Source organism: Bacillus sp. SN1 (assembly GCF_002796895.1).
GTDB lineage: Bacteria > Bacillota > Bacilli > Bacillales > Bacillaceae > Bacillus > Bacillus inaquosorum.
Genome location: NZ_PHIE01000003.1, coordinates 459287 through 504424 on the forward strand (window position 1 = coordinate 459287; position 45138 = coordinate 504424).

Genomic DNA, 45138 nt, shown 5'->3' on the forward strand with positions numbered 1-45138 from the left:
TGAGGGTTTCTGCTGAATCTGTTCAATAAAACACTTTTCTTCAAGTTGCTGCAGATTGTAATAAAATGAACCTTTCGTGAAGTTAACAATGTATTTGTAATGACGTTTTTCCATTAAGGCCAGAAGTTCATAGCCGTGCGCTCCGGGGTTTTGGATTAGCAAGCCAAGGATAAGTAAGGGAATTATGGTTTCATCACCTTCGCCATCCGCGCCTCAAATTCCGCGTACGTGATTTTACCCGAAGCCAAATCCATACTATGAAGGTAAATCTGTTCTGTTTTAGAATAGTCACCATTCACTTTCAGTGATTGCTCCTCTCCCGAAAGGGGTTTCAGGATATGGTGCTTTTTCGAAAAAGCCTCGAAATAGCGGTAACCGAATTTGCGTTGTGAAGCTGCGTCTAAATGAATGCCATCAGGATTCGCAGTCAAACCTGCTGCAGTAACAAAATAACAATTCTGTTGTTCATTAGCAAAACGCAGCAATTGTTCATTAACCTGTCGAAATTCAGTCGCGTGCTGTCCAAAACCGGTCTTCCCAAGAAAGTCACCAAGCCCTCCAATAATCAACGGTACCTCATCAAGTTTCAACTCGTTTCTTAGCGTCTCGATGATAAGAGTTAATTTCTCGTAATAAGTTTCATGTAGCGAATGATAACTGTCACTCTCACCCTGGTGCCAAAGGATTCCACAAATTTGACTGGACCGGAGGGCGAAGCGGGCTTCGGACAAAGCATGCTGAAAAAGGATGCCTTCCGGATGCCAGTCATTCAATGAACTGCCACCTTCCGCACAAGGGATCAAGCCAATTTCTTCATCGGGATGAGCTTTCGACCATGCATCTGCAAAAGATGCCGCCAGGCCAACGCCGGAAACCGGACGGTCGTAATTAATCGGCTCTGTCATCATCTGCCACTGTCCATTGCGCAGCATTTTTATTTTTTCATTATAGATAGGGTCTACTTCATTCAAAAATCCACGGCCCGCCATATTCGACTGCCCCAACATTAAAAAAGACTTTATCATCTAATTTTTCACTTCTTTACATCAATATTTTAGTCTAATTAGACTATAGTCAATTCAGTTTGTCCTGTAAAGCTTTAACAAGGTTTTATTTTTTTTATTAGTATGTATGAAAAACAAACTAACATTGAAAATTTGGTGGATGTATTTGAGAAATAGCAAGTTCTTTTGCTTTTTCTTATCCAACTATCGGGGGCTTTAGTTCAATAACGATCTTCCACAATCGGGCGCGATTATTGAACAAAAACTAAAGGAGTGATACATATTAGTCATGTATAATATGTATCACTCCTTATTTTTTATGGCTTTTTTTGATTTAGGTCTTGATAAACAATGAAAAAACAACAAAAACCCTGTCATGTAAGGCCTCCTATGAGGTTCAAAATCATTTTTCATAGGAAATACGTTCAATGATGGGGGTGTATTCCAAATGAAATGGATTGTTAAAAAGGGAGGGCTATGTTGAAGGGGTTAAATATCAATAAAAAATTATTAAAAAGGTTAACGATTGTACCAATTCTATTCATTTGTTATGTTTTATTTTTAAATCCTGAAGTTATACTTGAAGAGCAATGTCCTAATAAGCCTTATAGTTTAACAATCGTAAAGCACGGGACAGGTATATTTGATAAGAAAATTGTTCTAATATATTACAAGATCAACGGAAAAACAGTAGCTGTTGGGGATTTGGTGTTTTTTGAGAATTTTGACAGAGATATCGATGTTACTTGGGATACCAATACTGATGATGGAACTTGGTGGATAGATAAAAGCGCACATTTAACCATGACCTATGCTAAAAATTTTAAGGGGGATTTAGACAAGAAAGATATTGATTTTGATTATGGTACTGTCCAATAATAATGAAGCAGTTTATTTAATATAGGAATATACACTAAAAGAACCGCCAGTCGCGGTTCTTTTATGTTCAGGTTCAAACTGATTTAGGAGCGATTTTTTCTTTCCTTACAAATATCATGATTCCAGGGATGGTCATAAGTATAGCCGGTATTAAGTAGAACCAGTCAGTGTATATAAGTCCTCCAATCCCTGAAATAAAAAGTAAAACACTGCTCAACTTTGGTTTGAATAAGACAACAATTGAAGCGGTAAAACCAACGCAATCTCTTCATTGGTTGTTAAAGCAAATACTCTTGGCGAGACTGCATGGATTCATTTAACTAAACGCTATTTCCGTTTCAGATATGTAAATGGTAACCTACAGCAATCAGAATTCTTACTTTACCAGTCACTGGGCGCAGGTGAAGAGGATATAAACATAAACCAAGCTGTTCCTATTACAGCAGTTGCTCCGTTCTCTGTTCAGCTAGAAAAAGCAGCTTAACTGATGATGGTCGTTTAAAAGTTCAGACTGAAGGCCTGAACCTTAGCCCATTGGACACTCAATCAAAAACGACGGATATTGTCTTTCACGATAAAACAGAAACCATAGGTGAGGGTAACCCATTCACCGTTGGATCATTTAAAACGTTGCTCATTGAGGTTTATGGGACGGCTGAGACAAGTGAATTGAAGTTCTGGGGTAAATCTTTATCGGGAACAAAAAGAGCCCTTAGAGGGCAGAAAGTGGATGACGGAACATTTGCCACTAGCACAAAAGGGAAATCAGAAGCTTGGTCTTTTAACATTACTGGTTTTAAAGAAATTGTTATGGAGCTTACATCTTTAACAAATGGAAACTTTTCAGTTAGAGGGACGGCCGTCTCATAAGATCCGGCTGTCCTTTTTTATTTACCTCAGAGGAGGTGATTAGAAATGGAGGAGACAAGTTTGTTTATCAATTTTGAAACATTAGATTTAGCAAGAGTATATTTATTTGGAGGGGTGAAGTACCTTGATTTACTTCTAGTTCTAGCATAATTGACGTATTAACAGGAGTAATTAAGGCATGGAAATTCAAAAAACTGCGAAGCCGGAGCGCATGGTTTGGCTATGTCCGTAAGCTACTCAATTTCTTTGCAGTCATTTTAGCAAACGTGATTGATACAGTACTCAATTTGAACGGTGTCCTAACCTTTGGTACCGTTCTTTTTTATATCTAATGAAGGCTTGTCAATAACTGAAAACTTAGCACAGATCGGTGTTAAAATCCCTTCAACAATAACAGATCGATTACAAACAATTGAGAACGAAAAAGAACAGAGTAAGAATAACGCAGACAAAGCTGCTGGCTAAGCCAGTGGCTTTTTTTATTACACAAACAGAAGGAGAGAGGATATATGGCCATTAAAGTTGTAAAGAATCTAGTCTCTAAATCAAAGTATGGATTGAAATGTCCTAACCCAATGAAAGCTGAATAGATCACTATTCACAACACTGCGAATGATGCTTCAGCAGCCAATGAAATCTCTTACATGAAGAATAACTCTAGCTCAACGAGTTTTCACTTTGCAGTAGACGATAAACAAGTCATTCAAGGAATTCCAACAAATCGTAACTCTTGGCACACAGGAGATGGAACAAACGGTACAGGGAATCGTAAGTCGATTGGTGTCGAAATTTGTTATAGCAAGTCAGGAGGGGCACGATATAAGGCAGCGGAAAAGCTTGCTATTAAGTTTGTGGCGCAGCTACTTAAAGAACACGGATGGGGTGTTGATCGAGTCCGCAAACACCAAGACTGGAACGGGAAATACTGTCCTCACCGGATTTTGTCAGAGGGAAGATGGAATCAAGTTAAGGCCGCAATTGAAGCAGAATTGAAAAAGTTGGGCGGGAAAACAAGCTCAAGCAAGACAAGCACAGCCAAAAAGAAACAACAAGCTCAAGGAGCAAGAAAACGTCATATACGCTGCCTTCTGGCATCTATAAAGTGACAAGCCCGATGCGAAAAGGAGACGACGTAAGGCAGATTCAAAAAGCACTTGCGGCTCTTTATTTCTACCCGGATAAAGGAGCGAAGAATAACGGTATAGACGGTATTTATGGACCAAAAATGGCGAACGCGGTCAAACGCTTCCAGTCGATGTACGGTCTTACTCAGGACGGTATCTATGGACCGAAAACGAAAGAGAGACTAGAAGCCTTACTAAAATAAAGGGCCCCCTTTTTATTAGGGGGCTTTAATCACTCATGTTTTTTATCGGGGTCATTAAATGCACAAAATTTAGTTGGATGTCCTTGTTTGTTTGTACACCATGATTGAGATAAGAAAGCTAAGAATATAGCTACCCAAGATTTATCAAATTGGATCAATATACCGCCGTCATGGTAAATTCCATTGTCTTTTTTCCATCTCCCACTGTTCCCTTGGTTCATGTGGATATTATGCATTCCATTAGTTGGTTTGAAACTAAATATCTTATCTTTTTTATCTTCAGGTCCGAATTTTGAGCCGTAAATATATACAGTTGCATTTTCCTTAATAGCCTTGTTCATATATTTTTCAATAAAATCATTCAAATCATTATCTTTTCCGGTAACTTCATGGGGTAAAGGTATCATCTTGGTAGGATCAAAAAGTTTACCACGTACATAATCAAGTGCGATTAAATGATTTGATTCATTTTCATTAATCGGGGTATAACCTTTTTCGAGTTTTTGTAAATGGGTTATTTCGCTGGCATCAAATTTTTCATCGGCATAATATAACACTTCTGATTGTGCTGAACTTGACATTACATTAATTGCACATCTGTAATGCTTGTCATCTTCTCCAATAACATCTAATTGATAATGTGGAGTATCAAAATCAACCTCCTTTTTCGTATCAATTACTATCCCTTTTAAAATTCCATAATTCTCAACAGACATTTCTAGACCTCCTTAACAATATGTTTCTTACTATCCCTGATTTATAAATGAATATACTGCAAAAAAATTTCTATAAGTGAGTTTCTCTTACGTGTATACAATGAGTATAGTTTGTGATAAGAATGCATAAATTCGTTGGAATTTGGACAGTAATTAAAAAAGATTTGTCTAAAGGGTTTAATAATATTAAGAAAGAGGGTTAGTTATGGCGGATTTTTCTGGCAGGAATATAGACAAAAATCAATTGTTGGAAACATTAAAAAAAGGTGGATATGTTCTTTATTTTCGTCATGCGGATCCCGCTGAAACAACAGGTGATCCGGGACTTAGTAATGAAGGTATAAAAAAATCTGAATTACTAAAATCGTTGTTCGTAAGAGAAAAAATAAATGTTTTATCTCCTGTTTGGGTAAGCCCTGCTAAACGTACAAAACAAACTGCTGAAGTTATTTTTGGTACAGAAAAAATCCAAATAGATACAGCGTTGTATAATATGGATGTCATTTTAAAAGATAATCCTGTTGGAGACGAAAAAGATACAAAAGTTCGCTTAATAAAAATGTTAGAAACCATACCTAATAGTGAAATGAATACTGTTATTATAGGACATCATTTTACTTTTGGTATCGAAAATATTAGGATTCCATATCTAGGGGTGGTAGTAATACGACCTATGGGAATAGGCGAGGGATATGAAGTTATTGCAAACTTAGAACTTTAAATGTTTTTCAATGGATACAGATGTTTGGAAGGTTTTTTTGTATCCTCAAGTTAAACCTTCATCATTTTACCTTGGACTATTATAATTTGTGGAAATTAAGTGAAAAGGCCTTCTAACTAAGAAGGCCCTAAGGGTACTACTTAAGATTAATTCATCATCTGTTTCCGAAAATCTCTTCTACCCATTCAGGGTGATCAATAAATGGGTTTCGATTATGTTGGAATTCGCTATAAATAATGTTGTTTCTTCTTCTTCAAAAGAGTCAACGGGATCTTCATTATGCCATTTAATTAATGTACTTAATTTTCCTTGATGAGGTGATTGGGTTTTAATCGCGTCTACTAATTTTAAATCAATTGATTTATCGTAGCGTACGTCCATATAGAATAACATACGCGCTACATCCCCTTTAATTTCATCTCGTGGTTCCCACCAGCCTAAAGTTTTATAACAAGTATCGGGTGCTTCATTGTGTTTGATTCCGTTACAAGTACCATCATTTTCACTCCCTATATCAAAGTCGAGAGCACTTCTATCCCTATTGATTGAAACATCTTCAGGTTTTAGGTTGTGTAAATCTGTTTTAATTTGTTTATCATGATTAAAATGGGATTGTGCCCAAACATGCTCACGATTCCAATAGTCATTACAAGTACCATTTGAATTTTTAGACTGAGAGCGTCCAGCATAAAAAAGTAAGACATTATTTTTGCTTTTTGGATCTTCATCAGTTTTTTTAAGAGCATCCCATACTTCATCATAAGTAATCGTTTTTTGATTACTTATGATCATGTTCAATATATTTTTTAAGTCTTCAGCAGTTTTCCCCTTAACATCTTTATAGTAGTTCTCCAGAATGCTACTGTCTTCATCTTTATTTTCATTTCTGTACGCGATATTTTTATTATTATGAAGTGCATGGCTATTTAGGTCTTCTTGAGATTGATTTCTTTCAGTATTTCTGTCCATATTACAAGCAGATAAAAAGTGATTATTGTAAATAGTATTAGGGTATTTTTCATTTTAAAATTCATTTCCTGCCTCCTTTTTTAAAGTCTTTGTATTTTAGTTATTCATTCTATCTAAAAAAACAAAATAATAAGAAATCAATTAATTAAGTATAGGTTAAATTGAAAGGGGCATACATAGTTTGAAAACAATTTAAGGAGTGAGTTTTTTTGGCAGATTTTCGTCTTATTCCATATACTGTTGAATCAGTTATTGAAGATGTGAAAGAAATTCCAGCAGGTGTTAAAATGATTAAAGCTCCAGAGATTTGGGACGTAAGTGATAAGGGATCAGGAGTGGTTGTAGCAATTTTAGATACTGGTTGTGACCCCACCCATACTGATTTAAAGGAAAGGATTATAGATGGTAAAAACTTTACTGATCAAGGTGATCCTGATGATTTTTCTGATATTGATCAGCACGGAACTCATGTTGCGGGAACGGTAGGAGCCACAATTAATGAAAAGGGCGTAGTAGGGGTAGCGCCAGAGGTAAGTCTTTTTATTGGAAGAGTTTTTACAAAAGATAGTAATGGGGATGTTGGAGCTTTTAATAAAGATGTCATAAAAGCAATTAAACACTGTATTAAATGGAGAGGGCCAAATCAAGAAAGAATTCGAGTTATTAACATGTCATTAGGAGGTCCTCAAGACGATCCGCAATTGCACAAGGTTATTAAAGAGGCAGTGAATGAAGATATTCTTATTGTGTGTGCTGCTGGTAACGAAGGAGATATCCATAGCGGAGGAGATTGCTCTCCTATAAAAGATGAACTTGGCTATCCAGGTGCATATCCAGAGGTTGTTGAAGTAGGTGCCGTAGATTTGAAAGGTAAGTGGCCTTGTTTTACAAACACAAATCTCGAGATTGATCTAGTTGCACCAGGTGTTAAAATTATGTCTACAATTCCTGGTGGAAGTCATGCAGAGTTCTCAGGCACTTCAATGGCTGCACCTCATGTTGCTGGTGGTGCAGCACTTATAATCAATCAATGTGAAAAAGAATTCGGACGGAAATTTACAGAACCAGAAGTTTATGCACAACTTATAAAGCGAACCAAACCTCTTGGACATGACAAGAAGATTGAGGGGAATGGTCTACTTGAGTTGGATAAACAGTAATTACTGATTTTATAATGTAAACTAAGAGTAAACGTCTTAGTATGGATATGAAGAATAATTAATAAGAAATATCCCTTTTCGCAATGAGAGGGGATATTTTTTGGGTATTATTTTATCTGGTTTTCAGCAGTCTATCATCATATAGCTCCGTTAATATAGCCATTTATTGATTAAATAAACCCGTAATCTGCTTTAATTTTTGCTCTAATTTCTCCTGTCACATTAATGTCTAATAAGCCTTTTTCATTTTTATTTATGTCAATGTTTCCTCTGTATGTGTCTGATACAGTATTTATTCTAAAGAATAAATTTTGAAAAAGTCCAATTGAAGGGCTATTGAGTTGTACCCTGAATCAGCCCACTTCTTCGGAATGTTTTCAGAATAAATTGCATATCAAAATGTTACTTTTCGGCCTTCCTCTTTTTATGTAGATCCCTTCGATGCGTATATTTTCTAAGTTCGGTATCTGGTTATATAAACTATTCAAGAAATGGCTTTGATCTATCATCTTGTACCACATAATAAACACTCCCAAAATAAGCCCTCCTCAATCAGAAGAGGAAGTTTAGTTCAACCTTGGCTTAAATTCATTGATGTAATGAAATGTTGAGTTATTCTGGTAATAAAGTCATCCTCAAAATTTTGCTGATTTATAAAGAGCCGATCTTATTTTATAAAAGCTTATATTTTTAGTAAATTAAGGTTTTTTTAAGGTTTTAATACCTGTATTTATGTTATAACTATTAAGTACTTTATGGGGATTTAGATATATAAAGGTTATGGAGGGTAGTTGTGGAAATTTAATCTCACATTAAGTTAGTTTTGTATGAATTTGGAGGATCTATTATGAAAAAGTTTTTAAGCGCTATACTAATTATTTTTGTTTTTTCAATGATTAATTTACCGAACTATGTTAAGCCGGAGAAAGCCTACGCTGTATCAAACGAAATTACAAAAAAAGATTTTGCTGATTTAGATACAGCTTTAAATACTCTTACGAAGCTTCAGCAAGAGTATAATAAATTAGATAAGTCTAAAAAAACAATATGGGTAGAGGCCAAGAAAAAAGCAGTAAAGAAGCTAATAGACAATGAAATTATTAAGATCGAAAAATTAATAAAAACTAAGGTTATACCTGCTGTACAGAAAACAGTTAATGATATCAAAACTTTTATAGACCTTTTGAAAGGCATCCATGAAGATATTAAAGGTATGATTGAAGCTATAGACCAGTGTAATAAAGCAATGGATGAAATAAATAAAACTCTAAATGAACAAGTTAAAACGGTTGATGAAATAAATGACATCATGGTTGATATGAATAAAACATATGATAAGATGAATAAAGAAGTAGACAAAATGAATAAAGATGTATTAGAAATGCAAAGAGGCATTGATGAGGCAAATCGTGGTTTTAACCAAATGAATGGTGCACTTACTGGTTTAAATAAAGCAATGGATAAAACCAATTCTAATCTTAAAGCTGCCAATTCTAATATGAAGCAGATGACTAAATCTGTTGATAAGATTAATTCTGGAGTTACACATGTATCCATAAGTATGAACAATGTAAATAATTCACTTGATAAGCTGAATAAAAACTTGGATACTGTTAATAAAACTAAAATAAATTATAATTATCATTATTACTCATCAGATGGATCAACAACAAAGAAGTTAAACACACTTAATCAAAAGAGAAAGAAAGTAGAGGATTCTCAAAAAAATATTAAGAAAATAGATGTTGAGATTAATAATGTTTCTCATTACGATACAGATAGCTTGAGAAAAACACAACGCTTTTTGTCATTTACTGCTGATCTAATTCCTATTTTATCGAATTTGAAAAGTGGAAGCGAAGCTATAACAGGTAAAGATTTAATATCTCAAAAAGAACTTTCTTCATTTGACAGGACCGTAGCTGTTTTAAGTGTGGTTGGCGGCGACGCTACAAAGGTTACAGGAAAATTAGCAGGAACTGTATCAAAAACTAACAAAAGCGCAAAATATGTAGAGAGTAGCGTTAAGGCAAAGAAAGTTCTTAATAGCTTTACTGAAGTTTCCGATTTTGTGGCGAAAAATGGCCGGTTGCCGGTTAATTACATAACTAAAGGAGAAGCAAGAAAATTAGGATGGGATAGCAAAAAAGGTAATTTATCAAAAGTAGCACCGGGGAAAAGTATCGGGGGAGATATATACAAAAACAGAGAAAAACTTCTTCCTGAAGCTAAAAATAGAGTGTGGCGTGAAGCTGATATAAACTATACCACAGGTTACAGAGGGAATGACAGATTACTCTATTCGAATGATGGATTAATATATAAAACAACAGATCATTATAAAACGTTTGTTAAGTTAAAATAATGGAGGACATAATTTTTAATGAAAAAAATAGTTGTAGATGGAAAAGACTTTGAAAATAAAGAAGGGTTACATAATGCACTAAAAGATAAATTAGATTTCCCAGACTACTATGGGAAAAATTTAGACGCTTTATGGGATTGCCTTACAGGGTGGATAGAGTTGCCGTTAACTTTAGTCTGGAGAAATTTTGAGTTTAGTAAAAAGTTTTTAGGTTCATACGCTGATGATGTACTAGGAGTTTTACAAGAGGCTCAAGAGGAATTAGAAGATGAGTTTAAAATAATAGTAGAGTAGACTTTCTTTTTTGGTTTTGTGAATTTGAAAAGAGTACCTTAGCGGCCATAGGGGTTCAAGAATGCTGCTGAGGTATTTTATTTTTATTAATAATGTTTATTCAGACTTTAAGAGTCAAAAACTAAAGCGAAACTTGAAGAGTTCTTGAAATAAAAAAGGCCCTCTTGAAAGGGGACTGACCCCATAAGATGAGACAAATAAAAACACCTTCAAGTTTGAATACGGATGATTGTTATCCGAAATTAGACTTGGAGGTGTTTTTTCTATGGGGACAAGAGTGAGTTATCCGGTTGAAGTGAAACAGCAGGCTGTAGAAATGAGATTGGCAGGCGTGCCTATGAAAGAGATCATGCAGAAATTGAATATTAAGAATAAGACACAGGTTCAGACATAGGTTAGATGGCATAAGGCTGGGGATATACATCGATTCGAACAGCCTGTTGGAAAGCAATACACTTACGGAAAAGGTCCAGAGTATTCTTCCGAATTAGAGAAACTGCAGGCAGAGAACCGTTATCTGAGACAACAGAATGAAGTTTTAAAAAAGTACAACGAATTGGAAAGGAAGTTGATAGCGAAACGTCAGTCGAACTTGTAGAAGTATTGCACAGCACAATGACCGTGCAGGATATCTGTATTCATTTAGGTATCTCTCGAGCGTCCTATTATCGTTGGAAGAAGAATCTGACGAAAGATTATCCCAAGCGCCATTTGGAAAAACAAATCGGCACGTTGTGCCGAGAGCACAGGTATCGATATGGATATCGAAAAATCACAGCCATACTAAAAAAGAGAATGCGTATTAACCATAAAACGGTTCAACGTATTATGCAGAAAAATCAATGGCAGTGCCAGGTTAAGATGAAAAAGCGCAAGAAGAATGGGCAGCCATATGCCGTAGTCGATAATATATTGGATCGGAACTTAAATCTGATCGCCCTCTTGAAAAACTAGTAACGGACATCACATATTTGCCTTATGGACAGAAACAATTGTACCTTTCCAGTATATTAGATTTATACAATGGAGAAGTGATTGCTTTTACGATTGGTGATGAGCAGGACACAGACTTTGTCTTAGACACACTTGATCAGCTGCCAACACTGCCTGAGAACTGCGTGTTACATAGTGACCAAGGTTCTGTGTATACATCTTACGAGTATCAAAAAGCTGTTAACACAAAAGGCATTACCATGAGCATGTCCCGCAAAGGGACGCCCGCTGATAATGCCTCCATCGAATCGTTTCATTCCTCACTAAAGTCTGAAACGTTCTATCTTAACAGCATTGATCGAACTACGACCGCCATCGTAGAACGCACTGTCATAGAATACATTCATTATTATAACAATATTCGTATTCAAACGAAACTAAACAACCAATCACCGATAAACTATCGGCAATTGGCTGTTTAAAAGGTGTTTTGATCCCTGTCTCAAAAACGGGGGTCAGTCCCGAAAAGAGGGCCTTTTTTATAATATTAATCCTCAATATTTTCTATTACCTGTCTAACCATCTCATGTATTTGGTCAAATTGCCATTCTATATCACCTATTACTAAATGTAACTGTAGTAATTCAGAAGTTAGTTTTTCTTTATCTTCAATTTGACTTAAGTTAGCTAAAACTATATTCATTCTTTCATGTATTTGCGGAAGTTCTTTAATATTTTCCTCTTCTTCTAGAAGTTCTTCTGTTGAAATTAACGTACTATTATATTTTTTATTTAATTCTTTTAAAGCACTAAAGATTTTATCAATATTTGTCATCTATCATAACCACCTATTTTAATTTTCTTCCAATGGCATTCTTAGTCTTAACTTCGTTTAATGTTCCATCAAAATTCAACACTGCTCTTAAATTTCCTCTTTTATCGAATACTTCTAAATGATCCTTGTGTAAATTATCTAAATAAAATCTATCTCCTTTTTTCAGATACGGATTATCCAATTTTTTATTAACTTCATAGATTGATTGGCCTTGGAATTGATTTTTTGTTTTTGTAACATTATTTTTTATGCTTTTTCCAAACCCATCATTAAAAAATTCTTTCATATTCGATACTGATTTAGCTTCACTGGTTACCTTACTACTATTAGTATTCCCCTTAGAACCATGGTCAAGATCAAAAGACTTTTTAATTTGTTGAATTGTATCTTGTCCAGATTTTTGTAAGTTTAGCACATTTATAGGAACATCACTAGCTAACAGAAGTTTTTTAGCAAAAGGATTTGGTATTGACTCTAAACCTTTTTTTAAAAGTTCTCCAAAATCTTTGGTGTCTTTTATTACTTTTTTTGATGCAGACTTACCAACATTTCCGGCGCTGTTTACCCCTTTTTTACCCGACTTGCTGATTCCCTTCTCTGCGACTCTCCCGACCTTTGAAACGACGGATCCACTCTTTGTAACAGCACCACCGCCGCCTGATATGAATAAGCTGGCTACATTTAAAGTGAAATATGTGGTGTAGTGCGATTGTGAATACATATCTCCGTGTACAAAGTTTTTGTCCCAGCTTTCTTTTACCTCATCCCAAGTAGAATCCCAGGCTTTTTTATAGTCGAATTCAAAAACGGACTTTATCGTTCCTTTTGGATCTAAACCGAGATCGATCCCGAATTTTGCAATTCCTAAAAGTCCTTCACCAGTTTCCTTCGAAAAATCATAATATGCCATTTGTTTGCCTTTATAGTATTCATATACTGGACCTAGATATTTTTTACCCGCCGCATCTATAGGGGCTAAATATTCTTTAACTGTCTTCTCTGTATCATCTATACCGGCTAATAAACCTTCATATACACCGTCAATCTGTTCTTTCAAAATATCCTTGGTCGCTCGAAGAGGATTATCCCAAAACTCGAGGGATTTAACATACTCCTGTTGTTCAGTTGTGAGGTTGTCGTATCCAATCTCTTTAGCAACTTTTAGATACTCGTCAGGATCATCAACCAACGTATTGAGCTTTTTCTGTAATTCTTTGATTTCTCGCTCTTTAGCTTCTTCTTTCTTGATCTTCAAATAAGCTTCCGTTCGCTTCTCAATATCGCCTTTTTTCTTATGTATATCACTCTCACGGTACGCCTTGGCGTTGTAGTGGATTGGCGTAGCGTTTTTGCCTTTGCCTGTTGCTTCTTGGAGCTTTTGGAAATCTGACTTGATGAATTGTTCATTTGGTTCTGACATAGCATATTCTGTCAGTAAATCTTCGTCAAGATCACCTAGTTTTTCAATTGTTTTTTTGCGTTTGTCATTGGCATCCGTAAGCTCATCCTTGAAAGTTTCTGTTGAAAACAGGTCGAGCGGGAGGATGTCGTCAATGTCGTTTAGGATATCTTTCATGGCTTTTTTCTGCTCAGACATGATGGAATTTGATTTTTTATGGGCGTTAGCCAGTTCATGTTCTAGAAAAGATTCTTCAATATAAGCATCAGAGAGGCCTTTGTCCTCGACAGCTCCGGCAATGCTGTTAAAAAATGCGATCTTCATGTCAATGTAGTCGATCCATTGATCAGTGACACCAACATGATCGTGATAGAATGCTTTAATGTTGTTAGCGCCTTTACCTGAGAACTCGCTGTCGTCCAGTTCAGCGACGCTTTGTAAAGCTTTTCGCAAGTTGACCATTTGCGTCCTTAGCTCTTTATATTCCTTGGCCCGATCTGTAGCTTCAGACATAAGTGTTTTAGCTTCAAAGACTTTCATAATCATATCCTCTCATTTAATTGTATAACAAAATATTACCATGGAAGAAAGAAGAAACGAACTTAAAATTAACTTGATTGATCATATCAAAGATACCGAAGAAAAGTTTGCGGTTTTTTTGCGGTTCAAACACTTTTTAGAAATGTTAGAATATTACATAAAAAGACATAAAAGGAGGGATCCTGTGAATCCGGTTTTAAGTTCGTCAGAAGTTGGCGTAAAGATCAATGAATGGTATAAAATGATACGTCAATTTAGTGTCCCGGATGCAGAGATTTTAAAGGCAGAGGTGGAGCAAGAAATCCAACGGATGGAGGAAGATGAGTATTTACTCATTTACTTCTCCCTAATGAAATTCCGTCATCAGCTCATGTTAGATTATTTAGAACCCGTAACAACACGTATAAGACCAACTATTGAGGAACTTCTTGAAAAAATTGAGACTTCAAATAAAGGCATATCTGGCCTGTTGTCGTATTATTCTCTGTTTTTCAGAGGGATGTACGAGTTTGATAAGAAGCAATACATGAAAGCTATCTACTATTATAGAGAAGCCGAAAAGCAGCTTATACATGTCCCTGATGAGATCGAAAGGGCAGAGTTTCATTTTAAGTTAGCTGAAGCATATTATGGTATGAAGCAAAGTCATGTGTCTATGCATCACGTTAAACAAGCATTGGATATTTATAATCAATATGAACTTTATAAGGTGCGAAAAGTTCAATGTATGTTTGTTATCTCAGGGAATTATACGGATTTTAAACATTACGAAAAAAGTCAGCCGCATCTTGAAAAGGCATTAGAGTTATCTAGGGAATTGAATAACAAAAGGTTGATTAGTTCTGCACTATATAATTTAGGCACTAATTTTGCTGACAGTGGTGATTACGAGCAGGCGGAAGTATACATAAAGCAAGCAGTGGAGATTACAGAAAAAGAAAAGCTCACAAACTTGCCACATTCTTTATTTTCTTATGCAAAAATCCTTTTTAAACAAGGAAAAATGAATGAGGCTATCCAAGTAAGTAAGAAAGGTTTGTCAGCAGCTCTTTATCAAGGTGATGAGCTTTTCGCAAAATTACAGGGATATTTAAAAGCTCTTTATGTCGATGCAGTGGACCAACAAGGTGTTAATAAAACAATAGAATACTTAGAAAAAAATAAGAACTATTCATATATTGAAGACATTGCCTGTGAGACCGCAGCTGCTTACGCAAACTCAAAAGAATTTGAAACATCCTATGTATATCATCAGAAAATGCTTGAGACTCAAACACAAATTCAAAGGGGAGAATGCCTGTATGACTTTTAAAAAGAAGGTATGCCTAATCCTGGGTTTGTCACTTGTTTTAGTGTGTGGTTTCGGATCCAACTTAACAGAAAATCAAACTCAAAACACATTTCATATTGCCTCTGATCGTTTTCAAACTTGATAATATTACATTAAACCTCCTTCAGAAATGGAGGTTTTTTTATTTGATACCAACAAAAACAATGGAATCAAATGCGATATAATTAGTATCCCCCCTTTAAATCCTTGAGGCATAACCTTACTTTTGGGGAGAGAAAAGGCAATAGGGCACAGCAATTTAAATTTCGGTGAGACCGCAATAACTTTTTGGCTTTGTATTAAGGAACTTGATTATATGCTAGGTAACGGTGAAAGTGACAGACAGGTTGGGCTGTCAAAGAAAACACCAGAATATGCAGAAGCAAAAGGTAAAGAAACTAAGTTAGAGGAGTAAACATGTGTTTGCTCCTCTTTTTTCTGTTTATCAAATAGTCGTTGTGATGTTGTTATCAAGTTGCAAAAGTACTTTTAAGAATAGCATCAATTGATTTTATTTGAATACAAAAGAGCCTGTATTAGAAATTTTCAAAAAGATATTTTGACATTTCAGTAAAGAACATATATATTCATATATGAGCATGTGTTCATATATGATATTCCTTGTGTAAGGTTAGAATGCTCAATAAAAGATAAAAATAATAAACGCTTATTAATCAAGAAACTTTAATTAAGGAGGAGATCTTTATGAGTCACAATCATACTGGAGGATCCAATAAAAAAGTTTTATTGATCTCTTTTATCATGATTACAGGTTATATGATTATTGAAGCTATAGGTGGATTTTTAACAAATAGTCTGGCGCTTTTATCAGATGCTGGCCATATGCTAAGTGATTCAATCTCATTAATGGTTGCCCTGATTGCTTTTAAATTGGCTGAAAAAAAGGCAAGTCACAATAAGACATTTGGCTATAAACGATTTGAGATTCTTGCCGCTGTGATAAACGGTGTTGCATTAATTCTTATTTCTCTTTATATCATTTATGAAGCGATCGAACGTTTCTCTAATCCACCAGAAGTATCAACAACTGGCATGCTTACGATTAGTATTATCGGGTTAGTTGTGAATATATTAGTCGCATGGATTATGATGAGTGGCGGAGATACAAAGAATAATCTGAACATAAGAGGAGCTTATTTGCATGTAATAAGCGATATGCTTGGCTCTATAGGTGCCATTCTAGCTGCCATACTTATCATCTTCTTTGGATGGGGCTGGGCAGATCCATTGGCTAGTGTGATTGTGGCTCTTCTTGTTCTAAGAAGCGGGTACAATCTGACTAAAGATTCCATTCACGTATTAATGGAAGGAACACCAGAAAATATCGATGTCACTGACATCATTCATACAATTGAAGAGACAGAGGGAATTCAAAACATTCATGATTTACACATATGGTCTATCACAAGTGGATTAAATGCTCTTTCTTGCCACGCTGTTGTTGACGATCAACTGACCATTTCAGAAAGTGAAAGTATTTTACGCAAAATTGAACATGATCTTGAGCATAAAGGCATTACGCATGTAACTATTCAAATGGAAACAGCAGAGCATAATCACGGCAATACGATCCTTTGTCAGGCGAAAATTGAGAAGCAGCATGATCACCATCATCATTAAACTTATTTATCTAATTTTATAATGAGGAGATTAAACAAGACAGATTTATGTCTACTATTAGCTAGTGTTAGTCTATCTCTCGTAATAAATATAATTGGTGAGGTGATTCATATGTACGACACAATAGTAATCGGAGCTGGTCAAGCAGGAATTTCAATAGGATATTATCTTAAGCAGTCCGAACAAAAGTTTATCATTTTAGATAAAAGTCATGAGGTGGGGGAAAGCTGGAAAGATCGGTATGATTCATTAGTTTTATTTACTTCTCGAATGTATAGCTCTTTGCCTGGAATGCATCTTGAAGGAGAAAAGCATGGCTTTCCTTCAAAAAATGAAATTGTTGCTTATCTAAAGAAATATGTTGAAAGATTTGATATTCCAATCAAATTACAGACAGATGTAATAAGTGTCCTAAAATCAAAGAATCATTTCTTAATACAAACAAATCAGGGAGAATATCAAACAAAGAATCTTGTTATTGCTTCAGGTCCTTTTCATACCCCTAATATTCCATCAATATCGAAGGATTTAGCCAATAATATTAATCAATTACACTCATCACAATATAAAAATTCAAAACAATTGGCATCTGGAAACGTACTGGTAGTTGGCGGCGGGAATAGTGGAGCTCAGATAGCTGTTGAATTATCCAAAGAAAGAGTTACATATTTAGCTTGTAGTAATAAACTAGTTTATTTCCCTTTATTGATTGGAAAAAGAAGCATCTTTTGGTGGTTTGATAAATTAGGGGTTTTAAATGCAAGCCATACATCAATATTAGGAAAATTCATTCAAAAGAAAGGTGATCCAATATTTGGATATTGTTTAAAACATGCAATAAAATGGAAGGAGATCATCTTAAAAAAAAGAGTCATAGCTGGAAAGCAAAACGAAATCATTTTTAAAGATTCATCTACATTAGAAGTAAACAATATTATTTGGGCTACTGGTTTTAGGAATCCCCTTTGTTGGTTAAAAATAAAAGGTGTTTTGGATAAAGAAGACCGAATCATACATCATAGAGGTGTTTCACCTGTAGAGGGATTGTACTTTATTGGTTTGCCTTGGCAGCATAGGCGAGGTTCAGCGTTGCTTCAAGGTGTAGGAAAAGATGCTGAATACATTGTAAAACAAATTAAGGGGGAATAAACTATGTAGAGCAGTAACTAACATGTTAACTGCTCTATTTTTTGTGTGAATAAGTTTAGGAAGCAGAGCGCTTATCAAACTCGGTGTGGCTCCCATGTTTTTGGAGGCTACGTTTTTTGTTGAGGTGACTGATATAAACGATGGATTCAAATGATCAATTATCTTCGTTCTCTTACTACGAAGAGCAATGTGATGAAAACGATAGTTTTTGCCTATCATTTCTATACAAATAATTGGATTGTATTATCAGTTAAGCTGGCCTTACTTATATTGACTATAATTAATTTATGTAATGAACATCTACTACTGTCCTTATGGAATCAACTGTCCAAAAAAAGAGGAAATTAAAGTGAAAATAAACCCCTTCTGTAACAGAAGGGGAGGGATAAAGATTTCTCATTTTAGGTCCTTTTTTACTGTCTTTTTATGATGGTTCCAGCTGATGAAACAAAATAAAGCACTACTGATTTAAGGATCATATATCGAAACGCTAGTGTATTATATTTCGAGATGTTTAATTAATTTAGCTGGATTGCCCCCAACTACAACATTATCTGGCACATTTTTAGTAACAACAGAACCAGCGGCAATAACAACATTGTTACCTATCGTAACTCCTGGATTAATTACTGAGCTTCCTCCAATCCATACATTATTTCCAAAAGTAATGGTTTTTCCATATTCTAACCCTGAATTGCGTTCTGTTGGATGAAGTGGGTGTGTAGCCGTATAGATTTGTACACTAGGTCCAAGCATACAATTATCACCAAATCGGACTTCACATACATCTAAAATTGTACAATCAAAATTTGCGAAAAAGTTATCACCTACATAAGTGTTGTATCCATAATCAAACCTAATATTGGGTTGCATATATACGTTTTCTCCTGAAGAACCAAGTAACTCTTTCAATAAATTACCCCGTTTAACTACTTCGGTTTCTGTAGTTTGATTGTAAATTCTAACAAGTTGACTTGCTTTTTGTCTGTCTTTTGTTAACTCGGAGTCCGACGGATCATATAAATCCCCGGTTAACATTTTCTCTTTTTCTTTTATCATTATAATGTCCCCCTCGTTATGTATTAATAATGTACGATTGTAAGAGTTGGTACGGTGCAAGAGAAATAATCCACTCTTCTTTAGTAATATGAGTGGATTATTTCTAAATTTTTATTTTTCTTGGATTTCCGTCCTAGCCGAAATAAAGTTCAGTACATGCTGTCGGCCCGGTGCAGCGTGAATTGCTCCTTTTACAGACGCAGTGAGAGCTCCGCTTGCATTTGCAAACGTCAGCAAGCGTCGGTGATGTTTACCTATTTGTTCGCATAGTGTCTCCTTTGATATGCCGATTGACATCAATTCCGATAAAAAACCGCCGATAAAGGCATCGCCTGCACCAGTTGTATCTGAAACAGCGACTTTAAACCCTTTATGTTCGTACGACTCGCCATTTTTTAAATAAATCGCTGCACCGCCGCTTCCTTTTGTCAGAACAACGACATTAACAAGTCCGGTGAAAAGCGATGTGGCTGCTTTTTGTTCGTCATCAATGTTTGAGATAAACTTCAGCTCCTCATCGGACACTTTTACGATATCCGCAAGAGGCAAAAACCTCTGAATCGTTTCACGGCAGCTTGCCTCATCAGGCCATAAAGGAAGCCTGATATTGGGGTCAAAGCTTATGATTCCACCATTTTTTTGAAAGTCCTCAATAACTTTGATATGGGCTTGTTTCATTGGGCTGTCAACTAAATCGATTGAACAAAAGTGAAGCATATCTCCTTGGTTAAACCTTTCTGACATCAACTCATCCGGTGAAAGCAGCAAATCGGCGGCATTTTTTCGATAAAAATGGAAACTCCTTTCCCCAGACTTGTCAACGGATACAAATGCCAATCCGGTTTCACCTTCATTGCTTTGAATAATATAAGAAGTATCTACGCCATTTTCTTCAAGTACGCCAACTATATAATCCCCGAAATGATCATTGGCAATTTTCGTCAGCATGACGGCATGCGCGCCGTATTTTGCAACTGCGATTGCCGCATTCATTGGCGCACCGCCGGCAACGCGCTCAAAGGAAGTGACATCTTGTAAAGCCTTTTCTTTTTGGACTGGAATGAAATCAATCAGTGTTTCACCGATACAAAATATTTTTTTCAAGCGATTCATCTTCCTTCCAGATGTCTTTTAAAGTCCAATAAGTGAATTCCTCAACCCTTACAGCGCCTTTCTCAGAAAAAAGCTCAATTCCCAATCGGCCTTCTTTCGGATAAATGCGGCTTGTCATCGTTGTTTCCCCATGGTTGGCGAATACTTCAATCGATGATCTGTCAATAAATATACGCAGTGTCAGCTTTCCATTTGCTTCTAGCGGCGCATTTCTCACACTGTCTCGCGATTTCCCCATCTTAGAGCAATCGAGTGAGAGCTTTTGATCAGTTATGCTGTATTTGATAGCTGTTTCTTCTTCTTCAAGGCCTCGAATCTTCAAACCTACTGTTTCCGCACTGCAATCTGTTAAATCATACACGACTTGAATTTCAAGAAGCTCTTCGGCTGTTTCTGCCAAGAAATTCCCTGAAATCAATTGTTTAGCACAATCCATATGTTTTGATTTTCGCAACAACTTAGTTTCTTCCACAGGATTCATCAAAATTTTATGATCATCCCACAATGTTAATTCTCTCGGCAATGTCAAAGCGCCGCACCATCCATCTGCTTTTGTCGGCATCTCAGATTCCCACATATCCATCCAGCCTATGGCAATTCTGCGTCCTTTATCATCTAATAACGTTTGTACAGCATAAAAGTCATGGCCGTGATCCAGCTCTGTAAAAGCGCCATACACAAATTCGTTTGTTTCATCATTATATTCTCCAATTAAATAGCCGGTTTGATGCAAATTCTTATATAAATCACCGTCTGCCTCAATGCCCTGCGGAGATATCAGCAAGACATGTTTGCCGCCCAATTCGAAGAAGTCAGGACATTCCCACATATAGCCGAGATCTCCATCACTTTGAGCAAGAACACCTTTGTATTCCCAATCTCGCAAATTGGGCGAGCGGTATAAAATAACTCGTCCGACGTTTTCTTTCGTTGAATTTCCGACTACCATATACCAGCTGTTACGATGCTTCCATACTTTCGGATCGCGGAAATGGCGGGAGCTGTCTTCCGGCGGTTTCGCGATGACAGGGTTTTCCTGAAGCTTTTCAAACACGATCCCATCTTGACTGACAGCGATATTTTGATTTTGATAGAAAATGTCTTTCTCTTGATCTATCACATTATGCCCTGTATAAATTAAAGCAAGTTTTCCGTTAAAATCTACTGCGCTTCCTGAGAAACAGCCGCTTTTATCAAAAGAGTCACCGGGAGCTAAAGCGACCGGAAGATGTTCCCAATGAATGAGATCTTTACTTTTTACATGGCCCCAATGCATTTGTGCCCAATTTTCATCATACGGATGATGCTGATAAAAGACATGGTATTCTCCTTTATAGTGAATAAGCCCGTTCGGGTCATTTATCCAGTTTGCCCGGGGCATAATATGGTACCCTAATCGATAACGACTGTTCAACTTTTCCTCTGCTTTTTTCAATGCTTCCTCTGCCTGTTTGATTCTATCCATTTGTGACATCCTCTCTATATCTGTTTTTTTGAAAAGGTTGAGTATACGCAACGCCTTTCTTTGAATCTAATAAAGTAAAAATTGAAATGATTGTGAAACATAAAGCCAAGGTTCCCATGAATAGATATGTTTGACGGAAACCTATACTATCGTATAAACCACCTGCAATCGGGGAGAAAATCGATGTACCTACTTGAGATGCAAATTGAAAGCCGACAAGGTAAAGAACTGATGAAAGACGTGTATCAAAATTCGCGGCTAAATACTTAAAAATCGCAATCAGCATGATTGGCAATTCTAAAGCATGAATAAGTTTCATTGATGAAATTCCGAACGGTCCGATGACAATTCCAGACCCAATAATTCGGAAAGACATCAAAAGCCCCGCGAGAATCAAGCTTTTTTTAGGTCCGAGTCTATTAACAATAAAGGGGGCTAAAAACAACATGCCCGCTTCAATAAATACTTGAAATGAGTTTAAATATCCAAATATTTGATTTCCCATAGCTGAAGTGGGGAATAAAGAAGCGTAGTAAATCGGGAATTGCTGATCATAGACGCCGTACACGCATGTCACTCCGATTACGTACAACATTAAAAACCAAAAGTCTTTTAATAGAAAAAGTCCTCCTACGTCTTTTAACCGGATCGAATCCGCTCTTTCCTTATCATAATCCGTCATCTCAATTTTTATGGACATAATAATGGCCACCAATATGACTGCTGAAAGGGACGCAATCCAGAAATTGATATTCGGATTGATGTTGAACAGCTGCCCTGCAAAAAAAGTTGCTACCGCCCAGCCGAGTGAACCCCACATCCTTGTCTTGCCGTATTCGAACTGATATTTTCGGCTGACCTTTTCAATATAGGTTTCAATAGCGCCGACTCCAGCAAGAAAAGCAGTTCCTAGATAAATACCACCGACAATGGCGCCAAGGAAGATATCATATTGTAAAAGCGGTCCGTAGATAAAGATATAAAACGGTCCGGTAAAAACGATAAGTACACTAATCATAAATAATATGTTTTTCTTCAGGCCGAGTTTATCAGAGATAAAGCCATATAAAGGCTGCATGCACAAAGTAAAGATAGCGTTTACAGAAAAGATAATCCCAGTCGCCGATCCATTCAATTTGACTTCCTGTCCCAACCAAATCGCAAACAAAGAGTAGCTGGAAGACCATGTAAAAAAGAAAAAGAAAAGATAAGCGCTCAGTTTCCAATACAGACTTTTTGAGCCTTTCATTTCTACAGCTCCTTTAACCCAACATTGATATCTATTTAATACCTGTTCCTGAACCGCTAAGACCTTCCAAAATGTAGCGCTGAGCCACAATATAAATCAAGATCAATGGGATGGTGGAAATCGTCAATACAGCCATAACTTGATTTGTATAGACAGGCTCTGTACTGTTGATAGCTGTAATCGCAACTTGAATCGGAAATTTCGACTTATCCGTCAAAACCATTAGCGGCCAAATATAATCATTCCAGCTGCCGATAAAGGCTAAGGTTCCGACAGTGGCGACAGCTGGTTTAGACATCGGTATCATAATCCGCCAGAAGATTTGCCATGTATTTGCCCCGTCAAGCTTGGCCGATTCAATCATTTCCTCCGGAATTGCCATGAAAAAGTTTCGGAACAAATAAATATTGAATGCCCCCGCTAATGCCGGCAAAATAACGGCAAGCCGTGTATCGACCAGACCAATTTTATGAATAATTGTAAACTGTGAGATTAAAATCGTTTCAAACGGCACAATTAAAAGCGCCAACAAAATGCCAAAGAGCATCTTTTTCCCTGTAAAATGCAGTTTAGCGAATGCAAACCCTGCCATTCCGTTAATCACAACAGATCCGGCTGCTACGCACAAACCATAAAAAAGACTGTTACCAATATACATAAGCAAATCAAACCGAGTCAGCACTTCCCTATAGGATGAAAACCATTCTGCCAGATGAAGAGAGGGCAGAAACGCTTTAAAGCTGTTCATATTGTTGTAAATTTCCGCTTCCGGTTTCATTGAGGATGCGATCATCCAAATTAGCGGAAAAATAAATAGAACGGCTAGCAAAACAAGACACGTATACTCCAGAATTGTCAAAGGCCCGAACTTACGTCTCAATGGTCTTCACCCTCCTTAACCAGCTTGCGTTGTGCGAGTGTCACCAATCCAATAATCGTTCCAAACAAGAGCGCGATCGAGCTTGCATATCCGACCATCCGATCGGTAAATCCAGTTTGATATATATAATAGACAACTGTCATCGTTGAATTGACTGGTCCGCCCTGGGTCATAACCATGGGCTGAACAAGGAGTTTAAACGCGCTGATCAGCGTTGTGATAAAGATAAAAACAGATGTCGGTTTTAACAAAGGTAATGTAATGTAAATAAAACGCTGCCATTTATTCATACCATCTAATTGTGCCGCCTCGTAGACATCCTCGGGAATGTTTTGCAAACCAGCTAAAAAAATGAGCATCTGAAAACCTGCTCCCTGCCAAGCGGAAACGACAACGATCGTAAAGATTGCTTGCTTAGGGCTCGTCAAGAAAGGCTGTGGTGATAGACCGAAGTGCGCCAATATATTATTTATCATACCTTCATTCGGATTCAGCAAGTACATCCACAAAACGGAGATGACAACCAGTGACATGACGACAGGACTAAAGTATGCGACTTTGAAAAATGCGTTGGCTTTGCGTTTTTTATTCAATAGGAGGGCAAGCCCAAGTGCTGCCCCGATCTGTAACGGTATCAATAAGACAACAAATTTTATGGTGTTGCCCAAACTTTTTAAGAATATTGGGTCCTGAAAAAGTTTGATGAAATTATCAAAGCCAATAAACTTACGCAAATCAGGCGTCAACAAATAGTAATCTGTAAATGCGTAGTACACAGCCATGATAGAAGGAATCACAAGAAACATTAATAAAATAAGCAACGCCGGTCCTAAGAACATATATGCGACTGCGTTTTCCCGCCAGCGTATTCTATTCAGTGTCTTTCTTTCTATTGGAAAGGCCGGCCTAGTCTCTTTCAATATTGTTTTATTCATGGCGTCCACCTGCTAGTTTGCCTTATCGATGGCAGATTGCATTTCTTTTACACGTGTATCCAGCACTTTTTGAATATCCTGATTTTGATCATAAAAGCTAATATCATCGATTGTTTGTTGAAATGCTCGTGTTACCTGCGGATATGCCGGTGTCACCGGACGTGCATGGCCTGTTTCTTTCAACTGCTGCATAAAGACATTCATCTCATCAGAAAATTCTTTTGTCAGCACTTTCTCTGATGAATAACGTACAGGCAGGGCGGCGATTGATCGGCTCAATTCGATATTGGATTCCTTATTAGTCATCCAATCTACTAATTTTGCTGCCCATTCTTTATTTTCAGACGCTTGTGTCATTGCGAACTGCCAGCTTCCCGAAGGAGAGACGAGCTTTTTGGTTTTTGGCGATACAGGATACGGCATCACTCCATAATCGACGTTGGAAAAGTTTGTTTTCAGATCGGTTATTGTCCACACGCCGCTCATCTTCATCGGGTATTTCTCCGTTTCAAACGCTTGTTTGACAGGGGTACGTGTTGTATAGCCCTCTTTAAGCATCGTTTGTATAAACGTCATCGCTTCAACGGTTGGTTTTTTGTTAAAGACGCCATCCGCTTTCTTCCCGTTTTCTGATAGAATATCCCCGCCAGCTGACCAAACAAATGGCAAGAGCGCATAAGTTAATATTTCGTCTTTTGACTGTAATTGCATATCGATGGCTGGTTTATCGTATTTATTTTTCAGCTTTTTGCAAAGCGCAAGAAATTCTTTCCATGTCCAAGGATCTTTTACTGTTGGCAGCGTTTTCAAATCAACCCCGGCATCCTTAAGCATTTTTTTGTTATAGTAGATGCCGACCGACGATTCACTGACGCCGATGGCATACAGTTTATCTTGATAGGTATAGGTGCCTTGCTGCTTAATACTTGGCAATAAATCATCCTGGTCTTTAACATACTCATCCAAAGGTGCGATAACGCCGGATTTCGCATAAGCCGCAGTATTTGGTCCGTCCAAAGTGATGACATCAGGCAGGGTGTTCGTTGTTAGTGCCGCATTCACTTTGTCTTCATAACCTCCACCGTTTCCGCTACGGGGAATGAATTCAATTTTTGCCTCGACATTTTCTGAAGCGTACTTTTTATTAAAAGCATCCACCCGCTTTTGATAAACCTTTCCTTCTTCATTATCATCCGATACGTGCACCCACATTGTAATCGTTTTCTTTCCGCTGCTATTTGTACTTTCGCTTTTGTTACAACCCCAGACTGCAAACATGAGCAACAATGACAAACTTCCTAACATCAATCTTTTCATATTCGTTACTTTCCCTCCTTTTGCACAAAAATGTAAAAGCGCTTTCAAAAAGAATTGTATGTCAACCGGTTTCACATGTCAACCGGTTGACATAAATTTGTGTATAATTCAAATTTAAAGAACAAACCTATGCATAGCGAGATGATCTATGGAAAATCCTTGCACATGTCAGTCTGATTCTCTAAAATAAGTGCGTGACGAGAATTGTAAGCCATTTCAGTAAAGCAGGGGGAAAGGGAATGAAGCCTAGCATTCATGATGTTGCAAAAATAGCGGGAGTTTCATCTACAACTGTTTCGAGGGTATTAAATAATCGCGGTTATATTAGCGAAAAAACGAAAGATAAAGTTTACAAGGCGATGGAAGAAATCAATTACTTTCCAAATGATTTGGCCCGTTCTTTATTTCGAAAACGTACCAATTTAATGGGGCTTATCATTCCAAACTCCAGCAATCCGTTTTTCGGTGAACTCGCCTTTTATATTGAAAGCATCTGCACGTCTAGGGGCTATAAACTGCTGCTTTGCAACAGTTTAAATCGAATAGATAAAGAAGAAAAATATCTCGAAATGCTGATAAGAAATCAAGTGGATGGTGTCATCGCCGTCACTTACAACCGAGGAATACTCAATTATCACCAGCAAAATCTTCCGATTGTCGCGATTGACCATTACTTATCGGAAACAGTTCCTGTCGTAGGCTCAGATAACTTTGATGGAGGCAAAAAGGCAGCAGAATTACTAATAAAAAAGGACTGTCAGCACATCGTTCACATCAATGGGCCGATTGAACTTGAAACGCCTGCAAATCTCAGGAGAAAAGCATATGAAGATGTTATGCGTGAACACGGAAGACAGCCTATTACATATGAAGTGTCATTTCATGAAAACTACAGGAACATTATTTCAAAACTATTTGATGAACAGCCTGCAGTTGACGGGATTTTTGCCAGTGATGATATCATAGCTGCAGGAGTCATTACGGAAGCTAAAAAACGTGGAAAAGACATTCCAGGTCAATTAAAAGTGATCGGTTATGACGGTACAGAAACCATTCAGGCTATTCTGCCAGAATTGACTACTATTCAACAGCCGATTGAATTAATTTCCAAAACGGCCATTGAGATTTTAGAAAAACAAATTGAAGGCGAATTTGATGATTTACCACTTGAAACGTATTTGCCCATACAGCTTTCCGAAGGTGGGACAACTTAATGAACATATTAGAATAGTTCTATGGAGTTAGATGGTCTGTTTTTATAGATGACCTTTTAACGTTTGCTTGTTCTATATTTGATACGCATAAAATTAGAAGCAAGAGTTGATTTTGAATGTTGAACCAAAATTATTCACTGGTTAAGAAATTGTTTTTGAGAAAGATTATTTGCAAAGGATCTATATCAAGAAAACATACCAAATTATATTGGTATGTTTTCTTGATATGCTGATTCTCTTAAAGGTATCCATACATGCCACCAATGACATGTGTGTAGCTACCCGAGCAGCTATACCTAATAGATTTGAGAACACATTTGTTTTTGCGATTCACTTTTTTTATACTTCTTTCCCTCAAGGGGACCAAATTCACAAGGTATATGCATGTGAAATAACACAGGACTTCTTTGTGAATAATCTATTGGGTTTACAGAAAGCTCCTTCTTTACATGCTAATCTTCAAATTTTAATAATAATTGATGAATTATATTAGAGATACAAGCAGGTGTTTTTATCATTCCATTGTTAATCCATTCCTCTATAATTCCTACTACACCTGAAACGATAAATGTTGTTTCAAATTTCTCAGTTTCCGTAATTGTTTCTGCTGATTGTCGTATCATGCTCAATTCCTCAATCATTTTCGTTTTAAAAAATTCTTTCAGTTTGTTGATTGAAAGAACATTCATTTTTGGTTTTGTTAACAATGTAAAAATTTCGACGTTTTGGTATATGTATTCTGTAGTTTTTTCTATAAAGGTCAGCATGTTCAGTGGATCATCACTTGGAAAAGATGCATCATAAATGCTTCCTAGCTGTTGAAATATTTCGTCTTCGATCTGCTCATACAAGTCATAAACATCTTTATAGTGAAGATAAAAGGTGCCTCGGCCTATATCGGCTTCTTTAGATAAATCGGAAACAGTTATTTTGTTGATTTCTTTTTCCTGAAGCAACTCTAAAAAGGCATGTTTTATAGCACTTTTTGTCTTGATTGATCGTCTGTCCCCCATAGCGTCCTCCGTTAATATACAATTTATCATGTATTGTTCATTTATGAACATGTACAGCTAAATTGCAGATTGATACTCAAATTTTCTTACCATTATAATGAACATGTGTTCATGAGTCAAAATATGTTTATTGGATAAGGAGGTGTATCAATGTTTCATTATCGACAAGCAAGAGCTGATGAATTAAACAAAGTGGCAAAGCTATTCCATGAATCTTTCAATCAATATCCTTTTATGGATTTACTCGTAAAACGCGAAAAAAAAGATCGTTCATTTATTTTTGAAATGCATAAAGTACTAACAAAAGCATATTTTAAAAAGCATTTCTGTTTTGTTGGTATTCAGAATGGTGAAATCGTTGTTGCTGCTCTATTAAAACATCGTGATAAACCTGACATTAGCTTGATCGATTATATAGCAGCAGGGGGAATAAAATTAATCAAAATAGCGGGATTTTCAGTATTGAACATGTTGACGGTGGCTAATGAGGCTAAAACATCTTACAAATCCTTAAAAGAGCCGGCATGGTATTTAGAAGTATTAGGAGTTTCGCCATCTTATCAGGGAAAGAGTTTGGGCAGCCAAATGATCAATGACTGTCTAATACCTTTTATTTCAAAAAACGGGGGCGGCGTCTTGGCCCTTATCACCAATACTGATCTCAACAGATCATTTTACAAAAAGAACGGCTTTGAAGAATTTAGTGAATCCCGTATCAGGCGATTTGATCATGAAATTTCCAATTGGGGTTTTAAAAGAAAAGTCCTTCAAACATATAATTAGAATTCTTTTTGGAATAGATAATGGATCAAAAATTTATATTTTTCAATTTTGGATGAGATTAATCGAAGCCTTTATGAATGAAGGCATTCAGATCATTAGAAATCGTTTTACAAATCGTTCAGATTTTATATTTAAAGATCATCATAACCCTTATGAAGATGGAGGTTCAATGCATGTCTTCAAAACAAAAAAAGAGTTTAACCATTTTGACGGAAAGTCAATTATCTTCCAGAGCATTTAAAGATGAAGCGTATGATTTTTATAAAGAATTGCGAAAATCAAACCCTCTCTACCCATTATCTTTAGGAACTCTGGGGGAAGGCTGGCTCATATCGAGATATGATGATGCAATACATTTATTAAAGAATGAAAAATTAAAGAAAAACTATGAAAATGTATTTACTGCAAAAGAAGAAAAACGCCCTGTTCTATTGAAGAATGAAGAGTCTTTAACAAAACATATGCTTAATTCAGATCCCCCTGACCACAATCGTTTGCGAACTCTTGTTCAGAAAGCATTTACTCATCGGATGATTTTGCAATTGGAAGACAAAATTCAACATATAGCAGATTCTTTATTGGATAAAGTACAGCCGGACAAATTCATGAACCTAGTAGACGATTATGCGTTTCCTTTGCCGATTATCGTGATAAGTGAAATGCTTGGCGTTCCCCTAGAAGATCGTCAAAAATTCAGAGTTTGGTCGCAAGCAATTATTGATTTTTCAGATGCCCCTGAAAGACTTCAGGAGAATGACCATTTGTTAGGGGAATTTGTTGAATATCTGGAATACTTAGTTCGTAAAAAAAGGAGCGAGCCTGCAGGAGATTTAATCAGTGCATTAATTCAAGCGGAGAGTGAAGGCACACAATTAAGTACAGAAGAATTGTACTCGATGATTATGCTGCTTATCGTTGCAGGTCATGAAACAACTGTAAACTTAATCACAAATATGACATATGCTCTGATGTGTCACCATGATCAACTAGAAAAGCTCCGCCAGCAGCCGGACTTGATGAACTCAGCCATAGAAGAAGCATTGCGGTTTCACAGCCCTGTTGAGTTAACGACTATTCGCTGGACGGCTGAACCATTTATACTGCATGGGCAGGAGATTAAACGGAAAGATGTGATCATCATTTCCTTAGCATCAGCAAACCGTGACGAAAAGATATTTCCAAATGCCAACATATTTGATATTGAAAGAAAGAACAACCGCCATATTGCTTTTGGCCATGGCAGCCATTTTTGCCTTGGTGCACAACTAGCCCGCTTAGAAGCAAAGATTGCTATTTCCACCTTATTACGCCGCTGTCCAAATATACAGATAAAAGGCGAAAAAGAACAAATGAAATGGAAAGGGAATTTTCTGATGAGAGCGCTTGAAGAACTGCCGCTCAGTTTTTAATTTTTTGGGAGATGTGTGGTTTTCAAACATCTCCCATTTTTACTCCTCAATAAGATTAAACCATTATAAACCTAATAATATAGCTTTTCAAAAAAACACCAATAGTTTCATCCTATCGGTGTTTTTTTGATTTCATCTTTTAAAATCTCCTCATTAGGACAAACAGTTATTACATAGCATTACCCAAGGGTTGATGCACCTTATGAAGGTAATAATCATGGAGGGACTGCAAGCTGACAAATGCATTAACGATTATTTATTAAAACTTTATAGGAAGGAGATCCAGGGTGATAGCAATATAGGTATCGACCGAGGAACAAGCGATCAAGGGATCGAGCATCGACAGCCAGATCGAGGCCTGTATAAAGAAAGCAGGGACTAAGGATGTGCTGAAGTATGCCGATGAAGGATTTTCTGGAGAACTTTTGGAACGTCCGGCTTTGAATCGCTTAAGGAAGGATTCAAAATTGCCGCAGATCGAGTTGGTGCATAAAGAGGAAGAGTGTCAAACCTCTTCCTCGATTAATCTATTGGGTTTACTTTTATTTGGCATGGGATCTCCTTCTTTCTTTAAAGAATATCCTTAGATTACTACAGTAATCATATACAAATTCAATAAAAAAGAAACTTTGGAAGGGGGTTGTACATTTAAACAAATACTGACTAGAGAAAATTTAACTGCTAACCAATTTGCTACTACTTATTAATAACAATAGACAATTTATAATTTACATGCTTGTTTAAGTCCATCAGAAATTGGTCTAACAATTCATTGGATGGAAATTTACATTCCAGTAGATAACAGCCATCTCCACTTATTTTATAGTTATTGATAACAAATTTCTCTTGTTCTTTTATAAATAAAAGATAAGGCTGATGATAAGTACTTTTTGTGTAGATGTTAATTAAGGCGTGAACAGAACACCCTAATTTAGCTTGATTCACTTTTATTGTATAACCTTCAATTACTCCGGTATCTTCTAATTTAGCAACTCTCGACGCAGATGCTTGTCCTGTTAAATGAACTTTCTCTCCTAAGTCTTTCATTGTTATGCGACTATTTATGGACAATTCTTCTAATATTTTTATATCAGTGTGATCCAACATAAAATCAAATCCTTTCCTAAGTATACTATACCAATCACTTTTAAATGCGGTAAGAATTCACTAGGTATTTTGAAATTACATAATACTCCCATTCGAATGGATATAATACACCTGTTAAACATATAAGATACACACTTTCAAAAATCAAGTCAAACTGCAACAAGACTGGATTTCTTCCATATGCGTATCTAAATGTTTTTATTCAAAGATACAACGTGGTAAAATACACATAATAGCTCATGATAGGGTAGAACTGAATTGAGGAATTCATTTCCTAAAGCTTAAAGGTATTCATGTGAAATGTTATGAGTTGGTAACATTTAAATGTAGAAATAAATTAAAGAAAGGATTTCATCCATATGGAGTATGATCAAAAGATTAAAAATCGTTTACGACGGATAGAAGGACAAATTAAAGGTGTATTGACTATGATGGAGCAAGGAAAAGACTGTAGAGAAGTTGTGACTCAATTGGCAGCATCACGCAATGCTATCGACCGAGCATTAGGTGTTATAGTTAGTACAAATCTTGAACATTGTGTTCGTGAAAGCATAGAACAGGGAGAAGACACAGCAAACTTAGTAAAAGAGGCAGTAGACTTATTAGTAAAGAGTCGATAAAAAATTCATCAACCTATAATCTTTAAGGTTGACGAATTTTTATTTGTGTAATAGTATACCCCTATGGGTATATAGTTTTAACGGATTGCGTAATTGTATATCTTTCATTCAAAAATTTTTAGAATTTTAAATACCCATGGGGGTAATTTAGTTTAGGAGGAGAAACATGACAGAACAAACAAAACGTACAACAATTGTCTTATTTAGTGGGGATTACGATAAAGCAATGGCAGCTTATATTATTGCGAATGGTGCAGCTGCCTACGATCATGAAGTTACTATATTTCACACTTTCTGGGGATTAAATGCTTTGCGTAAAGAAGAGCTGGTTCCAGTAAAAAAAGGGTTTCTTGAAAAAATGTTTGGAAAGATGATGCCTCGTGGTGCTGATAAGATGGGCTTATCTAAAATGAACTTTGCAGGTATGGGCCCTAAAATGATTAAAAATGTTATTAAAAAGCATAATGCATTAACATTGCCTCAGTTAATTGAGATGGCTCAAGAACAGGGTGTAAATCTCGTAGCTTGTACGATGACAATGGATCTTCTTGGTTTACAGGAAAAAGAATTATTAAATGATATCAACTATGCTGGTGTAGCCGCTTATTTAGCAGATGCTGAAGAAGGCAACGTCAACTTATTTATTTAATATATCCATTACAAGTTAAATAAATGAAGGAGGTGAAACACAATGGATAGTGGGATAATCATCAATACCTTACTCATTTTATTTTTACTTTGGATTGTATTTCGACGATTTTTACCAGTGCAAGGTGTTAAACAGATAACAACTACTGATTTAAAGTCAGAGCTGAAAAATAAAGGAAAACAGTTTATCGATGTACGAACACCTCATGAATTTCGTACAAGGCATATTAAAGGGTTCAAAAATATTCCCTTGTCAAAATTGGCTCATCAAACAAGTCAACTTTCGAAAGACCAAGAAGTTTTTGTTATTTGTCAAAGTGGAATGAGAAGTCTAAAGGCGAGCAAGGTATTGAAAAAACAAGGATTTAAAAATATCACAAATATTAAAGGTGGTATGAATACATGGTCATAAAACCTTAGATAGTATTTTTTTTGTATATTTATATACCCCCACCCCTATTTAAAAAGGAGGAAAAAAATGGTGAAGGCAAATATTGTGTTAGACGCTAAAGGTTTGACGTGTCCAATGCCCATTGTAAAAACGAAGAAGAAAATTAAGGATTTAAAAGCTGGTGAGATACTAGAAATTGAAGCAACAGATAAAGGCTCTACGGCAGATTTGCAAGCATGGGCAAATAGCACAGGTCATGAATATCTAGGTACTGAAACAGAGGGAGAAATACTTCATCATTTTCTTCGTAAAGGAGGAGAACATTCATCAGAAAGCACACCTTCTATTCCTGAGGTTTCACTAGAAGCTTTCAAACAGAAAGTTGAAAGTGAGGAGTCTCTTAACATTTTAGATGTCCGGGAGTTAGATGAGTATGAAGAAGCTCATATCCCGGGAGTTGTGCATATCCCTCTTGGGGAAGTGGAAAAGCGCTCTAACGAGTTAAACAAAGATGATGAAATTTATATCATTTGCCATTCTGGAAGAAGAAGTGAAATGGCAGCCCAAACGATGAAAAAACAAGGTTTTAAAAAGGTTATTAATGTTGTCCCTGGTATGCGTGATTGGACAGGTAAAACAGAATAAATAAGAAAAGGGTGATAACAAATGAGTACAAGAGTAGCAATTATTGCGGCAAATGGTGGTCTATTTGATGCCTATAAAGTTTTTAATATTGCGACTGCCGCAGCAGCAAGTGATCAAGAAGTATCTATCTTCTTTACATTCGAGGGATTAAATCTGATTCATAAGCAAGCACATCAAGAATTAGAAATGCCGAAAGGAAAAGAACACTTGGCGGAAGGATTTAAGAAAGCAAGCGTGCCGTCTATTCCTGAACTGATTGAAATGGCACAAGAAATGGGAGTTACATTTATTGGTTGTCAAATGACGATGGACGTTATGGGTTTAACAAAAGATGATTTTGTAGAAGGAATTGAAGTAGGCGGGGCTGTTACCTTTTTAGATTTTGCTAAAGATGCTGATGTATCCTTAACATTTTAGTCCCGTTAAAAATAGATTCGATATAGGAGGTATTTAAACATGACCGTAAAGGCACTGACCCCAAAAGAAGTGACAAAAAAAATCTTTAACAAAGAACCTTTATTTATTTTGGATGTGCGTAATGAAAATGATTTTAGTGATTGGAAGATTGAAGGGCATGACTTTGACCATTTGAATGTTCCTTATTTCGATCTTTTAGATGGAGTAGAAGATATATTGGAGAAAATTCCTTCTGATAAAGAAGTGCTAGTCGTTTGCGCAAAAGAAGGTTCATCCGTAATGGTATCCGAGATGCTTTCAGAAGCAGGTCTTTCTGTATCCTATCTTAAAGGCGGAATGAAAGCATGGAGTGAACATTTAGAGCCGGTAAAAGTCGGAGATTTAAAAGATGGTGGTGAAATTTATCAGTTTGTTCGAATTGGGAAAGGTTGCCTATCATACATGATATTCTCCAATGGAGAAGCAGCCATAGTAGACGCTACGCGTATGGCAGAAGTGTTTATAGATTTTGCAAAGGAGAAAGGTGTAACGATTACTCACGTATTTGATACACATCTTCACGCAGACCATATTTCAGGTGGGAGAGTAATTGCCGAAAAAACAAAAGCAACCTACTGGTTACCGCCTAAAGATGCTGAAGAAGTGGTATTCGATTATCAGCCGTTGGAAGAAGGAAATGATATTATCATTGGAAATATAAAGATTAGAATTCAACCGATTTATTCTCCAGGGCATACCATTGGCTCCACTTCTTTCATTGTCGATGATCAGTATCTTCTTTCAGGTGATATCTTATTTATCGATTCAATCGGCAGACCTGATTTAGCCGGTATGGCAGGAGATTGGGTAGGAGATTTAAGAAAAACTCTTTATAGCCGTTACAACGCGTTATCAAAGGATTTAATTGTATTACCGGCACACTTTATGTACATTGATGAGCTAAATGATGATGGAAGTGTTGGTAAAAAACTAAGTACATTATTTGCCGAGAACCATGGTTTGAACATTGCTGATGAAGCAGAATTTAGGCACTTAGTGACAGGTAATTTACCTCCACAACCCAATGCATATCAAGAGATTCGCGAAACAAATATGGGGAAAATCAACCCAGATGAAGAAAAACAGCGTGAAATGGAGATTGGGCCAAATCGTTGTGCAATTCGATAAAAGATGATTATTACCAAACAGAGGAGAGATGAACATGAAATCAGATAAAGTATTAGATGCTAAAGGGCTGGCATGTCCAATGCCAATCGTCAAAACAAAGAAAGCTATGAATGAAATAGAATCAGGTCAAATATTAGAAGTGCATGCAACCGATAAAGGATTCAAAAGTGACCTAGCGGCTTGGTCTAAATCAGGTGGGCATGACATCTTAGAGCAAGCTCAAGAAGGAGATGTACTGAAATTCTGGATTGAAAAAGGCTAATGAATGTGAAAGGGTATCGAATAAAAAGATACCCTTTTCCTTTGAAAAGGAGGAAAACCAAATTGGATATTGCCTTTATCACAACTCTTTTCATTATAGGGTTTATTGGTGCCTTTCTTTCCGGATTGATTGGTATTGGCGGTTCAGTAATTAATTATCCAATGTTATTGTACATTCCTTCTTTAGTAGGGGTGATGTCATTAACTGCCCATGAAGTTTCAGGGATAGGGGCTATTCAAGTTTTCTTTGCGACACTTGGCGGTGTTTGGGCTTATCGTAAGAGTGGTCTTTTAAATAAAGCATTAATTATTTACATGGGAAGCAGCATCCTTTTAGGGAGTGTATTGGGGAGTTATTTTTCTCATCACTTATCTGAAAAAGGAATTAACTTTATATACGGAATTCTGGCTATTATAGCTGTTATTCTAATGTTTATACCTAAAAAAGGACAAGCACATAGAGACGGCAAAGAAGTGATATTTAATAAATGGTTGGCTTCGTCCCTAGCGTTTATCATTGGTGGCGTATCAGGTATTTTAGGAGCTGGCGGCGCCTTTATCCTAGTCCCCATTATGTTATCGTCGATTTTAAATATTCCTGTTAGAATCACCGTCGCTTCATCTCTTGCGATTACACTTCTTTCATCTATTGGAGCAACAGTTGGAAAGGTGATTACAGGTCAGGTACTTTTTTTACCTTCTTTGATTCTTATTATCTCAAGTTTAATCGCTTCGCCTCTAGGAGCAAAACTGGGACAAAAAGTAAATGAAAAAATCCTGCGGTGGATCTTAGCTTTACTGATTTTGGTGACGGCTGTTAAAATTTGGTTGGATATTCTGTAACAGATCACTTTCTTACGTATGATTAAAAGAAAGACCAACAGAGTGTTTCAAATGTTGGCCTTTCTTTTTTATGTTAAGACATTTACATAATGTTCAATAAATGTTTGTACAGGATGAAATTCTTTTTGATAATGGATGACTCGTACCAATCTATATGATAGCCCATATAAAGTATTTGAATTAGTATTGTCTACTGTCGATTAGCATTTTTATACACGGATAGGGAAGAATTTGAGTATTTTAAAAGAAGGATAAAGCTACGAGGAATACGAACTCACATAACTCGACTTCTAAAGTTGCTCCATTCTTTATTCAAACAACTCATCCACAACATGTTTTAAAATCTCGTAAGACTGAATTTCCTTGCTCAATTCGTAAATATTAGATAATACAATTAATTCATCTACTTGATACATTTGTTGGAATTCAATTAGTTCGCGACGAATTGTTTCTGAATCACCCATGATTGTATACCCCAGTCGACTATGGAGAATTTCTAATTCAAACTGTGATAACGATTCTAGGAAGTTTTCAGTGGGTGGAATAAGCTTACTTAAATTATTTGTGTAAATATCAATATACACCTGCAAATGACTTGCAGAAATAAAAGATGCCTCTTCCATAGATTCTGCTGCAATCACATTAATACAAGCAATCACATAAGGCTCTTGTAAATAAGAAGACGGTTGGAAATTTTCTCGATAAATAGCGAGCGCTTCTTCCATCGCATGAGGTGAAAATTGAGCGCCAAATGCATAGGGTAAACCAAGCTTTGCAGCAATTTTCGCTGAATCCGTTGAGGATCCTAACACAAATACAGGCACATGCGTTCCAATACCTGGATAAGCGCGAACCTCTCTCTGCACACTCTTATCCCCAACAAAACGCAAAATATCATTTACTTCTCTTTCAAAGAAAAACACTCCATTATGGTTGGAACGACGAATCACATCGGCCGTTTTTTGATCCGTTCCCGGTGCGCGTCCTAATGCCAAATCTACACGATTTGGATATAATGTTTCAAGTGTTCCAAATTGCTCCGCTACGACTAATGGGGAATGATTTGGCAACATAATACCCCCTGAACCTACGCGAATGTCCTTTGTATTTGCTAATATATGTTGTACAATTGATACGGTTGCTGCACTTGCATAAGCGTCGTGATTATGATGCTCTGCAAACCAAATCCGTTTATAGCCCATATTATCTACAGCTTTAGCTAATGAAACTGCAGAATCAATCCCTTGTTTCATTGTTTCTCCTTGTCTTAATGGAGCAACTGATAAAACAGATATATCAAATTTTTTCATAATTTCACCTCTAAAAATAATGAACTTATACAAAATCAATGGAAAAACCATTTTAAATAAATGTCTCATATTAAATGGTGTACATTCCTCTTTTGTTTTGTATGCAAATAAATATATACTTTCTCAATCGATCAATACATAGGGAAAATAAAGTTATTTCACAATTTCACTTTATTTTTAAAGTTTTAAGCATACATAAAAAATTGCACAGCGAACAGACTATGTAAAATACATCTTATTTTTTCAGAAAGGATACAAGAAAATGATTGATGAAATAGATAAAAAAATACTTGATGAGCTGTCTAAAAATAGTCGCCTTACAATGAAAAAATTAGGGGAAAAAGTACATCTCACTGCACCAGCAACCGCATCAAGAGTAGTAAAGTTATTAGACAATGGCATAATAAAAGGATGTAGTATTGAAGTGAATCAAGTGAAATTAGGCTTCTCTATACATGCTTTTCTTAATATTTATATCGAAAAAATCCATCATCAACCCTATTTAGCTTTTATAGAAACACAAGGTAACTATGTAATAAACAATTATAAAGTTAGTGGAGACGGTTGTTATTTGCTTGAATGTAAATTTCCTTCAAACGAGGTATTAGATCAATTTTTAAATGACTTAAACAAACATGCAAACTATAAAGTGTCGATTGTTATTGGTAAATAGTTAACTTTATAAAACGGAGATGTGTGGTCATATAACATGATATATATCTGCTCTAAAAAAGCCCTAGTTTGGATATGAAATTTACCAAGCTAGAGCTTTTTTTATACATGATTTAACACTTATACATTATGATAACAAGCACATTATTCATCAGACATTAATGACGTATTATAATGATTTTTTACTTCCTTAATAGACAAATAAAGCTGATAGTTTCCATATTTCAACAAATCGTTCAAAAGGTGATTTAAAACTTCTTGTGAATGAACCTTTACCTTCAGAAGATAACATGCGTCTCCTGAAATACGATGTGCTTCGCTAATTTCATTACGAGCAGCAATAAATTTCAATAAATCATTATGCTTATATGCATTCATGAAAAAGATGACAAAGGCTGTAAAAGAAAGCCCCACCCTCAATTCATCAATCACAATCGAATATGCCTTAATGATACCGTTATCCTCCATTTTTTTGATGCGATTGCCTACCGCTTGTCCTGTCATATGAATTTTTTCACCGATTTCTTTCCATTGTATCCGAGCATTTTTATTTAATAATTGGAGAATTTGAAAATCAATTGAATCAATTTGCATAGTAACTCCTTTCACAGTGAAAAAGTTTTACATAATAGTATTTCATGAGACCATCGAAAATTCAATGGAAATTATATATCCTTATACAGTATAAAAATTTTAAGAGGTGAAAAAAATGACAACAGCTTTATTAGTGATTGATATTCAAAATGATTACTTTCCAAATGGGAAGATGGCTTTAACAAACCCTGAGAAAGCAGCACAAAATGCGGCTAAACTACTTTCACACTTCAGAAACACAGGCGCACCAGTCTTTCATGTACAGCATATCACAGAAGGTAACATGGCTCATTTTTTCCATCCAAATACAGAAGGTGTCGAAATTTATGAGTCAGTACGTCCATTAGAGAAAGAGACAGTCATTGTAAAACATATGCCGAATAGCTTTTTCAATACAGATTTACATGAAAAGCTACAAGAACAAGGGGTTAAAGAATTAGTTGTTTGCGGTATGATGTCCCATATGTGTATTGATGCAACAGTTCGTTCTGCAGTTGAACATGGTTATGTATGCCAAGTGGTAGAAGATGCTTGCGCAACAACAACATTGCAAATTGAAGATAAAATCGTTCCTGCTGAGCATGTCCATTACGCATTTATGGCCGCATTAAATGGTGTCTATGCAACAGTGAAAACCACAGAGGCATTTTTAAAATAAAAGAATTTCCTGTGCGAACATAACGTCTTTCCTTTCACAAGAAAGATGATTCAACAACTTAAAAAAGGATGTTCAGAAAAATAACTTCTGGACACCCTTTATTCATTATACTTTTTCGATATCATTATTCCCATCTGATAAAAGATCAAGATGTCCTGTTTTTGATCCATAGTAAGACCATGTACAGGAATTGTTTTTGCCATAAATATAAGTATTGATGAAGGTTTACATAAAGCACCTAATTGCTTGATTTACTTTAATGTTAGATCCATCAATAACTCCATTCTCTTCTAATTTCTCTACTCTAGCTGTAGCTGCTGGCCATGTTAAATGTACTCTCTCCCAGATCTTTCATTGTAATTCGGCTATTATTACATAATTTCTCTATAATTTTTTATCTGTTTGATCTATTTGAACGTTAATTCCTTTCGAAAATAAAGTCAAAGAGTTAAAACACTTTTTTTTATCTATGTATTTGAACACTGCTGATATTATACACTTAACTCTGTCGAACTAAGACAAATAAAAAGAAAGTGAGTTGTAAATATGAATATTACACAAATTCGAAATGCAACAATTGTTGTAAAATACGCAAATAAAAAATTTTTAATAGATCCTATGTTAGCAGAGAAAGGTACGTACGCTACTTTCCCTGAAACGATCAGACAAGATCTATTTAATCCTTTGGTGAGTTTGCCAACATCAATTGATAACATTCTGGATGGCGTAGATGCAGTCATTGTTACTCATCTACACCTAGATCACTTTGATGATGTGGCAAGAAACGTATTGCCAAAAAATATCAAAATGTTTGTTCAAAATGAAGCAGATGCAAAAGAAGTAAAATCAAGTGGTTTCAAAAATGTAGAAGTACTACAACAAGACACAGTTTTTGAAGGGATCCAATTAGTAAAAACAAAAGGTGAACATGGTAGAGGAGAAGAGTTATTAAACTTAATGGGTGAAGTTTGTGGATTAGTATTCAAGCACCCAAGTGAAAAAGTTTTATATGTAGCTGGTGATACAGTTTGGTATGATGCTATCGAAGACGAGATTCATACACATCAACCAGAAATCATTGTTGTTAATGGTGGAGACAATCAAATATTAGAATTAGGTTCACTCATCATGGGAAAAGAAGACATCTATGAAGTTCATAAGGCTGCTCCTAATGCTAAGATTATATCTGTTCATATGGAAGCTGTTAACCATTGGACACTATCTAGAGAAGAATTAAAAAACTTTAGTAAGGGAAAAGGATTCTCAAGTAATATTTTAGTACCAGAAGATGGCGAGTCTTACACATTTTAATATGAACACCGACAAACAATATTGTCTTGTTCATATTTAAAAATAAGAAATAGAAGAAGCTCATAATTATAAAAACTAATCATGAGCTTCTTCTAATGACGAATATAAATAAATTTTAAATATATCGAGAATCCTAAATATACGGAATAACAAAAATGGAATTTCCAAAGGTGACAAAAAAACTTGAACAGCAACAAAGATATGTCGTTAGGAGGTAGAAATCATGATAATGACAAAAAAAGATACAAATATATCAACACAGCAGCCTGTTTGGTTACAAGGTTATATTGATTCACCAGAAAAACAAAACCAACTTTATAAAAAAACATTAAAAATCTTGATGGTTTCACAAATTTTTGGGGGAGCAGGACTTGGTGCTGGGATAACAGTTGGGGCGCTTCTTGCACAAGATATGATAGGATCGGAAAATGTAGCAGGAATTCCAACTGCCCTCTTTACTTTTGGATCTGCCGTAGCTGCCCTACTTATAGGAGCATCCTCACAACGTTTTGGTCGTAGAGCCGGACTTGCAGGTGGTTTCCTTATAGGTGGATTAGGTGCTATAGGTGTTATAATTGCGGCTTTAATCAACAGCGTTGCCCTATTATTTGTTTCCCTTCTTATTTATGGAGCAGGTATGGCTTCTAATCTTCAAGTTCGGTATGCTGGGACAGACCTTGCAAATGAGAAACAACGGGCAACTGCTGCAAGTATGGCCTTGGTTTCTACTACTTTAGGAGCTGTAGTGGGTCCTAACCTAGTTAATACGATGGGGGAATTTGCAGATTCAATTGGTGTTCCCAATTTAGCTGGTCCGTTTATCATGTCAGGAGCAGCTTTTATAATTGCTGGATTTATTCTCTTAATTTTTCTTCGTCCAGATCCGCTGTTTGTATCAACAGCTATTGCGAATGCTGAGAAAAAAGACGATAAAGTACAGATAGGAGGATGTCTAAAAAATCCTGCTATAAACCAAAAAGGAATAATGGTAGGAGCTGTAATTATGATTTTAGCTCAACTAATCATGACAGCTATTATGACAATGACACCAGTTCACATGGGTCATCACGGTCATGGTTTAAGCGAAGTGGGATTAGTTATAGGGCTCCATATTGCAGCGATGTATCTTCCTTCACCATTGACTGGTTTATTAGTAGATAAGTTTGGTCGCACTACTATGGCTATTGCTTCAGGTGCTACACTTCTTGCCGCTGGATTGGTGGCAGCTATTGCACCGGCAGACTCATTATCATTACTAATCCTAGCACTAGTATTACTAGGGGTAGGTTGGAACTTTGGTTTACTAACGGGAACTGCCCTCATTATAGATTCAACACATCCATCTCTACGTGCAAAAACACAAGGAACATTCGATGTCTTAGTAGCACTATCAGGAGCAGCGGGTGGAGCCTTGTCAGGAATGGTTGTTGCACATTCTAGCTATACAATACTATCAATTTCTGGAGCCGTTTTATCATTGTTACTTATTCCAGTAGTTATTTGGTATTTTAAAGGGAATCAGGAAAAAGCATAAGCTTATATAACTTTCCTATACATTTGAAGAACCTAAGTAGACATTACTCTAAGGTGTCTTGGGTGTTATGTAACTTCAAGGTATAAGCGGAGATGTAACAAAACTTCGACTCTCGCCTTCTTAGGTGTAGTCGATTCCATTGTTGTGCTGGAGCTTGTATACGGTAATGATGAAAAACGCCTGAGTGATAAATTAGAAGTCTCTTGGACATTATTTTGGAGAGGCACTGTACATCAATGATTATATAGAAAGGGGTGTTTATATATGAAGAAAACAATTAAAGAACAAAAGTTGGTATTAATTATACTTCTTAGCAATATATTCATTGCATTTCTAGGTATAGGTCTCATCGTCCCCGTTATGCCGTCTTTTATGAATATCATGCATTTATCGGGAAAAACGATGGGCTATCTTGTCGCCGTACTTGCGGTAGCACAACTGCTTATATCACCGCTCGCAGGACGATGGGTTGACCATTATGGCAGAAAGAAAATCATCATAAGCGGTTTGTTTCTTTTTGGTGTTTCAGAACTTATCTTTAGTTTAGGCACGACTGTATCAGTGCTTTATATATCAAGGATTCTAGGGGGAATTAGTGCTGCCTTTATTATGACAGGCGTTACTGCATTTGTTGCAGATATTACATCCGTTCAGGAACGTCCAAAAGCGATAGGCTATATTTCTGCCGCCATTAGTACTGGCTTTATTATCGGACCTGGCATCGGTGGCTTTATTGCAGAATACGGTATACGTATGCCCTTCTTCTTTGCGGCAGGCATTGCCTTTTTAGCATGCATTTCATCCATATTTATTTTAAAAGAGCCGCTAACAAAGGAACAGATTACAGAAATTTCTGCAAATACAAAGCAAACAAACTTAATAGGCGATTTCAAAAGATCACTTAATCCACGTTACTTTACTGCCTTTATCATTGTATTTGTACTTGCTTTCGGATTATCAGCATATGAAACAGTTTTCAGCCTATTTTCTGATCATAAATTTGGCTTCACGCCGAAGGAGATTGCAACTATTATTACAATCAGCTCAATCTTCGGAGTTATTATTCAATTATTTATGTTTGGAAAAATGGTAGATATACTTGGTGAAAAGAAACTAATTCAATTATTGTTAATTATAGGTGCAATATTGGCAGTGGCATCTACTGTAATCTCTAGCTTTTTAGCAGTGCTAGCGGTAACTTGCTTCATCTTCCTCGCATTTGACTTGCTTCGCCCGGCATTGACGACTTTTTTATCAAAAGCTGCCGAGAAAGAGCAAGGATTTGTTGCTGGAATGAACTCAACCTATACGAGCTTAGGTAATATCGGAGGGCCAGCCATGGGTGGAATATTATTTGACGTAAACATCCACTATCCTTATCTTTTCGCTGCTGTCATTATGGTCATTGGCTTCGGTATTACAATTATGTGGAAAGAAAACCGGTTAGGAGAAAGCTTAGCGAAAAACTTGAGATCCTAGTGGGGATAGCAAAAAAAACCGATGATTTAAGGGACTGACCCCATAAGATGAGACAAATAAAAAACACCTTCAAGTTTGAAAACGGATGATTGTTATCCGAAATTAGACTTGGAGGTGTTTTTTCTATGGAGACAAGAGTGAGTTATCCGGTTGAAGTGAAACAGAAGGCTGTAGAAATGAGATTGGCAGGCGTGCCTATGAAAGAGATCATGCAGAAATTGAATATTAAGAATAAGACACAGGTTCAGACATGGGTTAGATGGCATAAGGCTGGGGATACACATCGATTCGAACAGCCTGTTGGAAAGCAATACACTTACGGAAAAGGTCCAGAGTATTCTTCCGAATTAGAGAAACTGCAGGCAGAGAACCGTTATCTGAGACAACAGAATGAAGTTTTAAAAAAGTACAACGAATTGGAAAGGAAGTTGATAGCGAAACGTCAGTCGAACTTGTAGAAGTATTGCACAGCACAATGACCGTGCAGGATATCTGTATTCATTTAGGTATCTCTCGAGCGTCCTATTATCGTTGGAAGAAGAATCTGACGAAAGATTATCCCAAGCGCCATTTGGAAAAACAAATCGGCACGTTGTGCCGAGAGCACAGGTATCGATATGGATATCGAAAAATCACAGCCATACTAAAAAAGAGAATGCGTATTAACCATAAAACAGTTCAACGTATTATGCAGAAAAATCAATGGCAGTGCCAGGTTAAGGTGAAAAAGCGCAAGAAGAATGGGCAGCCATATGCCGTAGTCGATAATATATTGGATCGGAACTTTAAATCTGATCGCCCTCTTGAAAAACTAGTAACGGACATCACATATTTGCCTTATGGACAGAAACAATTGTACCTTTCCAGTATATTAGATTTATACAATGGAGAAGTGATTGCTTTTACGATTGG

The 45138-nt window shown here is 36.3% G+C and carries 41 protein-coding genes and 8 pseudogenes (1 of these 49 running past the window's edge); 31 read left to right on the forward strand and 18 right to left on the reverse strand.

Annotated elements, in window-relative coordinates; all coding sequences use genetic code 11:
- A protein-coding gene (locus tag CVV77_RS13970) for a PadR family transcriptional regulator (RefSeq protein ID WP_003237203.1) crosses the window boundary here: on the reverse strand, positions 1–186 show its 5' end (the start). Its footprint begins 342 nt before the window's first position; 186 of the gene's 528 nt are visible here — the first part of the coding sequence; it begins with the start codon at positions 184–186; its stop codon lies beyond the left edge, outside the window.
- Positions 183–1025: a sialate O-acetylesterase gene (locus CVV77_RS13975; protein ID WP_100275655.1), complete on the reverse strand. Its 843-nt coding sequence runs from the start codon at positions 1023–1025 to the stop codon at positions 183–185. Before CVV77_RS13975 ends, CVV77_RS13970 begins: the two co-directional genes overlap by 4 nt.
- Positions 1026–1481: 456 nt before the next feature.
- On the opposite strand from CVV77_RS13975, the gene CVV77_RS13980 reads away from it, so the two are divergent.
- The 4 genes and pseudogenes from CVV77_RS13980 (at position 1482) to CVV77_RS14000 (ending at position 4080) form a co-directional block, all read left to right on the forward strand.
- A complete protein-coding gene (locus CVV77_RS13980; RefSeq protein ID WP_100275656.1) occupies positions 1482–1883 on the forward strand; it encodes a hypothetical protein in 402 nt (133 codons plus the stop codon).
- A 262-nt stretch (positions 1884–2145) separates the two neighbouring features.
- A pseudogene (locus CVV77_RS13990) lies at positions 2146–2753 on the forward strand (phage portal protein); the annotation flags it as partial.
- A gap of 45 nt (positions 2754–2798) precedes the next feature.
- A pseudogene (locus CVV77_RS13995) lies at positions 2799–3218 on the forward strand (phage holin family protein).
- A gap of 125 nt (positions 3219–3343) precedes the next feature.
- A pseudogene (locus tag CVV77_RS14000) lies at positions 3344–4080 on the forward strand (peptidoglycan recognition protein family protein).
- A gap of 29 nt (positions 4081–4109) precedes the next feature.
- On the opposite strand, the gene CVV77_RS14005 reads toward CVV77_RS14000, so the two are convergent.
- Positions 4110–4796, reverse strand: a complete 687-nt coding sequence (locus tag CVV77_RS14005) for a YukJ family protein (protein WP_100275657.1) — start codon at positions 4794–4796, stop codon at positions 4110–4112.
- Between the two features lie 205 nt (positions 4797–5001).
- On the opposite strand from CVV77_RS14005, the gene CVV77_RS14010 reads away from it, so the two are divergent.
- Positions 5002–5517 carry a histidine phosphatase family protein gene (locus CVV77_RS14010; RefSeq protein ID WP_100275658.1) on the forward strand — a complete coding sequence of 172 codons (516 nt, stop codon included), beginning with the start codon at positions 5002–5004 and terminating at the stop codon, positions 5515–5517.
- A 177-nt stretch (positions 5518–5694) separates the two neighbouring features.
- Here the strand turns inward: CVV77_RS14010 and CVV77_RS14015 are convergent, their stop codons facing one another.
- Entirely contained in the window at positions 5695–6486 is a 792-nt protein-coding gene (locus CVV77_RS14015) for an endonuclease (protein WP_100275659.1), read from the reverse strand.
- Between the two features lie 209 nt (positions 6487–6695).
- On the opposite strand from CVV77_RS14015, the gene CVV77_RS14020 reads away from it, so the two are divergent.
- The 4 genes and pseudogenes from CVV77_RS14020 to CVV77_RS14040 all read left to right on the forward strand — a co-directional run bounded on the left by CVV77_RS14020 (position 6696) and on the right by CVV77_RS14040 (position 11720).
- On the forward strand, positions 6696–7646 hold the full coding sequence (locus CVV77_RS14020; RefSeq protein WP_250622106.1) for a S8 family peptidase: 951 nt from the start codon (positions 6696–6698) through the stop codon (positions 7644–7646).
- An 847-nt stretch (positions 7647–8493) separates the two neighbouring features.
- A complete protein-coding gene (locus CVV77_RS14030) occupies positions 8494–10011 on the forward strand; it encodes a pre-toxin TG domain-containing protein (protein ID WP_100275660.1) in 1518 nt (505 codons plus the stop codon).
- Positions 10012–10029: 18 nt separating this feature from the next.
- On the forward strand, positions 10030–10305 hold the full coding sequence (locus CVV77_RS14035) for a barstar family protein (RefSeq protein ID WP_100275661.1): 276 nt from the start codon (positions 10030–10032) through the stop codon (positions 10303–10305).
- Between the two features lie 265 nt (positions 10306–10570).
- Positions 10571–11720: pseudogene (locus CVV77_RS14040) on the forward strand (IS3 family transposase).
- Positions 11721–11785: 65 nt separating this feature from the next.
- On the opposite strand, the gene CVV77_RS14045 reads toward CVV77_RS14040, so the two are convergent.
- Both CVV77_RS14045 and CVV77_RS14050 read right to left on the reverse strand, forming a co-directional pair.
- Positions 11786–12073 (reverse strand): hypothetical protein, encoded by a 288-nt coding sequence (locus CVV77_RS14045; protein ID WP_100275662.1) that lies wholly within the window; start codon positions 12071–12073, stop codon positions 11786–11788.
- 13 nt (positions 12074–12086) lie between these two features.
- Positions 12087–14012, reverse strand: coding sequence for a ribonuclease YeeF family protein (locus CVV77_RS14050; protein ID WP_100275663.1), 1926 nt, complete (start codon positions 14010–14012; stop codon positions 12087–12089).
- A gap of 184 nt (positions 14013–14196) precedes the next feature.
- Between CVV77_RS14050 and CVV77_RS14055 the strand changes: the two genes are divergently transcribed.
- The 3 genes from CVV77_RS14055 (at position 14197) to CVV77_RS14070 (ending at position 18132) form a co-directional block, all read left to right on the forward strand.
- The gene (locus tag CVV77_RS14055) at positions 14197–15324 is read left to right on the forward strand and encodes a Rap family tetratricopeptide repeat protein (protein WP_100275664.1); all 1128 of its coding nucleotides are present in this window, start codon (positions 14197–14199) and stop codon (positions 15322–15324) included.
- Between the two features lie 723 nt (positions 15325–16047).
- Positions 16048–16983, forward strand: coding sequence for a cation diffusion facilitator family transporter (locus tag CVV77_RS14065; protein WP_100275666.1), 936 nt, complete (start codon positions 16048–16050; stop codon positions 16981–16983).
- A gap of 111 nt (positions 16984–17094) precedes the next feature.
- Entirely contained in the window at positions 17095–18132 is a 1038-nt protein-coding gene (locus tag CVV77_RS14070) for a flavin-containing monooxygenase (RefSeq protein ID WP_100275667.1), read from the forward strand.
- Between the two features lie 498 nt (positions 18133–18630).
- On the opposite strand, the gene CVV77_RS14075 is transcribed toward CVV77_RS14070, so the two are convergent.
- The 7 genes from CVV77_RS14075 to CVV77_RS14105 all read right to left on the reverse strand — a co-directional run bounded on the left by CVV77_RS14075 (position 18631) and on the right by CVV77_RS14105 (position 26150).
- Positions 18631–19191, reverse strand: a complete 561-nt coding sequence (locus CVV77_RS14075) for a sugar O-acetyltransferase (RefSeq protein WP_100275668.1) — start codon at positions 19189–19191, stop codon at positions 18631–18633.
- A gap of 111 nt (positions 19192–19302) precedes the next feature.
- Positions 19303–20295, reverse strand: a complete 993-nt coding sequence (locus tag CVV77_RS14080) for a carbohydrate kinase family protein (RefSeq protein WP_100275669.1) — start codon at positions 20293–20295, stop codon at positions 19303–19305.
- Complete coding sequence (locus CVV77_RS14085) at positions 20270–21769, reverse strand: glycoside hydrolase family 32 protein (RefSeq protein ID WP_100275670.1); 1500 nt, start codon at positions 21767–21769, stop codon at positions 20270–20272. The genes CVV77_RS14080 and CVV77_RS14085 overlap by 26 nt, the downstream gene beginning before the upstream one ends.
- Positions 21762–23018, reverse strand: coding sequence for an MFS transporter (locus tag CVV77_RS14090; protein WP_100275671.1), 1257 nt, complete (start codon positions 23016–23018; stop codon positions 21762–21764). Before CVV77_RS14090 ends, CVV77_RS14085 begins: the two co-directional genes overlap by 8 nt.
- A 31-nt stretch (positions 23019–23049) precedes the next feature.
- On the reverse strand, positions 23050–23898 hold the full coding sequence (locus CVV77_RS14095) for a carbohydrate ABC transporter permease (RefSeq protein ID WP_100275672.1): 849 nt from the start codon (positions 23896–23898) through the stop codon (positions 23050–23052).
- A complete protein-coding gene (locus CVV77_RS14100) occupies positions 23895–24833 on the reverse strand; it encodes a carbohydrate ABC transporter permease (protein ID WP_100275673.1) in 939 nt (312 codons plus the stop codon). Before CVV77_RS14100 ends, CVV77_RS14095 begins: the two co-directional genes overlap by 4 nt.
- Before the next feature lie 12 nt (positions 24834–24845).
- A complete protein-coding gene (locus tag CVV77_RS14105; protein ID WP_100275674.1) occupies positions 24846–26150 on the reverse strand; it encodes an ABC transporter substrate-binding protein in 1305 nt (434 codons plus the stop codon).
- A 239-nt stretch (positions 26151–26389) separates the two neighbouring features.
- Between CVV77_RS14105 and CVV77_RS14110 the strand changes: the two genes are divergently transcribed.
- The gene (locus CVV77_RS14110; protein WP_100275675.1) at positions 26390–27364 is read left to right on the forward strand and encodes a LacI family DNA-binding transcriptional regulator; all 975 of its coding nucleotides are present in this window, start codon (positions 26390–26392) and stop codon (positions 27362–27364) included.
- Positions 27365–27816: 452 nt separating this feature from the next.
- Here the strand turns inward: CVV77_RS14110 and CVV77_RS14120 are convergent, their stop codons facing one another.
- Complete coding sequence (locus tag CVV77_RS14120) at positions 27817–28377, reverse strand: TetR/AcrR family transcriptional regulator (protein WP_100275677.1); 561 nt, start codon at positions 28375–28377, stop codon at positions 27817–27819.
- A 150-nt stretch (positions 28378–28527) separates the two neighbouring features.
- On the opposite strand from CVV77_RS14120, the gene CVV77_RS14125 reads away from it, so the two are divergent.
- From CVV77_RS14125 to CVV77_RS14140, 4 genes and pseudogenes are all read left to right on the forward strand, one after another.
- Positions 28528–29160: a GNAT family N-acetyltransferase gene (locus CVV77_RS14125; RefSeq protein WP_250622105.1), complete on the forward strand. Its 633-nt coding sequence runs from the start codon at positions 28528–28530 to the stop codon at positions 29158–29160.
- Between the two features lie 173 nt (positions 29161–29333).
- Positions 29334–30569, forward strand: a complete 1236-nt coding sequence (locus CVV77_RS14130) for a cytochrome P450 family protein (RefSeq protein WP_100275678.1) — start codon at positions 29334–29336, stop codon at positions 30567–30569.
- 202 nt (positions 30570–30771) lie between these two features.
- Positions 30772–30935, forward strand: a pseudogene (locus CVV77_RS22455) (hypothetical protein).
- Positions 30893–31033, forward strand: a pseudogene (locus CVV77_RS14140) (recombinase family protein); the annotation flags it as partial. The pseudogenes CVV77_RS22455 and CVV77_RS14140, both read left to right, overlap by 43 nt.
- A gap of 232 nt (positions 31034–31265) precedes the next feature.
- On the opposite strand, the gene CVV77_RS14145 reads toward CVV77_RS14140, so the two are convergent.
- Entirely contained in the window at positions 31266–31676 is a 411-nt protein-coding gene (locus CVV77_RS14145) for an Lrp/AsnC family transcriptional regulator (RefSeq protein WP_100275680.1), read from the reverse strand.
- A 359-nt stretch (positions 31677–32035) separates the two neighbouring features.
- Between CVV77_RS14145 and CVV77_RS14155 the strand changes: the two genes are divergently transcribed.
- The 8 genes and pseudogenes from CVV77_RS14155 (at position 32036) to CVV77_RS14190 (ending at position 36668) form a co-directional block, all read left to right on the forward strand.
- Positions 32036–32296, forward strand: coding sequence for a metal-sensitive transcriptional regulator (locus CVV77_RS14155; RefSeq protein ID WP_024122213.1), 261 nt, complete (start codon positions 32036–32038; stop codon positions 32294–32296).
- A 166-nt stretch (positions 32297–32462) separates the two neighbouring features.
- A complete protein-coding gene (locus CVV77_RS14160; protein ID WP_100275681.1) occupies positions 32463–32945 on the forward strand; it encodes a DsrE/DsrF/DrsH-like family protein in 483 nt (160 codons plus the stop codon).
- Positions 32946–32987: 42 nt separating this feature from the next.
- Complete coding sequence (locus CVV77_RS14165) at positions 32988–33356, forward strand: rhodanese-like domain-containing protein (protein ID WP_100275682.1); 369 nt, start codon at positions 32988–32990, stop codon at positions 33354–33356.
- A 66-nt stretch (positions 33357–33422) separates the two neighbouring features.
- Positions 33423–33980, forward strand: coding sequence for a sulfurtransferase TusA family protein (locus CVV77_RS14170; protein WP_003237167.1), 558 nt, complete (start codon positions 33423–33425; stop codon positions 33978–33980).
- Positions 33981–34001: 21 nt separating this feature from the next.
- The gene (locus CVV77_RS14175; RefSeq protein WP_019258961.1) at positions 34002–34397 is read left to right on the forward strand and encodes a DsrE/DsrF/DrsH-like family protein; all 396 of its coding nucleotides are present in this window, start codon (positions 34002–34004) and stop codon (positions 34395–34397) included.
- A 35-nt stretch (positions 34398–34432) separates the two neighbouring features.
- Positions 34433–35564 (forward strand): annotated as a pseudogene (locus tag CVV77_RS14180) (MBL fold metallo-hydrolase); the annotation flags it as partial.
- A 34-nt stretch (positions 35565–35598) separates the two neighbouring features.
- A complete protein-coding gene (locus CVV77_RS14185) occupies positions 35599–35826 on the forward strand; it encodes a sulfurtransferase TusA family protein (RefSeq protein WP_003237159.1) in 228 nt (75 codons plus the stop codon).
- 62 nt (positions 35827–35888) lie between these two features.
- The gene (locus CVV77_RS14190; protein ID WP_100275684.1) at positions 35889–36668 is read left to right on the forward strand and encodes a sulfite exporter TauE/SafE family protein; all 780 of its coding nucleotides are present in this window, start codon (positions 35889–35891) and stop codon (positions 36666–36668) included.
- A 308-nt stretch (positions 36669–36976) separates the two neighbouring features.
- Here CVV77_RS14190 and CVV77_RS14195 read toward each other — a convergent pair whose 3' ends face one another.
- Positions 36977–37978 (reverse strand): LLM class flavin-dependent oxidoreductase, encoded by a 1002-nt coding sequence (locus CVV77_RS14195; RefSeq protein WP_032731960.1) that lies wholly within the window; start codon positions 37976–37978, stop codon positions 36977–36979.
- A 262-nt stretch (positions 37979–38240) separates the two neighbouring features.
- Between CVV77_RS14195 and lrpA the strand changes: the two genes are divergently transcribed.
- Positions 38241–38651: a transcriptional regulator LrpA gene (gene lrpA, locus CVV77_RS14200; protein ID WP_003237151.1), complete on the forward strand. Its 411-nt coding sequence runs from the start codon at positions 38241–38243 to the stop codon at positions 38649–38651.
- A gap of 143 nt (positions 38652–38794) precedes the next feature.
- Here the strand turns inward: lrpA and CVV77_RS14205 are convergent, their stop codons facing one another.
- The gene (locus CVV77_RS14205) at positions 38795–39244 is read right to left on the reverse strand and encodes an Lrp/AsnC family transcriptional regulator (protein ID WP_003237149.1); all 450 of its coding nucleotides are present in this window, start codon (positions 39242–39244) and stop codon (positions 38795–38797) included.
- A gap of 115 nt (positions 39245–39359) precedes the next feature.
- Between CVV77_RS14205 and CVV77_RS14210 the strand changes: the two genes are divergently transcribed.
- A complete protein-coding gene (locus CVV77_RS14210; protein WP_100275685.1) occupies positions 39360–39902 on the forward strand; it encodes a cysteine hydrolase family protein in 543 nt (180 codons plus the stop codon).
- A gap of 225 nt (positions 39903–40127) precedes the next feature.
- On the opposite strand, the gene CVV77_RS22460 is transcribed toward CVV77_RS14210, so the two are convergent.
- Positions 40128–40250: a hypothetical protein gene (locus tag CVV77_RS22460; RefSeq protein ID WP_395940381.1), complete on the reverse strand. Its 123-nt coding sequence runs from the start codon at positions 40248–40250 to the stop codon at positions 40128–40130.
- A 198-nt stretch (positions 40251–40448) separates the two neighbouring features.
- Between CVV77_RS22460 and CVV77_RS14215 the strand changes: the two genes are divergently transcribed.
- The 4 genes and pseudogenes from CVV77_RS14215 to CVV77_RS14235 form a co-directional block, all read left to right on the forward strand.
- Entirely contained in the window at positions 40449–41213 is a 765-nt protein-coding gene (locus CVV77_RS14215) for an MBL fold metallo-hydrolase (protein ID WP_100275686.1), read from the forward strand.
- Positions 41214–41436: 223 nt separating this feature from the next.
- Positions 41437–42747 (forward strand): MFS transporter, encoded by a 1311-nt coding sequence (locus CVV77_RS14220; RefSeq protein WP_100275687.1) that lies wholly within the window; start codon positions 41437–41439, stop codon positions 42745–42747.
- Between the two features lie 264 nt (positions 42748–43011).
- Positions 43012–44226, forward strand: a complete 1215-nt coding sequence (locus tag CVV77_RS14230; RefSeq protein ID WP_100275688.1) for an MFS transporter — start codon at positions 43012–43014, stop codon at positions 44224–44226.
- A gap of 125 nt (positions 44227–44351) precedes the next feature.
- A pseudogene (locus tag CVV77_RS14235) lies at positions 44352–45138 on the forward strand (IS3 family transposase); the annotation flags it as partial.

Coding starts and splice junctions, on each gene's coding strand:
- lrpA (WP_003237151.1), top strand. CDS start 38,241: ATGATTGATGAAATAGATAAAAAAATACTTGATGAGCTGTCTAAAAAT.
- CVV77_RS14045 (WP_100275662.1), bottom strand. CDS start 12,073: ATGACAAATATTGATAAAATCTTTAGTGCTTTAAAAGAATTAAATAAA.
- CVV77_RS14220 (WP_100275687.1), top strand. CDS start 41,437: ATGATAATGACAAAAAAAGATACAAATATATCAACACAGCAGCCTGTT.
- CVV77_RS14185 (WP_003237159.1), top strand. CDS start 35,599: ATGAAATCAGATAAAGTATTAGATGCTAAAGGGCTGGCATGTCCAATG.
- CVV77_RS14090 (WP_100275671.1), bottom strand. CDS start 23,018: ATGAAAGGCTCAAAAAGTCTGTATTGGAAACTGAGCGCTTATCTTTTC.
- CVV77_RS14010 (WP_100275658.1), top strand. CDS start 5,002: ATGGCGGATTTTTCTGGCAGGAATATAGACAAAAATCAATTGTTGGAA.
- CVV77_RS14195 (WP_032731960.1), bottom strand. CDS start 37,978: ATGAAAAAATTTGATATATCTGTTTTATCAGTTGCTCCATTAAGACAA.
- CVV77_RS14065 (WP_100275666.1), top strand. CDS start 16,048: ATGAGTCACAATCATACTGGAGGATCCAATAAAAAAGTTTTATTGATC.
- CVV77_RS14085 (WP_100275670.1), bottom strand. CDS start 21,769: ATGGATAGAATCAAACAGGCAGAGGAAGCATTGAAAAAAGCAGAGGAA.
- CVV77_RS14015 (WP_100275659.1), bottom strand. CDS start 6,486: ATGGACAGAAATACTGAAAGAAATCAATCTCAAGAAGACCTAAATAGC.
- CVV77_RS14110 (WP_100275675.1), top strand. CDS start 26,390: ATGAAGCCTAGCATTCATGATGTTGCAAAAATAGCGGGAGTTTCATCT.
- CVV77_RS14165 (WP_100275682.1), top strand. CDS start 32,988: ATGGATAGTGGGATAATCATCAATACCTTACTCATTTTATTTTTACTT.
- CVV77_RS14075 (WP_100275668.1), bottom strand. CDS start 19,191: ATGATAAAAGAAAAAGAGAAAATGTTAACCGGGGATTTATATGATCCG.
- CVV77_RS14030 (WP_100275660.1), top strand. CDS start 8,494: ATGAAAAAGTTTTTAAGCGCTATACTAATTATTTTTGTTTTTTCAATG.
- CVV77_RS14230 (WP_100275688.1), top strand. CDS start 43,012: ATGAAGAAAACAATTAAAGAACAAAAGTTGGTATTAATTATACTTCTT.
- CVV77_RS14100 (WP_100275673.1), bottom strand. CDS start 24,833: ATGAATAAAACAATATTGAAAGAGACTAGGCCGGCCTTTCCAATAGAA.
- CVV77_RS14105 (WP_100275674.1), bottom strand. CDS start 26,150: ATGAAAAGATTGATGTTAGGAAGTTTGTCATTGTTGCTCATGTTTGCA.
- CVV77_RS14130 (WP_100275678.1), top strand. CDS start 29,334: ATGTCTTCAAAACAAAAAAAGAGTTTAACCATTTTGACGGAAAGTCAA.
- CVV77_RS13975 (WP_100275655.1), bottom strand. CDS start 1,025: ATGATAAAGTCTTTTTTAATGTTGGGGCAGTCGAATATGGCGGGCCGT.
- CVV77_RS13980 (WP_100275656.1), top strand. CDS start 1,482: ATGTTGAAGGGGTTAAATATCAATAAAAAATTATTAAAAAGGTTAACG.
- CVV77_RS14070 (WP_100275667.1), top strand. CDS start 17,095: ATGTACGACACAATAGTAATCGGAGCTGGTCAAGCAGGAATTTCAATA.
- CVV77_RS14215 (WP_100275686.1), top strand. CDS start 40,449: ATGAATATTACACAAATTCGAAATGCAACAATTGTTGTAAAATACGCA.
- CVV77_RS14170 (WP_003237167.1), top strand. CDS start 33,423: ATGGTGAAGGCAAATATTGTGTTAGACGCTAAAGGTTTGACGTGTCCA.
- CVV77_RS14050 (WP_100275663.1), bottom strand. CDS start 14,012: ATGAAAGTCTTTGAAGCTAAAACACTTATGTCTGAAGCTACAGATCGG.
- CVV77_RS14005 (WP_100275657.1), bottom strand. CDS start 4,796: ATGTCTGTTGAGAATTATGGAATTTTAAAAGGGATAGTAATTGATACG.
- CVV77_RS14145 (WP_100275680.1), bottom strand. CDS start 31,676: ATGTTGGATCACACTGATATAAAAATATTAGAAGAATTGTCCATAAAT.
- CVV77_RS14125 (WP_250622105.1), top strand. CDS start 28,528: ATGTTTCATTATCGACAAGCAAGAGCTGATGAATTAAACAAAGTGGCA.
- CVV77_RS14035 (WP_100275661.1), top strand. CDS start 10,030: ATGAAAAAAATAGTTGTAGATGGAAAAGACTTTGAAAATAAAGAAGGG.
- CVV77_RS14205 (WP_003237149.1), bottom strand. CDS start 39,244: ATGCAAATTGATTCAATTGATTTTCAAATTCTCCAATTATTAAATAAA.
- CVV77_RS14120 (WP_100275677.1), bottom strand. CDS start 28,377: ATGGGGGACAGACGATCAATCAAGACAAAAAGTGCTATAAAACATGCC.
- CVV77_RS14210 (WP_100275685.1), top strand. CDS start 39,360: ATGACAACAGCTTTATTAGTGATTGATATTCAAAATGATTACTTTCCA.
- CVV77_RS14175 (WP_019258961.1), top strand. CDS start 34,002: ATGAGTACAAGAGTAGCAATTATTGCGGCAAATGGTGGTCTATTTGAT.
- CVV77_RS14155 (WP_024122213.1), top strand. CDS start 32,036: ATGGAGTATGATCAAAAGATTAAAAATCGTTTACGACGGATAGAAGGA.
- CVV77_RS14160 (WP_100275681.1), top strand. CDS start 32,463: ATGACAGAACAAACAAAACGTACAACAATTGTCTTATTTAGTGGGGAT.